The following is a 55194-nucleotide window of genomic DNA, read 5'->3' on the forward strand; positions in this document are numbered from 1 at the left end:
CTCACCCGACTGTTGCCTGGGGCAAAGAACACGGTGCTGATGCCGGGCTACCAGGTGGCCGGCACCCGCGGCCGGCAACTGCTCGACGGTGCCCGCTCGGTCAAGATCCACGGCCGCTACGTGCCCGTCCACGCCCGCGTCGTCGACCTGCCCGAGTTCTCCGCGCACGCCGACTCCGACCAGCTCGTCGGCTGGCTGGGCACCGCGCCGGAGCCGCCCGGTACGACGTACGTCGTCCACGGCGAAGACGCACCGCGGCAGGCCCTCGCGGAGCGAATCGACAAGGAACTCGGCTGGACCGCGGTCACACCGCATCACCTCGAGCGGGTGCGCCTGTGGTGAGGAAGGAAATCGACATGCGCATCACGAACTCCGTCACCGAGGACGAGGTGGGCATCCTGCTCACCGCCGCCGGACAGGCGCCCTCGATGCACAACACCCAGCCCTGGCGGTTCGAGATCAACGGCCCGGTGATCGACGTCTTGCTGGACGCCGACCGCACCCTGCCCGCGACCGATCCGGCCAATCGCTTCGTCCGGGTCGGCCTCGGCGCCGCGGCATTCAACCTCCGCGTCGCCGCGGCCATGCTCGGCCACGAGACGACGCTGGCGATCGACCCCGATCCGGCCGTACCTGCGGTGGTGGTGCGGATCTTCCTGGCCGAGCGCAAGGTTCCGGTCGCGGGCCTCAGTTCCCTGTACGGCGAACTGGCCCGGCGCTTCACCTATCGCGGTCCGATGGTCGATCTGCCGATCTCGGCCAGGATGATGCAGCGGCTGACCGAAGCGGCGAAGGCCGAACGCGCCGACCTGCGCTGGCTCGACGACGAGGAACGCGCCGGCCTCGGTTCGATCATCCGGGATGCCGACGACCGCGACGTGCACGAGGAGGACCGGCTGCACGAGCGACTGCAGTGGATCGGCGGCGACCGCGACGCCGAAGGCGTTCCGGACTCCGTCCTCGGCCCGTTGCCGTCCCGTCCCGCGCCAGTCCGGGACCTGTCCGCGGGCCTCGACGTCCCACACCGCGACCAGGCGGCCTTCGAGCCGACGCCGATCATCGCGGTGCTCGGCACCGTCGACGACGACGAGCGGGCCTGGGTCCGGGCCGGTATGGCGCTGCAGCGGATGTTACTCACGGCAACTTCCTACGACCTGGCGGCCTCGTTCCTCAACCAGGCAGTCGAGTACCCGACCTTGCGCGACCAGGTCCGGACGCTGATCGGCCGCGACAGCTGGCCCCAGTTGATCATCCGCATCGGCTATCCGGCCGAGGGCTCCGGCCTGACACCTCGCCGGCCGTGGAACGAAACGCTGAACTACCGGCGATGATCAACAAAGAACTGGACCTGGCCCCTTCCGGGTCAAGTCCAGTTGAGTTTGCTGTCTCACCCCTGCGACTGGCGCCAGCGCGCGGCGACCTGCTCCCACTCGCGTTCCCAGTCCCGCATCCGGCGCCGGTTCAGCGGTACGACGGCCAACCGGGCCAGGCCGGCGATGAGCAGCCACGACATGATCGCCACAGTCACACCGGCCGCACCGCCAATCGCGGCGCTGTCACCGGGCGGACGCGGCGGAGCAGTGATCGCCCCCGAGCTGTCCAGCCAGATCGTCACCTCGGTGTCCTTCTTCGTCCCGATGGCGACGTTCGTATGTCCTTCCTGCGGCCAGCCCGCCTGGTCGATCCACGTCACCCGGACCCGCGATGTCACTTGACCCGGTGCGGTGGGGACCGCGGTCTCGGTGTTCTCGAGCGTCCGCGCCTGCACCTGGGTGAGTACCGCCCGACGCTGCGCCGCGGAGTTCTCGCTCGAGTTCCGGACCGCCGTCCCCAATGCGGCGGCGATAGGGATCATCAGCAGCGCGACCAGGATCGCGCACGCCAAGATCATGGACTCGAGTCTGTCGACCCGGCGGCGGAGCGGATTGCGGCCGATCCCGAGCCGGCGCGCCTGCATCAGCACCCACAGCTCCCCGGCCCTGTTTCGGTCGACGCTCATCGCGAACTCCTCGGTGATCTGTTGACGAATACGGCCGGCTCGCCGGGATGCGGTGCCGTCCTGATGACGGTGGATCTCGTGGCCCGTTGTGTTGACGGCCACCCTTTGTCTGTCCGCTCCCGGCGAGCCGGTCAGCTCCCCTGCATCTCCAAGGTGCCTCCCGGCCACCACTCGCAGGCAGGGCCGAAGGTCCCCGTCCACCGGGACGACAGACCGGTCTCCGAGTGGTCTTCGGGCGCGCTGCACCGGACGCTGGATCACGTGGCACCACCCGCGGCTGAAACCTCAGTCCAGCAGCACGTCGGTAATCGGCCGGCGCGGGGTCGGTGGCACCGGCGGACCGTAGCCGAACCGGATGACCGCCTGCGGGCGATGCCAAGTCCCGAGCGGGTCGTTGATGAGCCATCGCAGCGCTTCGTGCTCGACCGCCTGATTGAGCAGCGACGTCGAGACTCCGTGTGCGGTGGCCTCGAGCAGGACTCGCTGCAACGCCTGACCTGCCCGCAGCCAGGCGATCGGGCCGTCATGGATCGTCGAGAGCAGGGCCAACTGGGGGTCCCGCTCGAAATCGGCCACCATCCGGTTGACGTCGGCCGGTGTCGCTGCCAGGTCCCTGGCCGGCGACGTCCCGCCCACGGTCCGCGGGCCGAGTGCACTCGACGGGACGCCATCCGCGACTCGGTCTCCCCCGACCCAGCGGCGCCGCTCCGCTGTTCGCGCGTGGTCCTCGTCATCTGCCAGTCCCGCGTCGTTAGTTGCCAGCTGCATCCACTTGCGGCGGGCCGGCGCCGTCAGCCATTGCAGCTCCGCGCCCTCCAGCCCGGCGGTCAGGTCCAGCAGCCGGCGCACGTCCGCCGGCACTTGCTCGTCGCTGTACGGCTCCCGATTCGTTCTCCGCAACTCGATGTACGGCGCCAGTTGCCGCAACCGCTTCACCTCGGCGCCGGCCGCGGTCAACTCGACCTCGGCGACCAGATCCGGCCTGCTCCGGTCGAAGACGCTGCGTGCTTCCGCGCCGTACCCCAACTCGGCCGCGCCGACCCGCAGGTTGAAGACCGCGGCACCCAGCGACAGGTGCAGCATCCGCCGATCCGGATCCTCCGCGGGCAACTCCCGGTCGCGATCGCGGTGCACCTCCACCACCCAGCCACGGAAGCGGAACCGCCACGGCTGGGTGTTGTGCATGGATGGAGCCGCGACGGCCGCCCGAAGCAGCGCGTCGCGGTCCTTGACGGTCAGGGCCGGCATCATGTCCCGTGCTTCTCCGGCTCCATGCCCTGCTCGGTGAACAAGGCAACCTTCAGCGCACCGGTCTCGCCGGCCCGGCTGAAGATGTCGTACGCGTCCTGCATCTCGTCCAGTCCGAAACGGTGCGTGATCAGGCCCGGCATCGCCAGCCGGCCCGCTGCCAGCATCGACAGCAGCCGCGGTGTCGCCGCGGTGTCGACCAGCCCGGTGGTGATGGTGATGTCCTTGATCCACAGGTCTTCCAGGTGCAGCGTCACGGGAGCACCGTGCACGCCGACATTGGCGACCACGCCGCCCGGACGCACCACCTCTGCGCACAACTCGAAGGTGGCCGGTACGCCGACCGCCTCGATCGCGACGTCGGCCCCCAGGCCACCGGTCAGCCCGCGGATCGCCTCGACCACATCCTCGTCCGGGGCCAGCGCCACGTCGGCACCATGGTCGAGCGCGGCCTTGCGGCGAGAGTCGGCCAGGTCGACGACGATGATCTGGGACGGGCTGAACAGCTTGCTGGTCGTGATCGCGGCCAGGCCGATCGGTCCCGCACCCACGATGACGACCGTGTCGCCGGGCCGCACCCGGCCGTTGATCGTGCCGACCTCGTACGCAGTCGGCAGGATGTCGGCCAGCAGCAGCGCCGCCTCGTCGGTCACGTTGTCCGGCAGCTTGTACACGGAACGGTCAGCGAACGGCACCCGGACCTGCTCGGCCTGCGTCCCGTCGATCAGGTGGCCGAGGATCCAGCCACCCCCACCGAGGCACTGTCCGTACCGGCCTTGGCGGCAGTACTCGCACCGGCCGCACGAGGTGATGCACGAGATCAGGACCCGGTCACCGACAGCCACTCCCCTCACACCGGCGCCGACAGCGGTGATCGTGCCGACCGCCTCGTGGCCGAGGATCCGGCCGTGCGCCACGGACGGTACGTCGCCCTTCAGGATGTGCAGGTCCGTACCGCAGATGGTGACGGCGTCGACCCTGACGATCGCGTCCTCCGGATCCTGGATCACCGGATCCGGCATCTCCCGCCAGCTGCGCTGTCCGGGACCGTTGTAAACAAGCGCCTTCATGGTCGACCGTCCCTTCACAGATCGAAGTACTCCTCAGCTCGACCATCGCCGCCGCAGGGCCCGGCCAGCAGAGCCCAAACACACCTGCCGGACGGGACCTTGGTCGGCTCTCCCCGGGCCCTTCCGCCCTACCCGCGCCGGCCGGCGCGGGATGGACTGTCCCTGGAGCCATACCGAGCGAGAGGCCCCGAGATGTCCGCGCAGCCACCACCGCCAGTCGTCGTAGGGATCGATGGGTCCCGCGACGGTCTGCTGGCGCTCGAGTGGGCCGTCAGGTTCGCCGGTCAGCGGCAGTTGCCCCTGCGTGCCGTCTACGTCGTCGACGATGCACGCACGCTTCCACCGGCCGTCGCGACCGCACCCGACGACGGCTCGGAGGCCGCCGAAGAAGCAGCCGACGAGCTGTTCAGACTGGGCTTCACCGCCGGTTCGGTCGAAGTCAGGCACGGTGATCCCGCGATGCGGTTGGTGGAGCTGGCCGCCCACGCCAGTGCGCTGGTGATCGGCCGCCGGGGCATGGGCGGATTCGCCGAACTCGTCCTGGGTTCCACCTCGCAGGTCTGTGCCGCCCTCGCCCCGGGCACTCTGATCGTCGTACCGGACAGCTGGCAACCCGACGCGGCCGCGCAGGGCCGCGTCCTGGTCGGGGTGGACGGATCCGCCGACTGCCAGGCCGCGCTGGGGTTCGCCTTCGAAACCGCCGCCCAGCAGGATTCCGAACTACTGGCCGTGCACGCCGCACACCTGCCCGAGACCTTCCCGCCACCCGACGTCTGGCTGGACCCAGACGACCAGCCCTGGACGGCACGAGCAGAGGCCCTCGTCGCCGTGTCGCTGGCCGGCTGGCGGGAGAAGTACCCCGAGGTCGTGGTCAGAACCCGCTGCACGAGCGGGCATCCGGTGCAACTGCTCGCCTGCGAGTCCGCCCGCGCCGACCTCGTGGTCGTGGGCGGCCGGGGTCAGACCCAGTTCAGTCCGCTGCGGATGGGCTCGGTGTCACGAGGCCTCCTCCACCACAGCCAATGCCCCGTCGCCGTGATCCACCCCGAGGAGTGCACCGCGTGAGCGAGCGAAGCGAGGTCACCATCATGCACAGCGTCTCTCGTGCCTCATCCGCGCCCGGAGCGAAGCGAGGACGCGGATGAGTCTCAACGTGTCGGTCCCTGATGGTCTGACCGACGTCGAAGCCCGCCGGACACTGGCCGACCACGGCCCCAACACCATTGCCTCCGCCAAACCGCCGTCGCCCGTGTTCCGGTTCGTCGCGCAGCTCCGGGATCCGATGATCTTGCTGTTGCTCGGCGCCGCGGTGCTGACCGCGACACTGCACGACCTCACCGACCTCGCGGTGATCCTGATCGTGATCGTGCTGAACACCACTGTCGGGGTGATCCAGGAGCTGAGGGCCGAACGCGCGTTGGCGGCTCTGCATCGCCTTGCCGCACCACAGGCGACCGTACTGCGCTCCGGCCGGGCCACCGTGATCCTGGCGGCCGAGGTCGTCCCGGGCGACCTGGTCCTGCTCGAGGCCGGTGACATCGTGCCGGCTGATCTCCAGTTGGCCCGGGCAGTCCGGCTGCAGACCGACGAGGCCGCTCTCACCGGCGAGTCCGTCCCGGTCGAGAAGGACGTCGACGACGAGGTGTTCGCCGGCACGGTGGTGACTCGTGGACGCGGATCCGGCGTGGTCTCCCGGACAGGTCCGGACAGCGCTCTCGGCCGGATCGCGGAACTGATCTCCGGCCAGCGGCCACGACCCACCCCGCTGCAGGTGCGGCTCACCTCACTCAGCCGGATTCTCAGCCTGGTGGCGTTGGCGTTGTCGGGGATCGTCGCCGTGGCGGGTCTACTACGCGGTCTTCCGGTCGCTGACATGCTCGTGACCGCGGTGAGCCTGACGGTGGCCGCCGTACCGGAGTCTCTGCCTGCCGTCGTCACCCTCGCCCTGGCGATCGGCGCCCATCGGATGGCGCGGCGGTCCGCCGTCGTACGACAGCTGCCGGCTGTCGAGACGCTCGGCTCGGTGACCGTGGTGGCCGCGGACAAGACCGGTACGCTGACCGAAGGTGTCATGCTGGCCGAGCGGCTCTGGACCGAGCACGGCGAATTCATTGCCAGCGGCAAGGGGTACGCACCGGACGGCGAATTGCTCCCGCTGGGTGCGGCCGAACCACCGGACCGGCTCCTCCGAGACGTTGCTCTGTGCAACGACGCCGATCTCCGGCCACCCGGCCCGGACCAGCCGGACTGGCAGCCGTTGGGCGACCCGACCGAGGCTGCCCTGCTCACCCTGGCGCTGCGTGGCGGAACCGACCCCGCGGACGTCCGGGCCACCTACCCGAGGATCGCGGAGCTCCCGTTCGACAGCAACCGCAAGCGGATGACCACGTTCCACGAACTGCCCGAAGGGGAACTGGTCGTCGGCAAGGGCGCACCCGAGGTCATCCTGGATCCCGCCGTCACGCCGTACGGCGATCTCGACGCCGCCCGGGCGATCGCCGCGGAACTGACGGCCGACGGGTACCGCGTGCTCGCGATCGCCGACCGGATCCTGCCACCTGGCGCGAGCCGCATCGAGGACGGTCTCCGGCTCGCCGGGCTGGTGGCACTGACCGACCCTGTCCGCCACAACGCCGCCGACGTGATCACCTCGTTCGGCCAGGCCGGGGTCGATCTCCTGCTGATCACCGGTGACGCCCCGGGAACGGCACGGGCGGTGGCAGAGCGGGTCGGTCTCCGTGCGGACGACGTGGTCACCGGTTCCGACATCGACGCGGGTGCCGACCCGGCCGACGGACGGGTGTACGCCCGGATCCGGCCGGAACAGAAACTCGACATCGTCAGCGCCTGGCAGCGGGCGGGCCACGTGGTGGCGATGACTGGCGACGGAGTCAACGACGCTCCGGCGTTGCGGCGCGCGGACATCGGCGTTGCCATGGGCAAGGACGGCACCGAGGTCGCCCGGCAGGCGGCCGACCTGATCCTCACCAACGACGACCTCGGCACGGTCGTGGCCGCGATCGAAGAGGGGCGCCGGATCTACGCCAACGTGCGGACGTTCCTGCGCTACGCGCTCAGCGGCGGTCTGGCCGAAGTACTCGTCATGCTGATCGGGCCGATGCTCGGCCTCGCCGTACCACTGGTGCCGGCGCAGATCCTCTGGATCAACATGCTGACCCACGGTCTGCCCGGTGTCGCGATCGGCGCCGAGCCTGCGGATCCGCAGGCGATGCGGCGCGGGCCGCGCGCACCGGACGAGCAGGTCCTCGGCGCCGGCCTCTGGCAGCGGATCGCCTGGACCGGCGCGCTGATCGCGGCCGTCACCCTGGCTTCGGCGATCTGGGCCCGCTCCACCGCGGTGCCCTGGCAGACGATGACCTATCTCGTCCTCGGTCTGGCCCAGCTCGGCGTCGCCATCGCGCTGCGGCGGCCTCGCCCCCAGGGTGAGCGCCGGCTGCGGTTCCTCGACGTCGCCGTCGCGGGTGCGCTCGTGGCGCAATGCGGGCCGCTGTTCGTGTCGCCGCTGCGCGATCTGCTCCACCTGCAACCGTTGTCGGCCTCGCAGTTCGCCATCGCCGCGGCCTTCGCGGTCCTCCCCGGCCTGGTCGTGGCGATCCGCCGGATCCTGAAAGCACAGAAGCCATGACCGAGACAACTGAGGCCCGCAGAAAGGGACCGCAGCCGCCATCGGAATCGCCCAAACTGCTCGAGACGGCCGCTCATCACGCGTCGACCGCTGTGCCCACGGCAGGTCCCGATGACCTCGCCGGAGAGGTACTGCGCGGGCTGACCGGTCGCACCTTCGACAGTGCGGCCGTCGTCGCGGTCAGTGCGAACGACCGCCTGGTCGGCGTGGTGACGATGGAGCGCCTCCTGGCCGCTGATCCGGCCACCCCGCTGCGCGCGGTGATGGACCCGGACCCACCGATCGTTGCCCCCGGCACCGATCAGGAGCGGGCCGCCTGGCAGGCAGTGAAACATGGCGAACCCGGCCTCGCCGTCGTCGACGCCGACGGGCGGTTCCATGGCCTGATCGCGCCCCAACGCCTGCTCGCCGTACTCCTGGCCGAACACGACGAGGACCTGGCCCGGCTCGGCGGCTTCCTCCGGACGACCGCGGAAGCACGGACGGCCAGCACCGAGCCGGTCACGCACCGCCTGTGGCACCGGCTCCCCTGGCTCCTGGTCGGACTGGCCGGCGCACTCGCTGCCGCCGGCATCGTCGGGGCCTTCGAACGGACGCTGGAGCGCAACGTCCTGATCGCCTTCTTCATCCCGGGCGTCGTGTACATCGCCGACGCGATCGGCGCCCAGACCGTGGCGCTGGTGGTCCGGGGTCTGTCCATCGGCGTGGGCATCCGCCGCGTCGCGGTCCGCGAGATCATCACCGGGCTGCTCGTCGGCGCCATCCTCGGCGTGCTCTCAGGGCCGGTGATCTGGCTGCTCTGGCACGACGCCGAAATGGCGCTCGCGGTGGGCCTCGCGATCTTCGCGGCGTCCGCCATCGCCACTCTGATCGCCATGGCGCTGCCCTGGCTGTTCAACCGGCTCGGCGTGGATCCCGCGTTCGGGTCCGGCCCGCTGGCCACCGTGATCCAGGATCTGCTCTCCATCGTGGTCTATTTCGCCACCGTCACCCTGCTGGTGCCCTGATGCCCCGGCTGGGCCGGCCCGGCGAGGCCGAAATGCTCCGTGACCCGGGACCTTTGGCTGTCCCAATCCGCGCGCCGGTGGTGGACAGTGGATACCAGACCTGGGGCACGGGGAGGGGTGCCGGCGGACAGGCCCGGCATCGCACAAGGGTGTAGGGGGTCGTGATGCAGGGATTGACTCGCCGCCGTCTGTTGCAGGTGTGCGGCGCCGCGGGAGTGACCATGGTGGTCCCGCTGCAGTTCTCCGGTTCGGCCGGGGCAACGGTCCGGGGTTCCCGGGCCGGCGTACTGGAGCCCCTGACCATCCCGAAGTACGTGACACCGCTCGTCATACCACCGGCGATGCCAACCACCACGCGCGGCGCGGTGGACTACTACGAGATCGCGGTGCGACAGTTCGACCAGCAGATCCTGCCGGCCGGAATGCCCGCTACGACCGTCTGGAGCTACGGGTCGGCCAACCATCCCGGCACGTTCAACTACCCTGCCTTCACGATCGAGGCCTCCTATCGCAGACCGGTCCGGGTGCGCTGGATCAACGACCTGGTGGATGCACAAGGCAACTACTTGCCCCATCTGCTGCCGGTCGACCCGACGCTGCACTGGGCCAACCCGCCCGGCGGTGCGGACGGCCGCGACTCACGGCCGACGTTCGAGGTCACGCCGGGCCCGTACGACGGGCCGGTGCCGCTGATCACCCACGTGCACGGAGCGCACACCGCGGACCACAACGACGGCTTCGCCGAGGCGTGGTACCTGCCGGATGCCGCGAACATCCCGGCCGGCTACGCGACCACCGGGACGTTCTACGACTACTTCGCCGCGAGATCACCGCTCGGGACCAGCTGGCGCCCGGGTGATGCTGTGTTCGAGTACCCGAACGACCAGCGTCCGGCCACGCTCTGGTACCACGACCACACCCTCGGCATGACCCGATCCAACGTCTACGCCGGGCCGGCGGGCTTCTACCTGGTGCGTCGCGGCCCGGGCGATCTGCCGGACGCCGTACTGCCCGGACCGGCCCCGCGGCTCGGTGACCCGGCCGGCACCCGGTACTACGAGATCCCGCTCGCCATCCAGGACCGTTCGTTCGCCGCGGACGGCTCGCTGTCGTACCCGGACACCCGGGAGTTCTTCGACCAGTTCCCCGGCCCGTACGTGCCGGACAGCGACGTCCCGCCGATCTGGAACCCGGAGTTCTTCGCCGACACGATCGTGGTGAACGGCAAGACCTGGCCGCGCCTGGAGGTCGAGCCGCGGCGCTACCGGTTCCGGCTGCTCAACGGCTGCAACTCGCGGTTCCTCATCCTGGCTCTGTCCACCGACCCGGTCGCCCGGCCCGTTGTCCCCGCCATGCCGTTCTGGCAGATCGGAGCCGAAGGCGGATTCCTGCCGGCCCCGGTCCGGCGGTCGCAATTGCTGATCGCACCCGCCGAACGGATCGACACGATCGTGGACTTCACCGGACTGGCCCCCGGCACCGAGCTCTACCTCGTGAACCTCGGCCCGGACGAGCCATTCGGGGAGCTCACCGACCCGCCGGAACCGTTCGCCGATCCACAGACCACTGGTCAGGTGATGAAGCTCGTCGTCGTACCGCTGGCGTCACGGGACACCAGCGTGCCACCGAACCGGTTGCGGCTGCCCGCGTTCAAGCCGCTCGGCCCGGCGAGCACCGTCCGGGCGGTATCGCTCAACGAGGAGGCGAGCAGCGTTCCCGGATTCGACGGCCCGATCGCCGCGATGCTCGGCACGATGAGTGCCGCCGGTGAGCCCGTCCCGCTGGGCTGGGCCGACTCGATCACCGAGAACCCGGCCACCGGCGCGGTGGAGATCTGGGAGCTGCACAACTTCACTGAGGACGCGCACCCGATCCACATCCACGAGGTGCAGTTCCAGGTCGTCGACCGACGGCCCTTCGAAGGTCCGGTCCGCGGACCGGACCCGGGCGAGACGGGGTTCAAGGACACCGTGATCGCGTATCCGGGCGAAGTGACCCGGGTGAAGGCGCTGTTCGACATTCCCGGCCTGTTCGTCTGGCACTGCCACATCGTCGAGCACGAGGACAACGAGATGATGCGCCCGTACCACGTGGGTCCGCTGCCGCCCGACCTGCCCTGAGCCCGGGACGGCACGCTCCGTGGAGGTGACTGGAAGGAGAACGACATGACGCGCCGGCGGCGGCAGACCGGTGATCCGGCCGCGCCGCCGAGTCGCGTGCCGCGGCGGAAGTGGCGGGTGGTTCTCGGATGGGCCCGCAGTGTGGTCGGACTGGTCCTGCTGATCGCGGTGGTGGACTATCTGATCCTGCCCCGGCTGGCGGGCACGGAACAGTCATTGCGCCTGCTCGAAGGTGTCGGCCTGTGGTGGGTCGGGGTGGGAATCGCGCTCGAGGCGCTCAGCCTCACCTGCTACTCGATGATCACCCGCAGCGTGCTGCGGACGAGTCCGCCACGCTTCAACTGGCTGCTCCGCAGCGATCTGACCGGGTACGGCGTCGGTCGCGTGGTCCCCGGCGGGGGCGCCACCGCGGCCGCGCTCCGCTATCGGCTCCTCGTCTCCGGTGGCGCCAGGCCCAAGGACGTCACCGCGGCCATCGCTCTGCAGGGAATCGGGTGCACCCTGGCCCTGGCCGCGATTCTCTGGATCACCCTCATCCCCGCGATGCTGTTCTACGGCCCGACGGCGCCGTACCTGATCGTGTGGCTGATCGGCGCTGTGCTCAGCGTCTGCGGGCTGATCGCCGTACGGGAGAGATCCCGGCTGGCCAGACCTGCCCTCCGGGTTCTCCGACTCGGACTGCGCGGACTTCCCCGGCGGCTGCGGCCGGCGGTTCAAGCAGCCGCGCTGCAACTCCGCCTGCTGCTGGCCGATCGGGAGGTACGGCGTTCCTTCGCACTGTGGGCCACAGCGAACTGGCTGCTCGACGCCGCCTCGCTGTGGTTCTTCCTCGTCGCCTTCGGTCAGGTGATGGACCCCGTCGCGCTGCTGCTCGTCTACAGCATCGCCAGCCTGCTTGCGGTGCTGCCGATCACTCCAGGTGGAATCGGCATCATTGAGGGAGTGCTGATCCCTGGCCTGCTGGGGTTCGGCGTTCCTGGCGGTGTCGCGGTCCTGGGGGTCGTATCCTGGCGGCTGTTCCAGTACTGGGCACCGGTCCCTGTCGCCGGTCTCTGCTATCTCTCCCTTCGCACGCCTGGCTGGCGTGACCGGGTCCCCAGCCATTCACCACCGACGCGCGACGGCGATCCTTCGCGATCAGGTGCCGAAGGTCCCGATCCGCAGGACCGAATGGCCGGTGCGGGCAGCCACGGAGCAGACACATGCTCGAGGTAGACGATCCGATCCGGAGGTGGCCTCGTGCATCATCAGGACTCGAAGGTCGTGCCGGTCCCCTGGTTCCGCCGGCTCGTCATCGACACCGGCCGGACCGCTAACCGGCGGCACGCCGTCCACGGCCTGATCGAGGTCGACGTGACGGCGGCCCGTGCGGCGCTGCGCGCGCATCGCGCGAACACCGGCGAGGCCCTGTCGTTCACCGCGTTCGTGATCGCGTGCGTCGCGCGTGCGGTCGCCGCTGAGCCGACCGTTCAGGCGCACCGCGACCTCCGCGGCCGCGAGGTGATCTTCGAGCACGTCGACATCGGCCTCCCGGTCGAGGTCACGCTGGAAGGGGCTCCCTTCGCCTTCACGCACGTCGTCCGCGATGCAAGCGAGCGCTCGGTGCTGGACATTCACCACGAGATCCGCGCGGTCAAGGCCGATCCGAGCCGGAGTCCGACGGTCCGCAAGGCCGGCTGGGCACGTGCCTACCTGCTCCTGCCCGCCTTCGTGCGCACGGGGTTGCTCGGCGCGCTGCACCGGTTGCCGGAACGCCAGCGTGCGCTGGCCGGCACCGTCGGCATCACCGCGGTCGGCATGTTCGGCGCCGGCGGCGGGTGGGGTATCGCTTTCCAGGTCCACACCCTCGACATCGTCATCGGCGGCATCACCGTCCGCCCGGCCCTTTGCGCTGGGCAACTGATCGAGCGGGAGTGGCTGCAGCTCACCATCAGCGTCGACCACGACATCGTCGACGGAGCCCCAGCAGCGCGGTTCGTCCACCGTCTTCGCGAGTTGCTGACGTCCGCCGACGGCCTGCCGACCACTCAGGCGTCCGCCTCTGAACAACACCAGCCATCCTGACCCGGAGGACAGCACCATGACTGACATCGACAAGGCCCGCGCACAGCGCGACGCCCTGCGCAACGTGGCCCGCCGGACGGTCGGCGGAACGTCACGTGCGGAGCAAGCACTCCAGCGCTACCTCGGCGTCGGCCTCTACGAAGCCCGCCACGCGCACGACAAGAAGGACGCCGGCCACGCGACCGACGCGGAGCCGCCCGACGAGACATCGCACTAGGCGCCGGGACCACGACGGGGCCTACGGACCGGGCGGTGTGGACCTTGGACCCTGACCGGATCCGCGGCCGCTTCCTAGCGTCGGAAGTGGAGCGGAAGGAGACGACCAGATGGAGCTCGCGATCCGGACCCGCCGGCTGACCAAGCGGTTCCACCGGCACCTCGCCCTGACGGAGCTCAATCTGGACGTGCCGCCAGGCGTCGTCTTCGGCTACCTCGGGCCCAACGGCGCCGGCAAGACCACCACGATCCGGTTGCTCACCGGGCTGATCCGCCCGACCTCCGGATCGGCCATCGTGTTCGGCTTCGACGCCGGCGACCAGTACGACGTACTCCAACGGCGGATCGGCTACCTCCCCGGCGAGTTCGTGCCGTACCCCGACCTCACCGTCACGCAGTACCTGCGGTACTTCGCGCATCTGCGCGGCGGAGTCGACCAGGCGATGATCGACGGACTGGCGAAACGGTTCGAGCTCGACCTCACCGCCCGGATCGGTGCCCTGTCGCACGGCAACAAGCAGAAGGTCGGCATCGTCCAGGCCTTCATGCACGAGCCCGACCTGCTGGTGCTGGACGAGCCGACCAGTGGGCTCGACCCGATCATGCAGCGCGAGTTCCTGGCACTGCTGCGGGAGTGCCGGGATGCCGGCCGGACCGTCTTCCTGTCGTCGCACATCCTCTCCGAGGTCGAGGCCGTCGCGGACACCGTCGGCATCCTCCGCCAGGGCGAACTCGTCACCACGCAGTCGATCGAGGCCCTCCGGGACCAGGCCCGGCGCCGGCTCGACCTGACCTTCGCCGGCGTCGCACCGATCGACCTGATCCGCGGCGTGCCCGGCGTACAAGAAGTCTCCGCGGAGGCCCGGACCGCCCACGTGACCGTGACCGGGTCGACCGCACAGCTCGTCAAGGCAGTCGCGCCGTACGACGTGACCAACATCGTCACGCACGAGGCGGACCTGGAATCGGTCTTCCTCGACTACTACCGGGCGCAGGGGTGAACCAGATGTTCCGCACCGTCTTCCTCAAGACACTGCACGATCACCGCCGCGGACTGTTCGGCTGGTCGATCGCGATCGCGTTCCTGGTGCTGCTCGAATGCGCGCTCTGGCCGTCGATCCGGGACACCCCGGGCCTGCAGGACCTGTACAAGTCCTTCCCCGAGGAGATGCGCAAGTTCTTCGATCTCGAGGCGATGACCACCGGTATCGGCTTCCTCAACGCCGAGCTCTTCACCCTGCTGCTGCCCGGCATGTTCCTGGTGTACGGCGTCAGTCGCGGCGCGAAGGCGATCGCCGGCGAAGAGGAGCAGGGCACCCTCGAGCCACTGCTGGTGACGCCCGTCTCGGGTGCCCGGATCGTGTTCGACAAGGCGCTCGCCCTGGCCGTTTCCATCGTGGCACTCGGACTCGTCCTGTTCACCGCGACAGTGGTCGGGAGTCTCGCCTTCGACCTGGGCATCGGCCCGGCCGACGCCGCCAGCGGCGCGATCGCGATGACGTTGCTGGGTGTCGAGTACGGCGAACTCGCACTGGCCGTCGGCGCCCTCACAGGCCGTCGTGGGACGGCGATCGCCGTGTCCGCCGTCGCCGCCACCGCCGGCTATGTGCTCTACGCGGCCGGCCTGATGCTCGAAGCCTTCGAATCGTGGGCACCGTTCTCACCCTTCCACCAGGCGTTCACCGGTGGACCGCTCGGCGCCGGACTACCCGCCGCCTACCTCTGGCTGCTCGCCGGCGCCGGTGCCCTGGTCGCCATCGCCCTGCCGGCCCTCGACGGCCGCGACATCGCCACCAGTCACGGCAGGTGAGCCGGATGACGATCAGAGTACGAGACCTGGCGGCCACCGGACTTGCCATCACCCTGGCCGTCCTCTACCTCGCCTTCCGCTCGATCGAGCAACTGCCCCTGATCGAGAGCACCCGTGACATGACCTCAGTCGCGCTGATCCTCGGCGGAGCCCTGGTCCTCCTGCTGCTGAGCGTCGAACGGTACGACGTCGTCGGCTTGCTCACCCTGAGCCTGGCCGTGCTGTCCGTGGTGCTGGGTGCCTGCTCACTCGCCCTGGCCGACACCGCCGCCGCGGACACCCTGCTCACTGCCTTCATCGCCACGGTCCTCGCCGTCTGGGCGATCGAACTGGCCGAGCACGTCACCTTCTCCGCACCTGAAACCGCTTCGGATCCGTCAGCTCCGGCGGACCACGGCACCCACTCCCGCGGCTTGAAGGACCGCACCAAGGAGGAATCATGAAGCACTATCCGATCCGGCTCGAGGGCAACCTCGATCCGTCCGTCAGCCGCGGTCTGTGGCTGGTGAAGTGGCTACTCGCCATTCCTCACTACATCGTCCTGGCCTTCCTCTGGCTGGCCTGCGTGGTGGTCAGCGTGATCGCGTTCTTCGCGATCCTGTTCACCGGCAGGTACCCACGGTCGATCTTCGACTTCACCGTCGGAGTCCTGCGATGGACCTGGCGAGTCGGCTTCTACGCCTACAGCGCGCTCGGCACCGACCGCTACCCGCCGTTCACGCTGGCCGACGTACCGGACTATCCGGCCCGGCTCTCGGCCGACTACCCACCGAGGCTGTCTCGCGGGCTCGTGCTGGTGAAGTGGCTGCTGGCCTTCCCACACCTGCTGGTCACCGCGATTCTGCTCGGCGGCGGTCCGTACCTGTCCTATCGGCTCGGTGACACCTCCACCACGATCCAAGGTGGCGGTCTGATCGGGCTCCTGGTCCTGATCTCGGCAGTGGTCCTGCTCTTCACCGCCCGGTATCCGCGCGAGCTCTTCGACCTGATCATGGGCCTGAACCGCTGGGTCTACCGGGTCGGAGGCTACGTCCTGCTGTTGACAGACGAATACCCTCCCTTCCGCCTCGACACAGGGAGCGGAACAACTCCGCGCGGGATCGAGGACAGCGCGCGACCTGACCTGGTCCCGCAGGCGCCTCCGCCTGCCCCCGTCCAGCACAGTGTCGGTCAGCCGGCCACTCCCGCACAGTACGGCGACCGGCCGGTGCACCGCTGGACTGCCGGACGCGTGATCAGTGTCGTCGCCGGGTCATTGCTGGTCGTGACCGGGATGGGCCTGGTTCCGACCGGGGCCGTCGGGCTGTGGGCGGACCAAGCCGCCCGCGATTCCGATGGCTACATCAGCACCGACCTCGCCCGGTTCTCCAGCCCGGGCTATGCGATCACGACGGAGCCGGAAGCCATCCGCTTCGACGGCCCGGACTGGGTGATGAACCGGATGCTCGGCGAGGTCCGGATCACCGCTGACAGCGCGACCTCGGCGCCCGTGTTCATCGGGATCGCACGGGCCGGCCGGGCCACGACGTACCTGGCGCCGATCGAGCACACTGTGATTCACCGGCTGGACCAAAGCGTGACCACCGATGAACAACGCGCCGGACAGGCACCCGCCGTCCCACCGGGTGACGAGTCCTTCTGGGTGGCGCAGACCTCGGGAAGCGGTCAGCAGACGCTTGACTGGAAGCCCCAGACCGGGACCTGGACCGTCGTGGTGATGAACGCGGACGGCAGCCGGCCGGTAGCGGCCGACCTCGCCGTCGCGGCGACCGTCCCCTGGCTCGACGACGTCTCGTACGCCCTGATCGGCTCCGGCCTGATCTTCCTCATGATCGGCGGCTCCCTGATCGCCATCGCGGTCCGCCGTACCCAACAACAACTCACCCCAGCCGCCATCGGCGGCTAGTCCGCCCACAGGCCCGGCCGCAGGAACGTCTGCTCCTCGGCACGCAGGGTTCGCAGCCAGCGAGTTGTGAGCCAGATGCTTGCCACGAGCAACGCTGCGGACGGGCCTGCGTCGGGGCCGAGGTGCAGGGTCTCACCGGTGACCAGGACGGCCAGGACTCCCGCCCAGAGTGCGGTGAACAACGTGACGATCTTGATCAGTGCCACCACGGCCAGCGGGCCGGCGACGGGGCGGCCGCGCAGGAGCATCACGCCTACGGCCGCGATGCACGGAAGTACGACGACCAGGTCGAGCACGAACACCGGATAGGGCGTGCCGCCGATCCCCTCGGGGTCGGGGACATGCCCGCCGGCGGCGTACGGGACGAGCGTGGAGAGCCAGAGCAGCGCGAACAAGATCGCTACCACGACCAGCATCCAGCCGGTCCCGCGCTCGAGACGCCGTGACTCCGGCCGTTGCCATGCCGATCCACGCAGCCGGAGCAAACCGTCGACCAGCGCCGCTCCAGCGAGCGATTCGATCACGACGTACACCAGGAAGACGCGGTTCATCGGGACGCCGGTCAGGTAGATCGCGTAGCTGTAGACGACATACGCCAGCAGGCCGAGCCGGGCGAGGTGGCCTCGTGGGGAGATCGTGCGGTGACGGACGAGAAGGACCAGCAGGCCGGCGACCAGGATGCTGCACACGTCCTGGGCCTTGGCACCCAGCACTGTCGCGGCCGGAAGATCGCGGTACGGCTCGGCGGCCAGCAGACCGTATGCCGACGCCGTCACGATGCCCAGAGCAAGTCCGACGCTGGACCACAGCGTCATGGCAGTACGGCGGACAGCGCCGCCCACGTGAATCGACTCAATCGTCATGGCTTCCTCCCTCGTCAATCTCCAAGGTCGCCAGGGCACGCGCCATCCGACCAGGGTCCAAGGTCTCCAACCCCTGGGACCGTCCCCAGGTCGTGGGACCTTCGCCCCTGCCCGCAGCGGCCGCGCCGGTGCATCGTGGAGATGAGAGCTACGGGAGGAGACGGCAATGAGACCCAGACCAGTGGTGGCCGGTGTCGACGGCTCGCCGGCCGCCGAGGCCGCGATCCGGTGGGCGACCGCCGAGGCGGCATCCCGTGGCGCCGAGCTGCACTTGATCGAGGCCCTCGCACCACTGCTTCCCGGACAGGAGCACCGCGCGGCCGCTGAAGAGATCCTCCGCGCCGCGATCGCTCTGTGCCGCGAACTCGATCCCGATGTCGCCGTCGACGGCCGGCTCGAGGACGGTTCGCCGTCCGCGGCTCTGATCAAGGCGTCGGCCGAGGCGGACCTGGTCGTGATCGGCAGCCGCGGCCTCGGCGTGATGCTGGGTGCGCTGATCGGTTCGACCGGGCTCGATCTGGCCGCGAACGCCCGGTGCCCGATCGTCGTGGTGCGCCCCGACCTCGGCGGCGAGTCCGGCAGTCACGTGCTGATCGGGTACGACGGTTCGTCCGCCAGCCGGCTCGCGCTCGAGTTCGGCCTGGACTACGCCCACCGGCACGACCTCAAGGTCCGGGTGGTCGCCGCCCAGCCGTCGCACACCGAACTCCACCGGATCACACCGGAGGAGCTCCGTGACGCGGTGCACGACCGCGAGCACGGCCGGGACGCCGAGCTCGTCCAGATCACCGGCCACCCCGCCGAACACCTGCTTCACCTGTCCGCCGACGCACGGCTGATCGTGCTCGGCGCGCGCGGGCGGGGCGGCTTCAGCGGCATGTTGCTCGGATCGGTCAGCCAGACCGTCCTGCATCACGCCGACTGCCCGGTGGCCGTCATTCCCGCGGCCGCGATCGGAGGCTGACCCGCGATGACCAACAACACCCGAACCCCCGTGCGGATGGAGCCCGCCCGGATCTGGCAGACGATCCACTGGGGATTCCTGGCGATGTTCGGCGCCGGCGCCTTCGTGCACGCCGGGCTCGCCATCGGCAGCCCCGACTCGTATCGGCCGTTCGCGGACGAGGCACTGTTCGACTGGGTCTACGACGGCTGGCAGAACGTGTTCATGGCGCACCCGACCCTCTGGGCGCTGCTGCTCGGCGCGGGTGAATTCGTGATCGCCGTACTGCTCGTGCGCGCTCGCCGCCTCGGATACGTCGCGGTGGTCGCCTTTCACCTCGCGCTGATGCTGTTCGGCTGGGGCTTCTGGCTCTGGTCCGTTCCGGCTCTCGCCTTCGCCGTACCGGCCATGCTGCACGCCTTCCGCACCGCCTCAGAGTCCTGATGCCACAGGGCTCAGTGACTCAGCCGGCGCTGGAGCAGGATCGACGCCAGGCCGAGCATCCCCGCTGCGAAGCCGGCGAGCACCACCAGCTCGGTGGCGATGTCGGTGATGTCACCGGCCCGGGACAGCACGGTGATCCAGGCGTCCACCGCCCACGCGTGCGGTGTCACATGACCGAGCAGGCGGACCGCTTCCGGCACGATCTCCAGCGGCCACATGCAGCCGCCGAGCATGGCGAACCCGATGCCCAGCACCGGGCCGATCGCCGTCGCCTGGTCCGCGGTCTTGAACACGGCGCCGCTGAGCATGCCGGCCCCAGTACCGACGAGCGCCCAGGTGCCGATCAGCGCAATCGCGGCGAGTGGATTGCCCCAGCCGACCCCGAACAGCAGTGCCCCGACACCGACGATCAGACCGGACTGCAACAAGGCGAACGTCAAGTAGCACAGGGTCTCGCCGAGCACCAGGCTTCTGGTACGGACCGGGGCCGCCCGGGCTCGGTTGTAGATGCCAAGCTGCCGCGTCTGGACTACAGCCGCCCCACCGGCCAGCGAGTTGATGAACACGAACAGCACCAGCATGGTCGGAGCGCTGTAACTGAATCCGAGCGGCAGATAGTCACTTCCGGTCGCCACGTTCTGGCTCGTGACGGCGATACGCGGCGTCACCCGCTGCAGAGCGGTTGCCGCAGGCAACTGCTCCCCCACCGTGCTCCCGGTCATCCGTGCCGCGAAGGCGGCCGCCTGGACCCGTTCGGCATGCCGGCCGACAGCGGCTGAAATGGCAGACTGTACGGCGCCTTGCGTGGACTCCGCGCCACCCGCCAGCACCGGTACCTGTACGTCGTTCCCCCGCAGCAGCGTGGCGTCCAGGTCAGCCGGGATGAGCACCACCGCGTCAAGCTCACCGCGACGCAACGCCGTACGGGCCGTCTGTTCGTCGGCGAACGTGTGGACGGGGCCGACGCTCTTCAGCTCGTCGGCCAGAGCGGACGCGAGTGGGCGCCCGGAGCTCTGCCCGTCCAGGACGCCGATCCGGAAGCCGCTCGGGTTCTGCACCACCGTTCCGATGATCGCGATGATCACGACGGGCAGCAGCACGATGAAGAACAACGCCGTCCGGTCCCGCAGCATCCTGCGCAGCGAGGCACCGGCAACAGCGAACGCAGTCATGTGGCAACCCTCCGACGGCCGACGAGCACGGCAAGCGTCCCGAGCACCGCGGCCATGCCGAGGATCGCAAGGACAGGACGGACGGCGCTGCCGGCGGCGGCACCGGTGGCGAGATCGGTGAAGCCACGCAGCGCCCACCCGTTCGGCGTCAGCAGCGCCAGCCGCCGCAGCATCTCGGGTGCCTGGCTGATCAGGACGAAGTTCCCGCCCAGCAGCAGGAGTGCGAAGGTGATCATCGTCGCGAATCCGTCCGCCTGCCGTTCGGTTCGCGACACGGCGACCACGAGAGCGGTCAATGCGACCAGAGCCGCCGACATCGCCACGATGAGAGCGGCGGCCGGCAGCGGCGGACCCCATTCCGCGTCGAACGCCAGGGACGTCACGACAGCCAAGCTGGACAGACTGATGACGCTGTAGACGAACGCGGCGAGAGACTTGCCGAGCAGTACGACGCCTCGTCCGAGCGGTGCCGCGCCGATCCGCTCCAACGTGCCGGTGTGCTGCTCGGCGAAGTAGCTGCGCGCGGTGAACCCGATCGCGAACAGCACGAACATGATGCCCATCGCGGGTGCGTAGTAGCTCGCCGTCGTCAACTGCCGATAGCCCGTCGGACGCGCCACCACCGATTCGGGGAGCCTCAGGTCGGCGACCGCCGCGGCGAGCTCCGCCGTACGGCTCGGTGGCACACCGGCGGCCAATGCGGCATGCACGGACAGGCGGTCGGCGTTGAGTTGCGCGACATAGGCATCGGCAACGGCTCGGGCCACCTGTGCCTGCAACGGGTTGTCCGGGCTTGCCAGGACGGTGATACCGACCGGCTCGTCACCGACGGCCGCCGTACTGAACCCCGGCGGAATCACCAGGCCGGCACCGACCTCACCGTCGTCGACGAGGCGGCGAGCCTCCGATTCGTTGTCCATCGACCTGACCGTCAGTACGTCGGACAACTCCGGGCCGGTCATCGCCGTACGGATCGCGGCCGCGATCTGGCCGCGATCGTTGTCCACGAACGCGATGTCGGCGTGGAACGCCTCCACCGAGGAGAAGGCGAAGCTCATCAACGCCGCGACCGCCACCGGCGCGACGAACCCGATGACGAGAGCCGAGCGGTCGCGGAAGCGTTGGCGCAGATCTTTGGCGGCAATCACGAGGGCTGCGAGCATCATCACTCCCGCAGGGCGGTGCCGGTCAGGTGCAGGAACACGGCCTCGAGGTCCGGCTCGGCCACCTCGACCGATCGGATCGCCGTACCGGATCGTTCCGCCGCATCCAGAACGGTGGGCAGCACGCGGCGGCCGTCGCGGGCGAGCAACTGGACCTGACCGTCCTTCACGTCGGCGCGGTCGATTCCGTCGATGCCACGGCAGCGATCGGCGAGGGCGCCCAGGTCACCGGTTGCGGCCAGCATGATCCGATCGTGCTCGCCGAGCTGGGCGACCAGTTCACGACGGGTGCCTTCGGCAACCAGCCGGCCGTGGTCGATGATGCCGACCCGGTCGCAGAGCCGCTCTGCCTCCTCCATGTAGTGCGTCGTGTACAGCACTGCCATCCCGGCGGCACCGAACGAGCGGACACTCTCCATCACAGCGTGGCGGCTCTGCGGGTCGACGCCGACCGTCGGTTCGTCGAGGACCAGCAGGGTCGGCTCGTGCAGCAGTCCGGCGCCGATGTTGAGCCGCCGCTTCATACCGCCCGAGAACGACTCGACCCGGTCACGGCTCCGCTCCGACAGGCCGACCAGCTCGAGCACCTTGCCGACCCGGTGGTTGAGTGCCTTGCCGCGGAGCCCGTAGAGGCGGCCGAAGAACTGCAGGTTCTCCCGTGCGGTCAGGTCGGGGTACAGGGCGATGTCCTGCGGCACGTATCCGACGTACTTCTTCGCCACAGTTGCCGTCGTACTGACCTGCTGCCCGGCGATCACAGCGCTGCCCGCATCCGGTCGCAGCAGTCCACAGACCAGCCGGATCGTGGTCGTCTTCCCGGCTCCGTTGGGGCCGAGCAGTCCGTACGTCTCCCCCGCGGCCACCTCGAAACTGACGTCGTCGACGGCGATCCGATCCCCGAATCGCTTGCCCAGGTGGGACGCGACCAGCACCTGCGTGGTGTTCACTGCGTGCTTCGGCGCAGCAATCTCGACAGCTTGCATACCTTCAGCCTCAGCCGCGATCGGAGCGGACATCAGGGCCGAGAGTCCCTGCCTTTAGGGCCTATTGCTCGTGGTCGCGGCGGGCCGCCGTACGGATAGCTGGAGGGGTTCACTGCTATCGATTCCGAGGAGAACCCCATGCACGCAGCAGTTGTCAACGCCTTCAGCCGGCCGCTGGAGATCAAGGAGCTGCCCATCCCGCAGCCTGGACCAGGCCAGGTCCTCGTGCACATGGAAGCGTCCGGTGTGTGTCACACCGACATCCACGCCGCTCACGGCGACTGGCCGGTCAAGCCCGGGCTGCCGTTCACCCCGGGCCACGAGGGAATCGGCCCGGTCGAGGCGGTCGGCGAGGGCGTATCGGACGACCTCATCGGCAAGCGGGTCGCGATACCCTGGCTGGCCACGTCCTGCGGCAACTGCCGGTACTGCGTCTCGGGTCGCGAGGCGTTGTGTGAGAGCCAGCTCAACAGCGGCTACTCGGTCGACGGCGCGTACGCGGAGTACGCCGTCGCCTTCGCGCACGGGGTCGTCGAGGTGCCGGACGGCGTCTCGTCGTTCGACGCCGCACCGCTGACGTGTGCGGGAGTCACGACGTACAAGGCGATCAAGGTCGCCGAGGTCACGCCGTCCGAGCGGGTGGCGGTGTTCGGGATCGGTGGCCTCGGCCACCTCGCGGTCCAGTACGCCCGGCTCGTCGGCGGTCTCGTCACGGCGGTCGACGTACAGACGAACAAGCTCGATCTTGCCGCCGAACTGGGGGCCGACCACCTGGTCAACGCGGCCATCACCGATCCGGTCGAGGAGATCAAGTACGTCGGCGGCGCCGACGTCGCGATCGTGCTCGCCGCGTCACCGAAGGTGTTCGAGCAGGCTTACCGGTCGCTGCGCCGGGGTGGCCGGCTGGTGATGGTCGCGCTGCCGGCCGACAACGCGAGTATCGACGTACCGATCTTCGAGACTGTCCTCGGCGGCATCTCGGTCATCGGGTCGATCGTCGGCACCCGCCAAGACCTCGCCGAGGTCTTCGCCCTGCACGCCGCCGGCCGCACCAAGGTGATCGCCGAGCCCCGCAAGCTCGCCGACGTCAACACCTGCTTCGACGACGTGCTCGCCGGCCGCGTCCCCGGCCGGCTCGTCTTCGAGTTCTGATCCACCGCTCGACACCCTGGCCGGCCCGAGCCGGCCAGGGCGTCGACATCTGTCAGTACACGTCCGCAGACCGCGGGTCACAGGCCTCCAAGCGAAGGTCGAAAGTCCCTGTACCAGCGGGTGGTGATCAGGCACTGTGGTCGGTAGGGGGTGGATTCATGTCAATGAGGTTGGCCGGAGCAAGACGTCGTCGAGTCGCGTGGGAGGTCGCCCTCATCCTCACCGGCATCGGCCTCTACTTCGGAGTCCGCGGCCTGATGGAGACCCGGGTCGATCTCGCGTACCGCAATGCCGAGCGGTTGATCGAGCTCGAACGCTCGGCCGGCGTCTTCAGCGAGCCCGAACTCCAGGAAGCCGCCGTCGCACACAGTTGGCTGGTCGACGCGGTCAGCCAGTTCTATATCTACGGACACTGGCCCGTGGTCGGCCTCACCTTGCTGTGGCTGCTGCTCCGGCACGGCGACGAGTACCCACGGTTCCGCAACGCCATGCTCATCTCCGGCGCGATCGGCCTCGTCATCTTCGCGGTCTTCCCGGTCGCACCGCCGCGGTTCCTGCCCGGGTACGGCTTCGTCGACACCGTCACCGAACAGACCTCGGCCTACCGCGTCCTGCAACCGCCCGCCTTCGTGAACCAGTACGCCGCCCTCCCCAGCCTGCACTTCGGCTGGAACCTGCTGATGGGGATCGCGTGGGTGAGCCTGGCCGGCCACCCGCTCGCCCGGCTGTTCGGCTGGCTGATGCCGCCGGCGATGCTCGCCTCGATCGTCCTCACCGCGAACCACTACCTCATCGACGGCCTGGCCGGCGGCGCCATCGCCCTGTTCGCCCTGCTCGTAGCGAACCGCCTGAGAGAACGGCGCCGTCGTCGGCTCATGACGCCCCCCACCCAGCCGGAAACCGTGATCCGCACGTAGCTGCCTGCACCCAGCCGGTGTCCACGACGTGTGCATCAGGATGCGGCAGCTTGGGAACCGGGGCTATTGTCTGACACGTCAGGCACCCGGCTGGCTGGAGCCAACCCCTCACTCTCCGCTGTCCCGGGCGCCGGAAGGAGCCCTCCGTGCAGCTGGGTCATGGGCACACAGCAAAGATCTGGCGGATCGTCCGCGCGATCGTCACCCACCGCGTCACCCACCTCACCGCACTCGTGGCCGCCGTCGGCCTCTCATTGTGGAACGTCGACCGCGTGCCCCACACGGCTGTCCTGCCTGCCATTGTGGGTCTGTTGCCGTTCGCGATCGGGAAATACGTCCTGTGCCCACTGCGCTGGCACGCGCTGTCCACCAGCGGACGCACCCGGCGCTGGCACATCCGGGCGTACGCGGAGAGTGAGGTCCTCGGCCTCATCTCACCGTGGCACGCCGGCGCGGACATCTGGCGGGTTCACCGACTGGAGCGCACCGGCGTACGACGGACTGCCGCGATCTCCGAGGTTGCGCTCGACCGGTTCGTCGGCGCGGTCGGGCTGATCGTCGCGGTCGCGGTCTGCGGGGTGACGATGCCCCCGGTCGTGCTCGCGGTTGCCCTCGGCGCGGCAGCCGTCGTACTCGTCGTAGCTCTGATCGTGAACCGTCGCCGGCCAGGCCTGGCGCGTCGCTGGCCGTGGCCGTCGCCGAAGGTGTTCGGCGTCGGCGTGCTGCTGTCGATCGGCTATCAGACCACCATCCTCGGACTGCTGATCGGCGCGATCCACGCGGTCGGCGACTCGGTGTCGGCGATGCAGCTGGTCGCCGTGTTCGGAGCCAGCCAGCTCGCCGGCGTCCTGCCCGGCGTTCATGGCGCGAGCCCCCGCGAAGGCGCTCTCGTCGCCGGTCTGGCGTCGATCGGTGTCTCGTGGACCGCCGCATTCGGCGCGGTCGCGCTGACCGCGTTGCTCTACTGGATCCCGGCCCTCCTGATCGGCGGCGGCTGCCTGCTGCTGCGCTGGCGTGGCTGGTTCACCGAGCCACACCCGAGTACGACGTGAGACCTCGGCTCCTCGTCGCACACCGGGCCGGAAACGACCTGACCACCTTGCGGGCCGCGTTGGACGCGGGGGCGGACCTGGTCGAGGCCGACATCCACGCGTTCCGGGGCCGCCTCGAAGTCCGGCATCTCAAGTCGCTCGGACCGTGGTGGCTCTGGGACCACGGCGAGTTCGTCCGCCGCCGCAACGCCTCGCTGCTCGAGCTGACCGACCTCCTCGCGGCCTCGAGGGGTGATCACCGCCTGCTCCTCGACCTGAAGGGCATCCATCCCCGACTGGCGAGGCGCCTCGCGGCAGTGCTGCCGGACTCCCCCATCACCATCTGCACCCAGCACTGGTGGATGCTCGACGCGTTCCGCGATCGTCCACACGTCCGCCTCGTCCTCTCCGCCGGCAGCCGCCGCGGCCTCCGCCGATTGCGCCGACGTCTTCGCACCCGCCCGTCGTACGGCGTGTGCATACACAGCCGCCTGCTCACCCCGGCCCTCGTCACCGAACTCCGCCAAGGAGCCGAAGCCGTCTTCACCTGGCCCGTGGACACCGAAGAAGCCCTCCACCACGCGCACCACCTCAACGTCGACGGCCTGATCGGAAAGGACCTGGCGCTGCTCGCCGCGACCCGCTGACTCGACTCCGGGGTATTACCTGGTGAACAAGTGCGGAAGGTTGCGACCGGTCAGTGCGACGCGGACCAGACTGGCTTGGACCGCCAGCACCATCGGCCAGGACAACGCCGGCGCGGCGACAACGACCGCGGTCATCATCGCGAGGTCCAGCAGCATCACAGCGGCGCTCGCAGGCCCGGCGAGCCGTGCTGTCGTTGGATTACTGCTCCTGGCGATGACCCCGAAGGTTGCCGCCACGGCGAGCACCGCGGCCCCGAAGGCGACGACGGCGGCAGGCGGAAGCTGCCAGGTCCAGACGTGCGCGGTAATCAACGTCGCGCCCCACAGGCCGGCGAACACAGGAGCGGTTGCCAGCAGAGCGATCGCGGTGTGCCGGGCCAAGGATTGGTGAGCGAAGGCTGCGGTGACCTGCGCCGGGCGGCCGAACTCGGAGATGGCCGCGTCGGCTGCCTCAGCCGGGGAGAGACCGCGCCGCAACTGATGCTGGAAGGTCTCCTCCAGGCCGTCAGCGAGTTCCTCGACGGTCTCGGCAGGGAGCCGCCGGGCCAGCTCGGCCAGATAAGTCTGGATCAGGTCGCGGTCGGCCATGGGCCAGGTTCCAGCAGCGTCGTGATCGCGGCGGCGAACTCGCGCCAGTTGGCGCGCTCGCCCGCGAGCTTCTTGTGACCTTCGGCGGTGAGCTGGTAAGTCCGGCGGCGACGTCCGTCGACCACCGACCAGGACCCGCTGATCAGCCCGGCCCGTTCGAGCCGGTGCAGCGCCGGGTAGACCGTGCCGGTGGGCAGGTCGAACCGGCCACCGCTGCCGTCGCGCAATGCCTCCTTGATCGCGTACCCGTGCTGGGGACCGTCGTTCAAGGTGGCCAGCAGCAGGACATCGAGGTGACCCTTCAAGGCTTGCGCTTCCGCCCTCATAGGTAGGTATCCTACACCCAATGGATAGGTAGTAATCCTAGCTATGGGTGGTAGCGTGATGAGTGAACCTGCGATCGTGGCCGAGGGACTCGTGAAACGGTTCGGATCGGTCGAGGCGCTCGGCGGCGTCGATCTGGAGGTTCCGGCCGGGGCGGTGTTCGGGCTCCTCGGCCCGAACGCGGCGGGCAAGACCACCGTGGTGCGCATTCTGACGACCCTGCTGCGGCCGGATGCCGGCAGCGCGCGGGTCGCCGGCCTGGACGTGATGACACAGGGGGTGGCTGTGCGGCGCCGGATCGGCCTGTCGGGCCAGTACGCCGCGGTCGATCCGTATCTGACCGGCCGGGAGAACTTGCGGATGATCGGCCGGCTGTCCGGCCTGAAACGCGGCGTTGCCCGACGGCGCGCTGACGAGTTGCTGGACACGTTCGATCTGGCCGCCGCGGCGGATCGGATGCTGCGTGGCTATTCCGGCGGCATGCGGCGGCGGTTGGACGTGGCGGCCAGTCTGGTACGCCGGCCTTCGGTGTTGTTCCTGGACGAGCCGACTACAGGCCTGGACCCGCGGGGCCGGATCGGGTTGTGGCGCACGATTGCGGCGCTGACCGCGCAGGGCACGACGGTACTGCTGACCACGCAGTACCTCGAAGAGGCCGACCAGCTCGCCGACCACATCGTGGTCATCGACGCCGGCCGGGTGATCGCGAGGGGAACGTCTGACGAGTTGAAGGCGCGGGTGGGGGGCGACCGGCTCGAGTTGCGGGCGCCTTCGGGCGCGGACGCGACAGCACTGGCTTCAGCTGTCGCAGAGCTCGGCTCTGGTCCACCAGTCGTCGACACTGCTGACGGCCGGGTGCTACTGCCGGTAGCAGATGGTCCCGGGGTGCTCGGTGAAGCAGTGGCCCGGCTGGCGGCCAATGGGCTGCGAGTGACCGACCTAGCCCTGCGCCGGCCGTCACTCGACGATGTGTTCCTGGCCCTCACCGGCCAGTTGGCGAGCTCATCGACCGGCTCGGATCTTGCCAAGGCCGGGAGCCGGAGATGACGACCGAGTCAGCGGCAGCTGACCTGCGACCAGCTGACTCCGAGTCTGTTGAGTTCGGGCCGTCGCGCGGTCTGGTGTGGTTGCTCGGTGACGTGTCCGTGATCACCGGCCGAAACCTGCGCCGACTGATGCGGGTGCCGACCTTGATCGCCTTCGCCACCGTGCAACCCGTGCTGTTCGTGTTGCTGTTCACCTTCGTGTTCGGCGGCGCGATTCACCCGCCTGGGGTGGACGAGTACGTCGACTTCCTGCTGCCGGGGATCTACGTGCTGGCCATCGCGTTCGGCGCCTCCCAGACCGGTGTCGCCATCGCCGACGATCTGGCGACCGGAATGATCGACCGATTCCGTGCACTGCCGATGACCCGCTCCGCGGTTCTGGCCGGGCGCACCGTGGCCGACGCGGTGCGCAACCTCTTCGTCCTAGTGCTGATGACTGGGGTCGGGTATGCGATCGGGTTCCGCTTCCACGCCGGAGTCGCAGCCGCAGCGGCGGCCATTGGTCTGGCATTGCTGATCGGTGTCGCGTTCTCCTGGATCAACGCCCTGGTCGGCCTGCTGGTCCACGACGCCGAGACGGCGGGGCTGGCGGGCCTGATGCCGGTGATCGTCCTGGTATTCACCAGCTCCACCTTCGTGCCGGTCGCGACCATGCCCGGCTGGCTGCAGGCCTTCGCGAAAGTCAATCCGGTCACCGTCACGGTCGACGCACTGCGCGCCCTCGTACTCGGCGGCCCCACAGCTGAACACGTGTGGCAGGCGATTGCCTGGATCCTCGGACTGCTCGTCGCCAGCATCCCCATCGCAGTACTCCAGTACCGCCGAACCAGCTAGCCGTGCACGTTGACGGTGCCCATCATCCCGAGGTCTTCATGGTCGAGGACGTGGCAGTGGTAGACGCTGCGGCCGGGATGGTCGGTGAAGGCGATTCGCAGGCGCACCCAGCCCCGCGCCGGGATGAGGACGACATCTTGTAGCACTCCGTTAGGTGGCGTCCCGGCACTGGCGTCCAGGACGTGGAACGGCCAGGCGTGCAGATGGAACGGGTGGTCCATCGGGCTCGAGTTGACCACGGTCCATTCCTCGGTGGTGCCTAGGGCAACGATCTGGTCGTCCCGGCCGGGGTCGAAGGTACGGCCGTCGATACTGAAGGTCATGCCACCCATACCGGCCGCCATGCCCATGGCAAACGTCAGCCGACGCTGTCGTGTCGCCGGGGCCGACGGGACCGGCGGAGCCGGCAGGCTCGTGGGGACGAGCGGTGACGCACTGATCGGTCCGGACACGAGCATGGTCGCGAGCGTGACAGGACTGCCGTTGGACGAACCACCCCCGCCCATCATGCCGGTACTCCCGCGGTCGTAGGGATCGCTGACCAGCGCGAACCGCCCGTTGCCGGTGGGGCGTACTAGCAGATCAGTTCGGTTACCTGGCGCCAGCAGCACCTGCTCCCGGTCGACGGGGGCCGGCAGGAAGATCCCGTCGAGGGCGATCTGCGTGAGTTGGTGGCCCTCCATGCGCAAGGCGATGACGCGGGACGTGCAGCCGTTGATGACCCGCCACCGCTGGACCGCCCCTGGGGTCGCGGCGATGACGGGTTCGTGCTGGCCGTTGACCAGAACCAGGTCGCCTTCGCGGCCCTGCAATCTGGCCATCTGGCCGGCCGGAGCGACGCGGCCGCCGCCGTCCAGGGTCGTGTCGGTGACCAGGAGTACCAGGTCGTCGCTGACCGGCAGATCGGGCTCGGCCTCGACCAGGAGCGCACCCAGCAGGCCGGCGAAGATCTGGTCGGCGACGGTGCCGTGATGGTGTGGGTGATACCAGAACGTGCCGGCCGGATGGTCGGCCGGGATGCGGAAGCTGTAATCGAAGCTGTCGCCGGGGTTGACGGTGACGAACGGGTTGTCGCCATTGCCGTGCGGGGACACGTGCAGCCCGTGGGTGTGGAGGTTGGTCGGCTGATCGAGGCGATTGACCAGCCGTACCCGGAGCAGATCGCCGGGCCGCACCTGCAGCGTCGGGCCAGGTGACGTCCCGTTGTATCCCCAGGCGGAGGTGTCGTGGCCGGCCAATCGCGCGCCCGTCGCGGCGGTGAGTCGCACATCGAGTACGCCGCCCGAGCTCGCCATCACCTGCGGCAGGACCAGGGCCTGACCGGTGTCGACCGGGCTCAGGCGGCCCCGACTTGGTGCGCCGAGACCGGTGATCCATCCGGTCAGCCCAACCGCCGTACTGGTGGTGCCCAACGCGAGGAGGGCCAGTGCCTGGCGCCGGCTGATCGGTTGACGGTTCACTGGAGCAGCCCTTTGCGGCGCTGGTACTCGTCGGCATCGATCTCGCCCCGCGCGTAGCGGGTGTCCAGGATCCTTCGTGCCGCCGAGTCAGAGCCGGCCGGACCCGACAACCGCTTGCTCTGCACCAGCCGAACCGCGAGATAGCCCAGAATCAGCAAACCAGCCGCACTCAGTGCGGGCCACACCCACATCCAGCCCATCGTGACACCGCCCATCATCGCCAAGCGCTCACGGGCCGATGGCCGGCTCCGGCGTCTCGCAACCCGTCACCTCGAAGCTAGTGCCGAATCCAGCCTGTTGGTCTTGCCGATGGTCCCGACCCGCAGGAGCCCAACGTCCCCATTCCCGGCCGCAGACTGCCGCAGGTCCCATCGGACACGAGACTTAAGCCTCTGGCCGCCGAAGGCAGCTCGACAGACGGTGAAGACAGGATGCCGACTGTTGGGAGCGACGATCATGATGTACGGAAACGACTGGGGCGCTGGCTGGGGCTGGATGATGATTCTGATGCCGGTGTTGTGGATCGCGCTCACCGGGGCGATCGTGTGGGCCGTGGTCAAGGTCGCGCAGCGGCCTGTCACCCCGGCGTCCGACCAACCACGGCGAGAGACGCCGCAGGAGATCCTGGACCGGCGATTCGCATCTGGTGAGATCGACACCGACACCTACACCCAGGCGAAGGCCCACCTCGCCAGCCAGGATGTCCACTCGCAGTGACGCGGTCGGGGCCGATCACCGGTCCACGGTCACTGTTGGGTCGTGAACCTGCCGCCGCCTCATTTCAGTGCGGCCGTGTACAGGCCGGAACACCAGCGCGGTGGCCGCTCCGAGCACTGCCAGCCAGGCGAATGCGAGCAGGAGTGGTCCGGTCTGGTCGAAGGTGGCGGTGAGTCCACCGTCGAGCAGCACCCGGTCGGCGCCGTAGCCAGGCAGGGCGCGGGCCCAGCCTGGCGGTTCGGCGCGCAGCATCGGGCTCTGGGCGATGCCGATGTCCAGGAACGGCAGGAGGAACGCGATGAAGACCCCGCTGACCCGGCCGAAGATCGGGCCGAGGCAGACGCCGATCAGCGCGTAGGTGGCGGCCAGGAGTAGATTGCCCGCGGCGTACACCGGCCATTGCCTGGCGTCGAAGACCAGCGCGGTCACGGCAAGAGAGGCCGCGGTGACCAGCAACACCGCGACCCCGATCACGGCAAGCCTGGCGCCGAGCAGCGCCCCGGTGCGGAACCCGGCCAGCCCGAGCCGGCGGTCGCCTGCGCGGGCGTCGAGAACGACGAACAGCCCGGCCAAGGTGGCCAGGGCCGAGATGGCCATCGGCGTCATCGTTCCGGCGTGCATGTCGGGCAGCCAGAACGTCACGTCCGTCTTGGTGCCGTCGTCCACCAAGGACAGCGTCATGTAGCCGTCTTCGGTGATCACCTTGGACAGCCAGATGAAGACGACCGGTACGACGACCAGCAGGGCCCACAGCACCGGGTTGCGCCGGTAGTCGCGTAGGCCCATCCGCAAGCCACCGAGGAACTGATCCGCCCTGGACCCGACCCTGATCCGCTCGACGGACCGATGGGCCACCCGGGTTGTCGCGATGACCACTACCCAGGCCACGGCCAGGGCGCCGACTGTCCAGGCAAGCGCCCAGCCGAGATCGCCGAGTCGGCCGCCGTGGCGGGACGGGAGATCGACCATCCACAGGGTGACGAAGTGGGTCGGGAACCATCGCGTGGCCAGCCGATCCGGCGAACCGACAGCAGGTCCGAAGAACACGTCCATGATCCAGACGAACAAGATCAGCACCGTGCCGTTGACCGGATTGCGCACCACGGCGCCTACCAGTGCCCCGATGGCCAGGTAGACGACGCCGAACATCAGCGTGCCGGCGACGGTCCGGCCGAGCTGGTCGATGCCGGTGCGTGCGGCCAGCGCCAGGAGTGCTGCCGCTCCGACGAAAGCGGCCAGGATCAGGCCGGTGCCGATCCGGGCCGCGACCAGCCGGGTCGCGGGGAGTCCGGCCAGCACGAGGCGCCGGTCCGCGGCGCGGGCGGCCCGGGTCTGGAAGTACATCGCGACGGCGGCCAGGAAGCCCGCCGCCCAGCCGGCGGTGGCGGTCTGCACGGCCGGGCCACTGCCGCCACCGAGCAGCTTCGCGGCGTCAGCCATCGACCCGGCGGCGACCACCACGAAGACCACCGGCACCAGCACGAGTACGACGAGGTTGACCGGGTTGCGCACGTAGTCGATGAGGAACCGGCGGACCAGGAGCGTCGTCGTCATCGTGGTCTCGCCACCCCGTCGCGCAGCTCGACGATCCGGTCGAAGCGCTCTTCATCGGTGACGAAGTGGCTGATGATCAGCACCGACCGGCCACGCTGCCGGCGATCGGCGACCAGTTGCCAGAACTTCAGATAGGTATCCCAGTCGAACCCGCTGTAGGGCTCGTCCAGCAACAACACCTCGGGATCCGCGAGCAGGGCAAGCCCGAGGTTGAGCTTGGCCAGGGTCCCGCCGGACAGCCGGTCGGCGCGCGTCCCGGCGTACCGCTCGAAACCCAACGCGGCATACAACTCACGCCGGGACCGGCGCTCGGCCTCCGCGGGCATCCGATACGCGTGCCCGAACAACTCGAAGTGCTCGTCGCAGGTGAGCCGCTCGTAGATCACCGGCTCCTGCGGGCAGTATCCGAGACGGCCACTCATCGACACGGCTCCGCTGTCGGCGGCGATCGCACCCACCAGGATCTTCATCAGAGTCGACTTGCCCGATCCGTTCTCGCCGACCAGGCCGACCACTTCGCCCCGGCGAAGGTCGAGGTCGGCGCCACGCAGGACCTGCTGAGACCGCCGTACCGGCCAGACCCCATGCCGATAGCCCTTCTCGATCCCGCTCGCGGTCAGCACTGTCGTGGCCAGAGTCTCCGGCACGCCTGCCCATCCCACGGACACCGGTGAGCCGTCCATAGGTCATTTCTCCTCGGTGGTGCGGACTACCTGCTGCCGGCCGGGCGGGAACACCGATCCTCGGTCACGGTTTGCCTGCGGTTGGGTGGTGCTCGTCTTTGTCCCGCGGTCGATCGGGCTTGTGGTCTGAGCCGTTCTGGCCGCCATGCATGCCGCTCATCATGAACAGCATCGCCAGCGGGCAGGCCAGCACGGCCAGGCCGATCACCAGGGTCGTCACCGGAACGCCGGCCAAGACCAGTCCGACGACGAGGATCGCGGCGGCGAGCCCGTACAGCGGCGCGTTCTGGTTCTTCATGGCATGTCCCTTCCTCGGGATCTCACCCTGAGCGTGAGCGCCTCGCCGGCCCCGCGACCAGGGGACAAAGTCGCCACCGCGGCACCCAAAGGTCCTGTCCGATCCAGGCCATCGGCTCTACCCCGGCGGGGGTATGCGGGGGTCACCCTCGAAGTAATCAACGGGAGGTCGATATGGGGTGACCGGATGAGTACCACCGACACCGTGGTCCTGCTCGGAGCCGTTGCCTTGACGGCCGTGCTGGTCCCCCCGACCACAAGGCCGAGGAAATCCACCGCCTGCAAGCAGAAGGCCGCCGTTGCTCGGCCTCCGGCTGAGTCCCATGCCGGCGGCCGCGGCCATGGCGCTCAGTTCGCTGTCCGTCGTCGGCAACGCCAACCGGCTCCGCCGCCACACACCACCACCAGCAGATCCCGGGGACCATGGACATCGGATGTCGCCCCGTGGACTCTGTCCTTAGAGGGAGGATCTGCGCTCCCCCGCCAGCTCGGTCGGAGTGCTGAAACCACGGAGGTTGTCATGCTCACCCTGTTGATCGTCTTACTCGTGCTCTGGCTTGTCCTGACGGTTGTCGGCTTCGCCGTCGAGGGCTTGGTCTGGCTCGGCATCATCGGGATCGTCCTGTTCGTGGGAACCGGCGCGATCGGAATGGTTCGCCGTCGGGCCCTGCACCGCTAGCGCGGCCGGCTGCCCAACGTCCTGCGGATGGGGGTCGTTCGGCCCTGCTGGATTCATCGCCGTGAGCACATCGTGGCCTCAAAGGCCCGCTGTTCCGGCGATATCTGGTCGCCCCCGACGCGATGCTCGCATTGTCGGCGCGGCTCTCCAGAGCACCACCATCAGGAGCTGGCCACCAGCCCGAGGAGGGCATCATGCGAGCACTTCACATCCAGCAGCGGTCACCCCACGAAGCCCCGGTTCACCAAGAGCACGTCCCCGGCTTCCTGCAACCAGTTGGACGCTTCGTCCTGCATTTCCTCCAGATGTGCCTGGTGATGTGTGCCGGCGCGATCAGCCTGAGTGTGCTGTTCTTCGGCGGCGCGGCACTGCTCGGCTATACCGACCTGCCGGAGCGGGCGCCCGAATTGACGACGCTCGTCATCGCCATCAACCTCTCCCTGCCGATGGCCGTTTGGATGCGGTTCATGGGGATGGACTGGCGGCCCACCCTGGAGATGTCGGGCGCGACGATGGTCGCCGGACTGCTCCTGATCGTGGCGTACTGGCTGGACATCCTCGCCAAGACCAGCCTGCTCGAGCTCCAGACAGGTCTCCTCGCCTGCCCCCTGATGCTCGCGATCATGCTGATCCGCTTCCGCCTCTACTCATCCCCCCACAGCCGCCACCACGCGACTCGGTGAGCGCATGCCTTTCGCGAGACGTTTCGCCCGGTTCAACCGCATGGTCGCCAATCCGATCATGCGGCTGATCGCGGGCTGGTTGCCGCCCTTCGCCATCGTGACGCACCGCGGCCGCCTGACCGGGCGGTCGTACGCGACACCAGTCCTGGCGTTCGACACCGACGACGGGCTCGTCCTGGCTGTCCTGTACGGCACGAACTCGGACTGGGTGAAGAACGTCCTGATGGCCGGTCGGGTGGAGGTCCGACGACGTCGCGAGGCGCGTCAGTATGAACAGCCCCGACTCATCGGCAACGAAGGGATGCAACTGCTGCCGACCATGCTCCGTGGTCCGTTCCGCCTCTTGGGCGTCGACCACTTCATCCGCCTCACCGCGTCAGGAGAGGAGCACCGCGAATGAGTCACCTCGTCGGGGAGGTGACCATCGATGCGCCGGTCGACGAGGTGTTCGACCTGGTTGCCGACGAGCGAAACGAGCCAAGGTACAACCCCCGGATCGTGCGCGCCGAGATGGTGAGCGAGGGTCCGGTCGGCGCCGGCGCCCGATTCGTCGCTCAGCCCAAGAACATGGGAGCGAGGGGCGAGATGAGCGTGACGATCCTGGAGTACGACAGACCGCACAGTCTCCACAACGTCGTGCGCTCGTCGTACCTGCATGTCGACGGTACGTTGACCTTCGAGGCGGTCGACGGCGGGACGCGCCTGAAGTGGGACTGGGACATGGCTCTGGTCGGACCGATGCGGATCCTCTCCCCAGTGCTCGCCCTGATCGGCCCCGCGTGGGAGCGCCGGAACTGGGTAGACCTCAAGCACTACCTGGAGTCCGGCCGCCGCTGAGCAGTCCGGTCCGGCGGATGCGACGCTGCCTACGACCGATCCCGTTCAGGTGGTTGCCGCGGCCGTTCGGCGGGTGGCTTCGCCTGGCTCGTTCGCGATCGCTACTCCGCCGAACAGTGCGACTGCGTTGACGTTGAGGATGGGTGCTTCGGGCGGCAGGGGGTCGTCCTGAGTGGTCTTGTCCTCGACTCCCCCGAAGATCGGCGTACCGGACAAGGCGAGTCGCCAGCGCTTGGGGATCAGGACCTCGATACCGCCGAAGAGTGCGAAGCAGTCGACCGTCGCCTCGTCGTCGACCAGCGCCTCACGCAGGTCGAGAGTGACCGCACCGAAGACGGCCGTGGCATCGGCGGTCGTCAGCGGCTCGGACTGGAGCATCGTCTTCGTCTCGCCGAACATCGCGAACGAACGGGTGTCCCCGGCTCGACCGCCGTACTTGCGGTACAGGCCGAACCCCACGGCGACCCCGGCAACGACGCCGAGACCGAACAGCACTGGTCGTAGTCGTTTCATCGCGCGCTCCTTCACAGCCGTTCCGGGAACATCTCGATCGCGCCACTCGGGCACTCGGCGGCGCACAGGCCACAGCCCTTGCAGAAGTCGAGATCGATCTCGTACTTGCCCGCGCCGAGCTTGATCACCGCGTTGTCCGGGCAGACCCCGAAGCAGTTGTCGCACTCGAGGCAGTTGCCGCACGACATGCATCGTCGCGCCTCGAACAGCGCCGTCGACTCGTCCAGCCCACCTGTCACCTCGTCGAACGTGCTGATCCGCCGGGCCACATCGAGCCGTGGTCGCACGGTCGCCGGCGCATCCGCGTAGTACCAGGTGTTCAACCGGTCGTAGGTGGCCGGATCGTGCCGCGCGGGCCGCTCGTACGTCGTACCGCGCAGCCACGCGTCGATGTTTCTCGCCGCCTTCTTGCCGTGCCCGATCGCGACGGTGACGGTCCGCTCCGACGGCACCATGTCACCGCCGGCGAAGACGCCCGGGTGACCCGTCATCAGGTCCTGACCGACCTGTACGACGCCGTCGGCGATCGTCACGTCCGGCAGCTCGCCGACCAGGGCCAGATCCGACAGCTGACCGAGCGCGAGCACGACCGAGTCCGCGTCGAGGTCTTCGAACTCTCCGGTCGGCTGCGGGAAGCCCGTCTCGTCGAGACGCATCTTCTCGATCCTGATGCGCCCGGCTTCGGCGTACGTGATGGTGGAAAGCCACCGCATCCGGACGCCCTCCTCCAGGGCCTCCTCCACCTCGATGCCGTTGGCCGGCATCCGGTCCCGGGTACGGCGGTAGACCACGACGGCATCGGTCGCGCCCAGCCGCCGTGCGGTCCGGGCCACGTCCATCGCGGTGTTGCCGCCGCCGTACACGGCCACCCGGCGTCCGAGCAACGGCTGCTCGCCCTCCTCCAGCCCGGCCAGCAGAGACACCGCATCGAGGATCCGCGCGGAGTCCCCGGCGGGGATGTCGGCACGTCGGCCGATGTGCGCGCCGACGGCCAGGAACACGGCATCGAACTCACTCAGCGCCGTCCGCACATCCGTGACGGTGGTGCCGAGCTCGAGTCGCACGCCCAGGTCGACGATCCGCTGGATCTCCGCGTCCACGACATCGCGCGGCAGGCGGTACGACGGAATCCCGTAGCGCATCATTCCGCCGGCTTCGGTGCAGCTGTCCCGGATGGTGACCTGATGGCCGAGCCGCGTCAAGTGGTACGCCGCCGACAGCCCGGACGGACCGGCGCCGACGACCAGCACGTGTTTGCCGCTGGGCGACACGTCAACGGGCATCGTCCAGCCCTGCTTGATCGCCTCATCACCGAGGAATCGCTCGACCGAGTTGATACCGACGGCCTCGTCGAGCGTCGCCCGGTTGCACGCGGTCTCACAGGGCCGGTAGCAGACCCGGCCCATCACCGCGGGGAACGGGTTGTCGGCCATGATCTGCCGCCACGCCGCCTCGTACCCGGCTTCCTCCGCGTGATACAGCCACTGCTGGATGTTCTCGCCCGCCGGGCAGGCGTCATTGCACGGTGGCAGCCGGTCGATGTACGCGGGCCGTTCGGTCCGCCACGAGCCGGTCTTGTTCGCCAGGCTCGACCCGACGTCGAGCGTGATCGCGAACGGCAGCGATCTCGGTGTGTTTGCCTCTGGCATCTAACCCACCACCTCGGGATCGACCAGGCCGAAGGTCCGGACGTTGCGGTCCGCCTCCGCCTGGATCCGCGCGATGACGTCCTCGCGGGGCGTCTCGCCGAACAGGTGCGCATACCGTCCCTGTGGCTCGAGATAGTCGGCCACCGGACGGCGGGTGCGGATCTTGGACACGCCGACCACTTCCCCGTCCTCGGCCTCGAACACCGGGAAGATGCCGGTCTCGGTGGCCAGCCGGGCGATCCGGATGGTCTCGTCAGAGGCCGTCCGCCAGCCCAGCGGGCAGGGCACCAGCACATGCAGGTAGCGCGCGCCGTCGAACTCCATCGCGCGTTTGGCCTTGTACTCCAGGTCGCGCAGATCGGCCACGGTCGCCGTGGCGACGTACGGGATTCGATGGGCCATCGCGATCAGGGGCAGACTCTTGCCCTGGCCGAAGTTGTTGCCCGGCTCGGCGCCGACCGCCGGCGTTGTCGTCGTCGCCGCGGCATGCGGGGTGGCGCCGGAACGCTGCACGCCGGTGTTCATGTAGCCGCCGTTGTCGTAGCAGATGTAGAGCACGTCGTCGTTCCGCTCGAACATCCCTGACAAGCAGGCGAGACCGATGTCGACAGTGCCGCCGTCCCCACCCTGGCCGACGACCCGGACGCCGGTCCGGCCCTTCGCCTTCAGGGCCGCGGCAACGCCGGTGGCCACCGCCGGCGCGTTGCCGAACAGCGAGTGCAGCCAGGGAATCTGCCAGGAAGTCTCCGGGTACGGCGTGGAGAAGACCTCGAGGCACCCGGTCGCGTTGACGGCGACCATCTGGTTGCCCGTGGCACGCATCACCGCGTCGAGGGCGTATCGTGCCCCGAGCGCCTCGCCGCAGCCCTGGCAGGCGCGGTGACCGGAGTTCAGCGAGTTGGTACGGCGGGTGTCCGCCTGCACCGACCGCTGGTCCGGATCGAGCAGCCGGTTCCCGACCGCGAAGCTGCCGGTCTGGTAGAACCTGATCCGTTGCTGTCCCATGGCCGATGTCCTTTCAGCCGCTCCGGGCGGTGCCGAGGTCGCGCAGCAGGTTCTCGGCCGCTGGTCCGGACCGGCGCGTCGCCCTGTTCCGCTGCAGTTCGCGATCGACCAGCTCGCGGTTGAGGTCGAGGAAGGTCAGCGGCTCGAGTCGATCGGCGATCGCCTCGGCGAACAGCCCGCGCAGCGATGCCTTGGTGATCGGCCGTCCCCCGAGGCCCGCGATGACCGTGTAGCCGTGCAAATGGATGCCGGACAGCGCCATCCTGACGTTGGCCGTGACGATGCCGCCGACACCGACTGCGAGTGCACGCTCCAGTACGACGACGCGGTCCGCTCCGCAGAGCGCCGTACGGACTGCCTCCAGCGGGAACGGCCGGAACGAGGTCAGCCCGAGGACTCCGATCCTCACGCCCTCGTCGCGCAGCTCGTCGACGGTGTCCTTGATCGTGCCGAGGACAGAGCCGAGCGCAAGCACGATGGTCTCGGCATCCTCACAGCGATACGGCCGGACCAGACCACCTGAGTCGCGTCCGAACGTGGCCGCGAAGTCCGACGCGACCGCCGGAATGAGTTCCAGCGCCTGCATCTGTTTGTCGTGGGCCAGATACCTGACCTCGGTGAACGCATCCGGCCCCACCATCGCGCCGATCGACACCGGGTCGTCCGGATCCAGCACCTGCCGGGGCTCGTACGGCGGGAGGAAGCGATCCACCAGCTCCGCCGCCGGTACGTCGACCCGCTCGACGGCATGGGTCAACACGAACCCGTCCATGCACACCATCACCGGCAACGACAGCTCCTCGGCGATCCGGAAGGCCTGGATGTGCAGATCGAGCGCCTCCTGGTTCGTCTCGGCGTACAGCTGGATCCAGCCGGAGTCGCGCTGGGACATCGAGTCGCCCTGGTCGTTCCAGATGTTGATCGGCGCGCCGATCGCCCGGTTCGCCACCGTCATCACGATCGGCAGTCCGAGACCGGAGGCGTTGTACAGCGGCTCCGCCATGTACAGCAGGCCCTGGCTCGCGGTGGCCGTGTAGGCCCGGGCACCCGCGGCGGACGCACCGATCGCGACCGACATCGCGGCGAACTCCGACTCGACGTTCACGAACTCGCACGGCGTCAGCTCACCCGACTTCACCAAGGTGCTGAGGGCCTCGACGATGTGCGTCTGCGGCGAGATCGGGTAGGCACAGATCACCTCCGGACGGCACAGAGCAACCGCCTCCGCGACGCCGCGCGATCCCTCAATCTGTTTGAGCACGAGCAGGCTCCTCGATCTGTGAACGGACCAGCTCGTAGGCCGCTTCGGCCGCGGCGACGTTGCCGGCTGCGACGTGACCAGGGAATCGTTCCTCGATCGCCGCGACGACCGACGCGAGCCGGATCTGAGCGGTGAGCGCGGCGAAGGCGGCCAGCAGCACCGCACCCGGCAGCGGCTTGCGCAGGTGTTTCATCGCCAGCTCGGTCGCCGGTACGGTCATCACGCGGTGCCGGCCGAAACGCCGTACGAACGAATCCAGGCCGAGGTCGTCGAGACTTCGGGAAGTGTTGATCAGCAGGTAGCCGTCCGGCGCGAGTCCGTCGAACACGTCGACCTGATGCAACAACGTCGCGTCCTGGATGATCACGGCATCGGGACGGACGACCGGTTCATGCGTCCGGATCGGCCGGTCGTCGATCCGGCAGAAGCCGACCACCGGCGCACCGGTGCGCTCCGACCCGAACGTCGGGAAAGCCTGCGCATGCCGGCCCTCACTGAAGGCCGCCACCGACAGCAGTTCCGCAGTGGTCACCACGCCCTGACCACCGCGACCGTGTACTCGTACCTGGAACATCGCCTCACCTCACTGCGATCCTCACCTCCTCGACCTTCACCCCGGCAGGGACTTCCGAACGCAGTCGACGGGCCGAAGGACCCTCGCTCAGCCGACCCGGTCGCCGACCCGGTCTTCCTGGCGCGCCGCATCGCGGGGTTGGTTCGCGATGTCGACGCCACCGCAGACGGCGAGCCCGTTGACCTTCAGCACGGGCGCGTCGGGCGGCAGGTATCCGTTGGCCGTCGTCTTGTCCTCGAGTTCACCGAGAATCGGTGTACCGGTCACCGCCACCCGCCATCCGCGCGGTACCAGGATGTCGACTCCACCGAAGACCGCGATCGCGTCGACCGTCGCCTCCTTGTCGATGTGCGCCTCCCGCAGATCCAGCGTGACGCCGCCGAAGATGGCCGTCGCGTCCGTCTTCGTCAGGTGCTCGGAACGATTCTTGACCTTCGTGCCGGCGAACATCGCGAACGAACTGTCCGCACCGTGGCCGCGGCCGTAGGTCCGGCTGACTCCGAACAGCACGGCGAGGCCGAACACGATCAGCAGGGCCGGGCCGAACAGGTCCTCGTCGGTCCACGACTGCTGGTCCGCCAGCAGCACGAAGCCGAGCGCGACGATCACCAGCGGACCCAGGCTCACCCGCCGTCGGCCGAACATCGCCGCCACGCCGAGGCCGATCACCGCGATCGGCCACCAGTCGGCCACGCCGCCGGTCCCCGTACCGGTGGCCTCCAGAATCCCGATCACCCCGAGGGCGACCAGAACCACTCCGATCCACATCCGTACAGGTGTCATGACACACCCCTTCCACTCAACTCCACCCTCCCCGCGGGTCCCGCCTCCACGGCAGAGGCGATGGGCCCGTACCTGCCTGGCGAACGCCCTTCGCAGCCACGGTCAGCGCCTCGATGAACCCCGCCGGATCAGGACCTCCGGCCCTGGGTCGCGAGCGCCGCGCGACGGAGTCTGGTCGAGAGGAGTCGACACGGAGGTGACGCGACATGGAGCGAGTTGATACCCGTCCCAACATCCTCCGAGCGGGCCTGGTGTTCGCGGTCGGATGTCTCGTGCTCGGAGTCGGGGCCGGCCTCGGTCCGCCGTACCTGGCGAAGGCCGGCTTCCAGGTCGTCACCGTCATCGGACTCGCCGTCCTGGTCGCCGGTCTGGTGCTGCTGGCTCTCGGCGGGGTGAACCTGGTGCGCGGCGCCCGTAGTTGGCGCCGAGTCCTGGTGGTGCCCGCCCTTCTCGCCGTGGTCGCCACCGCGGCATTGACGATCGGCCCGGCGGTCGCGGCAACCAACGTGCCTCCGACAACGGTCGGCTCGACAACTCCGGCTGACCGCCGCCTGGCATTCGAAGAAGTCGCCTTCCTCACCACTGACGGGGTCGCCCTCGCCGGTTGGTACATCCCGTCCGGCAACCGCGCGGCCGTTGTCCTGCTGCATGGCGCGGGCTCGACTCGCTCGAGCGTCCTCGAACACGCTGTCGTGCTGGCGCGTCACGGGTACGGCGTACTGCTCTTCGACGCACGCGGTCATGGCCGAAGCGACGGCCGCGCGATGGACTTCGGTTGGTACGGCGACCAGGACGTCAGCGCGGCCGTGTCGTTCCTGCAGACGCGACCGGATGTCGACGACGAACTGATTGCGGCGGTCGGGCTGTCGATGGGCGGCGAGGAGGCGATCGGTGCCGCGGCAAGCGACCGAAGGATCCGTGCGGTCGTGGCCGAAGGCGCCACCAATCGGGTACCCGCCGACCGGGCGTGGCTGTCCGACGAGTTCGGCTGGCGCGGCGCCCTCCAGGAGGGCCTGGACTGGCTGACCTACGGCATCGCCGACCTCCTCACGGACACCGATCAACCGCTCGCGTTGCGTGATGCGGTGGCCGCCGGCGCCCCGCGAAAGGTGCTGCTCATCGCCGCCGGCAACCGTGCTGACGAAGGCAACGCGGGCCGCTACATCAAGTCCGCGTCACCCGGCACCGTCGACCTGTGGATCGTCCCCGGCACCGGCCACACCGACGCTCTCCGAACCCACCCACGCGAGTGGGAAGAACGGGTCACCACCTTCCTCACCACCGCATTCGACCTCGAAGGAAGCAAGGCCTCGCCATGACCACCACCAAGCAGTACGGCTACTGGCTCGCTGGAGCCATCGCCCTCGCCGGACTGGTGCTGGGTGTCACTCTCGGATTCACCTCATTCCGCGATGCGCAACGTCGTCTCGACTCGTTCGACGGGACCTCGATCCCGGGCACGATGTCGCTACGGATCGACCAGCCGACCAGCCGGGTCGTGTACTACGAGGGCGGAGACCGGACGGTCCGGTACGACGACCTCTCGATCACCGTGACAGACCCCGTGGGCTCCCCTGTCGACGTCACGCCGTACCAGGGCGAACTCGTCTACGAGAAGGTCGACCTCACCGAAGGCCGCGCCGTCGCCACGTTCGACGCGCCGAGCGCCGGCGTCTACGAGATCCAGGTCAGCGGCGTCAGCACCGGACGGCTCGTCGTCGGCGACAGCTACGCCCACCGGGCCCTGCCAGGTGTCCTGGCCGGTCTCGCCATCGCCATCCTGTCACTCGTCGCCGGCTTCATCCTGTGGCTCAGCGCCTTCACCCACCGAGCCGTCAGCACAACCACCTGAAGTCGGCGCCTATCGCGTCGTGGGTGGGGTTCGCCGGCCGTAGGTGAAGTAGGCGATCGGAACCGCGCCGACCGAGCTGATCAGCGTGAGGGCGGCCGCCCACGCCCACTTGGATCCTCTGACCTCAGCAGCCGGCCGGCGCGCCAGGTCGGCCAGGGCAGCGATCTTCAGTGCACCGTCAATCACACCACCCACCACGATGAGGCGGCGCCTGCGGGGACTGAGCTCGTCCCACTTCGTCCTGGCCACGTCTCAACAATGCGCCCGCCCGAACCCGGCGGCAAGGGGGCGAAGGGACTGCCGAGGCGGGGACTTCCTGCCCTGGCAGGGCCTGTTGCGTCCGGCAACACTGAGGGTGCGGGGTACTGCGACCGGATTCGGCCTGCTCGTGCAGCGACGTATCGCAGGACCCGGATCCGCATGCCCCGGTCAGTCCCGCGTCTGAAGGAGGCAGCGATGGACGACAGAGCAGTGATCGACCGGACGGGACCGCCCTTGTCCGAGGCCGAGTTGCGTGAGCAGGCGGTCGCCGAGTTGCGCAAGCGGCGCGAGCTCAGCGGTCACGTGCTGGCGTACGTGATGGTGAACGCCTTCCTGGTGGTCATCTGGTTCCTGACCGGAAGCGGCTTTTTCTGGCCGGCGTTCCCGATGTTCGGGTGGGGTATCGGCCTGATGTTCCACACCTGGGACGTGCTCTGGCCCGAGCCGAACGAAAAGGCGGTCAACGCCGCGATGGACCGCATCGCACACCGCAGGTAGCCACACCCAACGAAGGGCCGGTGACCAGCCGGCCCTTCGTGATTGATGACCTCAGTTCGTCTCGACGGCCATCTCGGTGAGTGCGCATTCGACCCACGTCGTACCAGGTGTCAGCAGCAGCGGCTTGCCGTCCGCGGTGGTGAACGTGAACGGCTCGTTGACGTCGCCCTTGCTCCACCGTCCGCTGATCACCTTGTCGCCGGTGAACACCTTGAGCGTCCCGGACGCATTGAACACGTCCAGGATCGTCATGGCCGGCTTCGCCTTGGCGAAGCTGGTGTCACGCGCGGCGGTCAGGACGATGACGTTGTCCGCGGCAACCTGGCCACCGTTCTCGATCAGATGCGGGGACCACTTCTCCGCCCGCAGCCACCGGCGGGTGCGCGCGTCGTACGTCCAGGTGGCTGTTGCGGATCCTCCGTACGCGACCGATACCGACCGCACGAGTTGTCCGCGGCGCTGTGCTGTCGACTGAGCGATGCCCGCCGCGTAGTCGAAGTACGGCGCGGGCGGTGCGGTGCGGTCGGTCAGGGCCAGCAACTTGGCAGGTCTGGCGAAGACGTGGTTCGGTGCTCGCCGGGTGTCGTCGAGCGCATACGTTCCGGCCGGCACCCGCAAGGACCCGAGATTCGCGAGGTCGGCGACCTTGTCCACATACTCGAGGACCCACTTGTCGGCCATCGTGTTGGCGATGATGCCCTTGGTCGGACCGATCAGGGCCGCATCCATCGGCCGCAGGGAGCGCACCGGACCGACCTGGGCCGGGAGCTTGGAGTGGAAGATCGCCGCGAGGCGAGTGGTCGCCCCAGTGATGGGTTCGACGAAGACGATGTCCGCGTCGCCGAGGCCGCGGTGCGGATGGGCGTTCGGCGTGTTGGAGATCTTCACCGTGATCGCCGGTCGATCCAGAGCATCCTTGACCGGGACACCGGTCAATGGCGCCCGGCCGTCCATGCTGACGGCACCGTCGCCGGGCACGGTCGGCCCAGCGGATGCCGCCGGCGGCGTACCGGACGGTTGCTCCGAGTCGCCGCCCCACAACGCGAAGGCCCCCACCAGGCCCAGCACGATCAGACCGACCAGGGTTGTGGCGAGCACGACGCGTCGACGAGTGGTCGACACCAGTTTGGCCGCCAACCGCCGGACGGCCCCCGGCTGTGTTTGCTGTATCACCGGACCATCACTTCCCTTCGGTCCAGAGATTCACGGCCTCGCCGGTCGGGCTCCGCGGGTGTCAGGTGGTGGGGGACGATCGCGACGGGGCCTGTCATTGCGGCCACGGTGCGACGGGTCACTGGATCGCAGACCGGCAGGAGTCCGGCGCGGGCGCCGAGTACGACGAGGCCGGCCTGGGCGCCTTCGTGGAGTAGCGCTTCCACTACCGGGCGGGCGGTCAGGTAGCGGGTCACCTTGACCTCGGGATACTCATCGGTCCAGCCGGCCAGGGTTTCGGCGACGAGCACATCCGCCCGCCGGACCCAGGATTGCTCGACGCCGTCCCGGTCGCTGTCGTGCCGGGGTGCGTGGGCAGCGTGCACCACGATCACACCGCCTTCGCGGTCCGCGGCGGTCCCGAAGGCGAATCCCACTGCCTCGGTCGAGAGCGATGTGCCATCGATTCCGACCGCGACTCTGCGATCGAGCTCGCTGGGCTTCCAGGTCAGAGGTACGACGATCACCGGGCAGTCGGCCCGGACGGCCAGGAAGATGTTGGCCTGTGCGGCGACAAGCCGATGCGGACCGCGGGTGCGCGTGCGCCCGACGACCACGACGCGGGCGTTGCGGGCAGCCTGCGACAGTACCTTCAACCGCGAGCCCACCGCAGAGACGGCCGTGAGTGGCAGCCCATACCCGTAGTTGTAACGGACGTGCGCGACCGCGATCCGCAGACTGGCATCGGCGAGCTCTGCGGGAGGTTTCGGCTGATCGCCGGGTGTCGTCGGGTTCTTCGAACTGTGGCCTGGATACGGTGCGGCCAGCACCAGCTCCGTGCCAGACCGGATCGCCTCCAACGCCGCGTAGTCCACGACGCGCAGTCCCTCCGCGCTACCGTCAACCTCTACGACGACCGGTCCGGTCCTTGTCCAGGTACGCATGTCAAGCCTCCAGCACTGTCACGGGCCTTGCGGAATCGTCGTCCCGCAAGGCCCGTCTGTGTGTCACGCGTGGAACCGGCACCCGGTTCCTTCGCGTCCGGATCACCGCAGCCAGGGGTAGCGCTGTACGATCGACAGCCGCGACCACTGCCGGCCGAAGCCCCACACGTTGCCAGCGGCAACCAGAGCGAGAACGACCAGGGAGATCGCGCCGAGGATGTGGTCGTCCAGCACCGGGTTGTTCTCCGGCGGCAGGGCGGCGGTCCACATCAGGACGTACAGCAAGGCACCCGTGGCGGCCGCGATCCGCATCCCGATGCCCAGCGTCAGCGCCAGGCCGATACCGGCCAGACCGACCATGAACAGCGGCGTCACCCACCAGTCACCGACCAGCGACTGGTAGAAGTCCGCGAACGGGCCACTGGTCCCCTTGCCCAGGAATCCGGCCGTCGGGTCGCCGCCGTCGATCCAGCCCTTGCCGGACGGGGTGGCGTAACCGAAGCCGAACAGCTTGTCCACGAACGCCCACAGGAACGTGAGTCCGAAGGCGATCCGCAGTACAGCCAGCGCACGGCCGGCCGCCACGGAGATGAAGGGGCGCCGATCGCCATCGGGCTCCATCACGGGTACCGCGAGGTTCCGCCGGTGCGGGGTGGTCGTCATGATCTTGTCCTTTCCTCTTACTGGTTGACTCGATCGTCCGGCACCACGAGTCCTCCGGGCAGAGGCCGTGGTCACCGCCGGAGGTGCCGAAGGACCTCTCCGGTCGGGACCGATGCCCGCCGCCGGCGCGTCCTGAATCTGCGGAGCTGCTTGTGCGAGGCGTCCACGACCAGCAGGAGTACGGCGGCCCCGACCGCCCACAACCAGCCCGACAGAGAAGGCCAACTGCCGCCGAGGAGGTGCGACAGCTGCGGGACGCCGAGGAACACACCGAGTAGGGCGAACTCCACTGCGACCGCGACGAGAAGAGCCCGATTCCCACCCGGTGCGAGCTTCGTGACCGGCCGGGTCTCGCTTCGGCAGGCGAAGGCGTTGGCCATCTGGGCGACCGCGATCACGGCGAACGCCGTACCGGAGGCAGCCGCGAGGGCAGTCGTAGACGGCGTGTCGCCGTACCGCCAGCCTGCGCCCAGCAGGACGGCGACGAACGCCGTCATGGACAGCAGTGCCTCGGTGGCCCCGAGGACCGCGAACGCGCGGAACAGGAGCACCCGGTCGACGATCCGCCGGTACCGGGCCGGCCCTTCCAGCGCGTGCCGGCCCGGTTTCTCGATGCCGAGGGCAACCGCCGGCAGCATGTCGGTGCCGATGTCGAGTGCGAGCACCTGCAGGACCCCGATGGCCAGCGGGATCGAACTGCCGGTCAGGGCCCACACCGCGAAGGGCGCCAGCTCGGCCACGTTGTCGGTCAGGTGGTAGGTGAGGAAGCGCCGGACGTTGGAGAAGGTCGCGCGGCCGAGCCGGATCGCGGTCACGATGCTCGCGAAGTGGTCGTCCAGCAGCACCAGATCCGCCGCCGCCCGCGCGACGTCACTGCCGGAGGCACCCATCGCGACGCCGACGTCCGCCTCGCGCAGCGCCGGGGCGTCGTTGACGCCGTCGCCGGTCATCGCCACCACATGGCCGCGAGCACGCAGGGCGCGGGCGATCCGCAGTTTGTCGGCCGGGGTGACCCTGGCAACCACGACACCATCCGGCCGATCCAGCAGGGCTCCCAGCTCTTCGTCCCCGGCCGGCAGGTCGGAACCGCTGATAACGAGGCCGTCCGGCGACAGCAGCCCGACCTCACGAGCGATCACGGTGGCAGTGGCGGCATGATCTCCGGTGACCATCGCGATCCGCACACCCGCCGATCGGCAGGCCCCCAGCGCGGGCCGTACGTCGGTGCGGGGCGGATCCTCCAGACCGACCACCGCAAGAAGCTCCAACCGGTCGGCGGCAAGATCGAGCACTCCGTCATGGACCAAGGGTTCGTCCGCGCGCGCGATCGCCAGCACGCGCCTGCCGCGCCCGGCAAGCTCGTCGACCGCCGCAAGGGCGTCGGCACCGTCAGGGCGGCAGTACGGCAGCAGAGCATCCGGCGCCCCGATCACAAACGTTCCAGCCGGTACGACGGCCGCACTGTAACGGGTCTCGCTACGGAAGCTGACCCTCCCGGTCACCTCGGACGGGTCGACCGGGCTCGCCCCTAGCCGTCGCGCCAGCACGTCAAGGGCGACTTCCATCGGATCGCCCTCAGCCACCCAGCGATCGCCCTTGCGGACCGCACGGCCGCGGACACACGTCACCGCGCCGGCCGCCGCCTCCACCGCGAGCGCCACCGCCGACGCCGGCCCGCGGCCGCTCCCGTCCGGGTTGTATCCGTCGCCGGCGACGATCACCGTTCCCGCCCTGGTCCAGACCTCCTGCACTGACATCTGATTCATCGTCAGAGTTCCGGTCTTGTCCGTGCAGACGAAGGTCGTCGCGCCAAGGGTCTCGACAGCGTCCAACCGACGTACCAGCGCGTTGCCGTGGGCCATCCGTTGCGCGCCACGGGCCAGCGAGAGAGTCACCGTCGGCAACAGCCCCTCCGGCACCAGTGCGACCATCACTCCGACGCCGAAGAGCAGGGCCTTGGTCGTTCCGAGGCCGAGCATCATCGAGACGCCGGCCAGCGAAACGCCGACCGCTACCGCAATGATCGCGATCACCCGGACCAGGCGATGCAGCTCGACGGTCAGCGGGCTGTCAGGTCGGTCAGCGCTCTCCGTCAGGGCCTGAATACCGGCCAGCCGCGTACCGCCCCCGACAGCCGTGACCGTCGCCTCAGCCTCGCCCTGGACCACGAAGGTGCCGGCCGACAGCGCCGCGCCAGGCCGTGGGCGGACCGGGATGCTCTCGCCGGTGAGCATCGACTCGTCAACGGCCAAGCCGTGCCCGAGCTGCAGCGTCAGGTCGGCGCTGATCTTGTCACCCGCGGCAAGGATTACCAGGTCGCCGCGCACCAGTTCAGCTGCATCCACGCTGATGAGCTGCCCGTCCCGGACCACCCGCGCGCGGGCAGGTAGCAAGTCACGCAGCCGCTGTGCGGCCCTGTCGGCGCGATACTCCTGGGCGAAGGCGAACACGCCGTTCACGATGATGATCACGACGATCGCCAGCGCCAGTGGGGCCAGCCCGGCCAGCAACGCCAGCACTGCGGCGGCCCACAGCATCAAGGCGAACAGATGAGTCAACTGAGCCAGCAGGAGTCGCCAGGGCGGTGTCTGCCGGACGGCCGGCAACACGTTACGTCCGTCTGCCACGAGGCGCCGGGCTGCCTCGGCCGAGGTGAGCCCGCGGGACATCGGGCCAAGCACGGTGGAAGCCGGCCCGCTCCCGCTGGAAGGCATCTGTCGGTCGATTCTCATCTCTCGAGCCTCGCGAATCACCTCATGGCTCAGTAGGGCCAAATGGCCTTCCGACAGACCCCGACCGACTCCAGGACGCTACTTACGGGGCCCTGGTTCGGGGACTTTTGGCCCTGGTTGCGCCGGCAACGCGGGTCGCACTGTTGAAGCACATGTGACGAGACCCGAGGAGTACATATGCAGCAGGTCAGCGACAAGCCCTTGACGGACGACGAGGTCCAGGCTCTGGATGCCTATTGGCGGGCCGCCAACTATCTGTCGGTCGGCCAGATCTATCTGCTCCGCAACGCCCTGCTGACCGAGCCGCTGCGGGCCGAGCACGTCAAGCCGAGGTTGCTGGGCCACTGGGGCACCACGCCTGGGCTGAACATGCTGTACGCGCACCTCAACCGCGCGATCAAGCAGCGCGACCTGAGCATGATGTACGTGATCGGCCCCGGCCACGGTGGCCCGGCGATCGCCGCGAACACCTGGCTGGAAGGCAGCTACAGCGAGACCTATCCGGACGTACCGCGAGACGAGCACGGCATGAACCACCTGTTCCGCCAGTTCTCGTTCCCCGGCGGCATCCCGAGCCATGTGGCGCCTGAACTGCCCGGCTCGATCCACGAGGGCGGTGAGCTCGGCTACTCGCTCAGTCACGCGTACGGCGCCGTACTGGACAACCCTGATCTGGTGGTTGCCTGTGTCGTCGGCGACGGTGAGGCCGAGACCGGTCCGCTGGCCGCGTCGTGGCACTCCAACAAGTTCATCGATCCGCGCACCGACGGCGCGGTCCTGCCGATCCTGCACCTCAACGGCTACAAGATCGCCAACCCGACGATCCTGGCCCGGATCGGCGACGACGAGCTCACCAGTCTCCTGGAGGGCTACGGCTACCAGCCGTACCTCGTCGACGGCGACGATCCGGAACTGGTCCACCAGAGCCTCGCCGCCACCCTCGACCACGTGCTCGACGAGATCGCCGACATCCAGTCCGAGGCGAAGGCTGATCCGTCCGCGCCGCGTCGTGCCTGGCCGATGATCGTGTTTCGCACGCCGAAGGGGTGGACCGGTCCGCACGAGGTCGACGGCGTCCTGATCGAGGGGACCTGGCGGGCCCACCAGGTCCCGTTGTCCGGCGTACGCACGTCACCGGAGCACCTCGCACTGCTCGAGGAATGGCTGCGCAGCTACCGTCCAGAGGAGCTGTTCGACGTCGCTGGGCGACCGGTGCGGCAACTGCTGGACCAGGTCCCGGACGCCGACCGGCGGATGGGATCGAATCCTCATGCGAACGGCGGGATCCTGTCCCGCGCGCTGGACCTCCCCGACCTTTCGGAGTACGCCGTCGACGTACCGCAGCCGGGCAGTGTCCGGCACGAGCCGACCAGGGTGCTCGGCACCTTCCTGCGGGACGTGATGCAGGCCAACGCGCACGAACGGAACTTCCGGGTCTTCGGACCTGACGAGACCGCCTCCAACCGGCTGGACGCGCTGTACGAGGTGACGAACAAGGCGTGGAACGCGGAGGTGTTGCCGACCGACGAACACCTCGCCGTGGACGGCCGGGTGATGGAGATCCTGAGCGAGCACACCTGTCAGGGCTGGCTGGAGGGATACCTGCTGACCGGTCGGCACGGGTGGTTCTCGTGTTACGAGGCCTTCGTGCACCTGGTCGACTCGATGGCCAACCAGCACGCCAAGTGGCTCAAGGTCACCCGCCTACTCCCCTGGCGCCGGCCGATCGCCTCGCTGAACTACCTGCTCACCTCGCACGTGTGGCGGCAGGACCACAACGGCTTCTCGCACCAGGACCCCGGCTTCATCGACCACGTGGTGAACAAGAAGGCGGAGGTCATCCGGGTGTATCTCCCGCCGGACACCAACACCTTGCTGTCCACCGCGGCGCACTGCCTGGCCAGCCACGACTACATCAACGTGATCGTGGCCGGGAAGAACCCGCAGGAGGACTGGCTGGACCTCGAGGCGGCCGAGTTGCACTGCGCCCGCGGACTGGGCGTCTGGAACTGGGCGAGCAACGACGACGGCGAACCGGACGTGGTGATGGCCTGCGCCGGCGACGTACCGACGCTGGAGACGCTGGCCGCGGTGAGCCTGCTGCGCGAACACCTGCCCTGGTTGAAGATCCGCGTGGTCAACGTGGTCGACCTGATGCGACTGCAGCCCGCTTCGGAGCACCCGCACGGGCTGGCCGACGCCGAGTTCGACGCTCTCTTCACCGCGGACAAGCCGATCATCTTCGCCTACCACGGCTACCCGTGGCTGATCCACCGGCTCACCTACCGGCGGCACAACCACGACAACCTGCACGTCCGCGGCTACAAGGAGGAGGGTACGACGACCACACCCTTCGACATGGTGGTCCGCAACGACCTCGACCGCTTCCACCTCGCGATCGACGTGATCGACCGGGTTCCCGGCCTCGGCCAGCGTGCGGTGCAGGTCCGGCAGTGGCTCGTCGATCAGCGAACCCGCCACCACGCCTACATCCTCGAGCACGGCGACGACCTGCCTGAGGTGCGTGACTGGCACTGGCCGCTCCAGGAAGGGAGATCGTCATGACCAGCTCGGGAACACCGATCATCGTCGTCGGGTACGACGGTTCGCCGGCCAGCGAGGCGGCCGCACACTGGGCGGCCGCGGAGGCGGACCGCCGGCACGCGAAGATCCGCCTGCTTCATGTGCTCACGCTCCCGGTGTCCGCCGGCCCGATGGGCGTCTCGATCTCTCATCAGATCGAACCGCTGCGCCGGGCCGCCGAGCGATTGCTCGACCAGACCTGCCGGCGGATCCGGGCCGACCACCCCGGCCTGGAGCTCGAGGTGGTGATCGAGTTCGGCGGGACCGCGCCGGCTTTGTTGCAAGAGGCAACCGAGGCGGGCCTGATCGTGGTCGGCTCGCGCGGACTGGGCGAGTTTCGCGATCTTGCGGTCGGCTCGGTCTCCGCCCATGTGGCCACCCACGCCCCGTGCCCCGTCGTCGTCATTCCGTCCCGCTGGACGTCCGAGAACGCCGACGGAGTCGTGGTCGGGGTCGACGGCTCGTCCACCTCGTCGGCTGCGATCGACTTCGCCTTCGAGCAGGCCCAGGCACGGGACACGACCCTGACCGCCGTACTGGCCTGGCACGATCCCGTCCGCACCGGTCCAGGCGACATGCTCCCACTCGTCTACGACCTGGACGCACTGGAACAAGAGTCGGCCGCCGTCCTCGCGGAGGCGATCGCGGGTCACTCCGAGAAGTACCCCGACGTGATCGTGCGGCAGCAACTCGTCCGCGGCCACGCCGACGACGTACTCATCGATGCCGGCCGGACGGCCGAACTGCTGGTCGTCGGCTCGCGCGGGCGCGGCGCGTTCCGCGGGCTGCTGCTCGGTTCCACCAGCCGATCGCTCGTGCACCACGCACCGTGTCCGGTGGCCGTGGTGCGCTGACGGTCCGAAGACCGCAGCGAACGGGACCTTCGCCCCTGCGCCGGACGCCGCCGCAGATCCATGGTGAAGGTGAACCTACGAGGGCAGGATGAGGTGGGGATCGTGTTGATCCAAGAGCTGATGACAGCACCGGCCGTTACTGTGACCGGCGAGACGCCGATCGCCGCGGCCCTTCAACTGCTGGACACCCACCGGATCACCGCGATGCCGGTGGTCGACCGCGCGGGTCACCTGGTCGGGCTCGTCAGTGAGGCCGACCTGGTGGGCGACGCCGAACTCATCCACGACCGCGTGCCGATCGCCGCCGTCCGGATGACCGGCCCGTCACCGGTACGGCGCGTCGCCGAGGTGATGACGCACCTGGTGGTGAGTGTGCGCCCGGACGACGATCTCGACACGGCCATCGACCTGATGCGGACGACGATGATCAAGAGCCTGCCGGTGCTCGATGATCAGAAGGTCGTCGGGATGCTCAGCCGCAGCGACATCATCCACCTGCTGGCCGGCCGCGACCAGCGGATCCGAGGTGACGTCAGCGAACTGCTCACGACCGAGAACCCAGCCTGGACCGTCGAGGTCCACGACGGCACCGTAACCGTCACAGGCCCCACCGACCCACACGAGCGCCGCCTGGCCGAGGTCCTCACCGGCACCGTCCGAGGAGTAGTCGCGATCCGCGTCCGCCCGGGTAGCACCTCGCCATCGCTACCGGTCTTGAGGAGTGTCGAGGGCTGAGGCCAGGAGCTCGGCGAGGTGCGTAGGGGTGCGGGGTGTGCCCTGGGCGATCTGGGTGCGGCAACTGAAAGCCGTCGGCGACCACTGCGGTGGTCGGGGCACCCCGTAGAAGGATGTCCATCGCCGCACCTCCGTCTTGACCTTTCACCGCAGCGTGCGAGCCGTACCCAGGTACGGAGTCAAGACGGATGAACCGGCCTCAGGGACGATTCAGGATCTTCCCCGAGGCGGCGGACGCCCAGGCCATCACAATGACGCGGTCGCGAGCGGCTCCCACAGACGAACGCCCCGAGCTCCACAATTGTGATGGCCTGGCGGTCCGCATTCGACAGCAGGATTGCTGAGTCAGGCAGGTCCGCGCTGCTGCAAGCCGGGCACGTCGGTGGCAAGCAAGTGGCCGAAGAGCCGGGTGGCCGCGTCGAGCGGCCGTTGATTGCCGAGCGCAACTGCTCGATCGAAGGAACCGAGACGACCCGGCCGTCGTGGTCGCGGTACAGCCGACACGAGAGGCTGTAGTCTCCCGATGCAGCGAACGGATCGATGCCGTCGACTAGCAGCGTCGGCGACCCTGCCATGCCGAACCGCGCCGCCTCGTCATCCGAGTCGATCACTCGGGTCATCACGGGCAGATCCGTCACCTGGGCAAGACGTTCCAGCAGCAGAGGCAGGTTCGGGCAATCCGGAACGTGCAGCACCTCGAGTCTCATTTGATTGCCTCCAGGAACGCGCAGTGGCGGTCCGCGCGCGGCAGATGGCACGTCTCGACCAACTCGGTCAGCGAATCGTGCATCCGCTGCAGATCGCGGATCCGCGCCGCCAGATCATCCCGTCGATGCTCGGCCAGTTCCCGTGCGGCATCACAGCTGTCCGGCCCGCCACCGTCGAGGTGCAGCAACTCCACCACCTCGTCCAGCGTGAACCCGAGTTCCTGCGCACGCTTCACGAACCGCAGCAACTCCACAGCCGACACCGGATAGTCCCGATAACCACCCGACGTCCGCGGCGGCTCCGCGAGCAGTCCACGCCGCTCGT

The 55194-nt window shown here is 68.8% G+C and carries 59 protein-coding genes (2 of these 59 cut by a window edge); 32 read left to right on the forward strand and 27 right to left on the reverse strand.

The genetic code is table 11. The features are described 5' to 3' along the window. Nucleotides 1–342, forward strand: partial view of an MBL fold metallo-hydrolase gene (locus V9K99_RS16110; RefSeq protein WP_337000185.1) — the 3' end only. The gene continues 1041 nt to the left of window position 1, outside the view; 342 of the gene's 1383 nt are visible here — the last part of the coding sequence; its start codon lies beyond the left edge, outside the window; it ends in the stop codon at nt 340–342. Between the two features lie 14 nt (nt 343–356). Then, nucleotides 357–1331, forward strand: coding sequence for an Acg family FMN-binding oxidoreductase (locus V9K99_RS16115; RefSeq protein WP_337000184.1), 975 nt, complete (start codon nt 357–359; stop codon nt 1329–1331). A gap of 56 nt (nt 1332–1387) precedes the next feature. On the opposite strand, the gene V9K99_RS16120 is transcribed toward V9K99_RS16115, so the two are convergent. From V9K99_RS16120 to V9K99_RS16130, 3 genes are all read right to left on the reverse strand, one after another. Then, nucleotides 1388–1999 (reverse strand): Rv1733c family protein, encoded by a 612-nt coding sequence (locus tag V9K99_RS16120; protein WP_337000183.1) that lies wholly within the window; start codon nt 1997–1999, stop codon nt 1388–1390. 285 nt (nt 2000–2284) lie between these two features. After that, a complete protein-coding gene (locus V9K99_RS16125; protein ID WP_337000182.1) occupies nt 2285–3250 on the reverse strand; it encodes an Acg family FMN-binding oxidoreductase in 966 nt (321 codons plus the stop codon). Beyond that, a complete protein-coding gene (locus V9K99_RS16130; RefSeq protein WP_337000181.1) occupies nt 3247–4317 on the reverse strand; it encodes a zinc-dependent alcohol dehydrogenase family protein in 1071 nt (356 codons plus the stop codon). The genes V9K99_RS16125 and V9K99_RS16130 overlap by 4 nt, the downstream gene beginning before the upstream one ends. Nucleotides 4318–4509: 192 nt before the next feature. On the opposite strand from V9K99_RS16130, the gene V9K99_RS16135 reads away from it, so the two are divergent. From V9K99_RS16135 to V9K99_RS16185, 11 genes are all read left to right on the forward strand, one after another. Further along, the gene (locus V9K99_RS16135; protein ID WP_337000180.1) at nt 4510–5382 is read left to right on the forward strand and encodes a universal stress protein; all 873 of its coding nucleotides are present in this window, start codon (nt 4510–4512) and stop codon (nt 5380–5382) included. Between the two features lie 76 nt (nt 5383–5458). Beyond that, complete coding sequence (locus V9K99_RS16140; RefSeq protein WP_337000179.1) at nt 5459–7963, forward strand: cation-translocating P-type ATPase; 2505 nt, start codon at nt 5459–5461, stop codon at nt 7961–7963. Then, nucleotides 7960–8970, forward strand: coding sequence for a magnesium transporter (locus tag V9K99_RS16145; RefSeq protein WP_337000178.1), 1011 nt, complete (start codon nt 7960–7962; stop codon nt 8968–8970). Before V9K99_RS16140 ends, V9K99_RS16145 begins: the two co-directional genes overlap by 4 nt. 164 nt (nt 8971–9134) lie before the next feature. Beyond that, complete coding sequence (locus V9K99_RS16150; RefSeq protein WP_337000177.1) at nt 9135–11090, forward strand: multicopper oxidase family protein; 1956 nt, start codon at nt 9135–9137, stop codon at nt 11088–11090. A 45-nt stretch (nt 11091–11135) separates the two neighbouring features. Further along, a complete protein-coding gene (locus tag V9K99_RS16155) occupies nt 11136–12305 on the forward strand; it encodes a lysylphosphatidylglycerol synthase transmembrane domain-containing protein (RefSeq protein WP_337000176.1) in 1170 nt (389 codons plus the stop codon). Nucleotides 12306–12329: 24 nt separating this feature from the next. Continuing rightward, on the forward strand, nt 12330–13154 hold the full coding sequence (locus V9K99_RS16160) for a 2-oxo acid dehydrogenase subunit E2 (protein ID WP_337000175.1): 825 nt from the start codon (nt 12330–12332) through the stop codon (nt 13152–13154). Nucleotides 13155–13170: 16 nt separating this feature from the next. After that, nucleotides 13171–13371 carry a hypothetical protein gene (locus V9K99_RS16165; protein ID WP_337000174.1) on the forward strand — a complete coding sequence of 67 codons (201 nt, stop codon included), beginning with the start codon at nt 13171–13173 and terminating at the stop codon, nt 13369–13371. A gap of 109 nt (nt 13372–13480) precedes the next feature. After that, the gene (locus V9K99_RS16170) at nt 13481–14371 is read left to right on the forward strand and encodes an ABC transporter ATP-binding protein (protein ID WP_337000173.1); all 891 of its coding nucleotides are present in this window, start codon (nt 13481–13483) and stop codon (nt 14369–14371) included. 5 nt (nt 14372–14376) lie between these two features. Beyond that, nucleotides 14377–15180: an ABC transporter permease gene (locus V9K99_RS16175; protein WP_337000172.1), complete on the forward strand. Its 804-nt coding sequence runs from the start codon at nt 14377–14379 to the stop codon at nt 15178–15180. Nucleotides 15181–15185: 5 nt separating this feature from the next. Then, complete coding sequence (locus V9K99_RS16180) at nt 15186–15623, forward strand: hypothetical protein (protein ID WP_337000171.1); 438 nt, start codon at nt 15186–15188, stop codon at nt 15621–15623. After that, the gene (locus tag V9K99_RS16185) at nt 15620–17086 is read left to right on the forward strand and encodes a DUF4389 domain-containing protein (protein WP_337000170.1); all 1467 of its coding nucleotides are present in this window, start codon (nt 15620–15622) and stop codon (nt 17084–17086) included. Before V9K99_RS16180 ends, V9K99_RS16185 begins: the two co-directional genes overlap by 4 nt. Here V9K99_RS16185 and V9K99_RS16190 read toward each other — a convergent pair. After that, nucleotides 17083–17949 carry a hypothetical protein gene (locus tag V9K99_RS16190; RefSeq protein ID WP_337000169.1) on the reverse strand — a complete coding sequence of 289 codons (867 nt, stop codon included), beginning with the start codon at nt 17947–17949 and terminating at the stop codon, nt 17083–17085. The genes V9K99_RS16185 and V9K99_RS16190 overlap by 4 nt on opposite strands. Before the next feature lie 166 nt (nt 17950–18115). On the opposite strand from V9K99_RS16190, the gene V9K99_RS16195 reads away from it, so the two are divergent. Both V9K99_RS16195 and V9K99_RS16200 read left to right on the forward strand, forming a co-directional pair. Continuing rightward, on the forward strand, nt 18116–18913 hold the full coding sequence (locus tag V9K99_RS16195; protein ID WP_337000168.1) for a universal stress protein: 798 nt from the start codon (nt 18116–18118) through the stop codon (nt 18911–18913). A 6-nt stretch (nt 18914–18919) separates the two neighbouring features. Next, nucleotides 18920–19336 (forward strand): hypothetical protein, encoded by a 417-nt coding sequence (locus V9K99_RS16200; protein ID WP_337000167.1) that lies wholly within the window; start codon nt 18920–18922, stop codon nt 19334–19336. A gap of 11 nt (nt 19337–19347) precedes the next feature. Here the strand turns inward: V9K99_RS16200 and V9K99_RS16205 are convergent, their stop codons facing one another. Genes V9K99_RS16205 through V9K99_RS16215 form a run of 3 tightly spaced genes read right to left on the reverse strand, consistent with a single transcriptional unit; the run spans nt 19348 to nt 22654 of the window. Then, the gene (locus V9K99_RS16205) at nt 19348–20508 is read right to left on the reverse strand and encodes an ABC transporter permease (RefSeq protein ID WP_337000166.1); all 1161 of its coding nucleotides are present in this window, start codon (nt 20506–20508) and stop codon (nt 19348–19350) included. Further along, the gene (locus V9K99_RS16210) at nt 20505–21674 is read right to left on the reverse strand and encodes an ABC transporter permease (protein ID WP_337000165.1); all 1170 of its coding nucleotides are present in this window, start codon (nt 21672–21674) and stop codon (nt 20505–20507) included. Before V9K99_RS16210 ends, V9K99_RS16205 begins: the two co-directional genes overlap by 4 nt. Continuing rightward, a complete protein-coding gene (locus V9K99_RS16215) occupies nt 21674–22654 on the reverse strand; it encodes an ABC transporter ATP-binding protein (RefSeq protein WP_337000164.1) in 981 nt (326 codons plus the stop codon). Before V9K99_RS16215 ends, V9K99_RS16210 begins: the two co-directional genes overlap by 1 nt. Nucleotides 22655–22792: 138 nt before the next feature. On the opposite strand from V9K99_RS16215, the gene V9K99_RS16220 reads away from it, so the two are divergent. The 4 genes from V9K99_RS16220 to V9K99_RS16235 all read left to right on the forward strand — a co-directional run bounded on the left by V9K99_RS16220 (nt 22793) and on the right by V9K99_RS16235 (nt 26401). Then, complete coding sequence (locus V9K99_RS16220; protein WP_337000163.1) at nt 22793–23806, forward strand: zinc-dependent alcohol dehydrogenase; 1014 nt, start codon at nt 22793–22795, stop codon at nt 23804–23806. A 158-nt stretch (nt 23807–23964) separates the two neighbouring features. Beyond that, nucleotides 23965–24723, forward strand: a complete 759-nt coding sequence (locus tag V9K99_RS16225; RefSeq protein ID WP_337000162.1) for a phosphatase PAP2 family protein — start codon at nt 23965–23967, stop codon at nt 24721–24723. A gap of 146 nt (nt 24724–24869) precedes the next feature. Next, nucleotides 24870–25775: a lysylphosphatidylglycerol synthase domain-containing protein gene (locus V9K99_RS16230; RefSeq protein WP_337000161.1), complete on the forward strand. Its 906-nt coding sequence runs from the start codon at nt 24870–24872 to the stop codon at nt 25773–25775. Further along, nucleotides 25772–26401, forward strand: a complete 630-nt coding sequence (locus tag V9K99_RS16235; RefSeq protein ID WP_337000160.1) for a glycerophosphodiester phosphodiesterase — start codon at nt 25772–25774, stop codon at nt 26399–26401. The genes V9K99_RS16230 and V9K99_RS16235 overlap by 4 nt, the downstream gene beginning before the upstream one ends. A gap of 15 nt (nt 26402–26416) precedes the next feature. On the opposite strand, the gene V9K99_RS16240 is transcribed toward V9K99_RS16235, so the two are convergent. Together V9K99_RS16240 and V9K99_RS16245 are read right to left on the reverse strand one after the other, a co-directional pair. Next, complete coding sequence (locus V9K99_RS16240) at nt 26417–26989, reverse strand: permease prefix domain 1-containing protein (protein WP_337000159.1); 573 nt, start codon at nt 26987–26989, stop codon at nt 26417–26419. After that, nucleotides 26971–27315 carry a PadR family transcriptional regulator gene (locus V9K99_RS16245; protein WP_337000158.1) on the reverse strand — a complete coding sequence of 115 codons (345 nt, stop codon included), beginning with the start codon at nt 27313–27315 and terminating at the stop codon, nt 26971–26973. Before V9K99_RS16245 ends, V9K99_RS16240 begins: the two co-directional genes overlap by 19 nt. A gap of 58 nt (nt 27316–27373) precedes the next feature. Here V9K99_RS16245 and V9K99_RS16250 point away from each other — a divergent pair, with 58 nt between their 5' ends. Both V9K99_RS16250 and V9K99_RS16255 read left to right on the forward strand, forming a co-directional pair. Continuing rightward, on the forward strand, nt 27374–28360 hold the full coding sequence (locus V9K99_RS16250; protein ID WP_337000157.1) for an ATP-binding cassette domain-containing protein: 987 nt from the start codon (nt 27374–27376) through the stop codon (nt 28358–28360). Next, nucleotides 28357–29193 (forward strand): ABC transporter permease, encoded by an 837-nt coding sequence (locus V9K99_RS16255; RefSeq protein WP_337000156.1) that lies wholly within the window; start codon nt 28357–28359, stop codon nt 29191–29193. Before V9K99_RS16250 ends, V9K99_RS16255 begins: the two co-directional genes overlap by 4 nt. Here the strand turns inward: V9K99_RS16255 and V9K99_RS16260 are convergent. After that, a complete protein-coding gene (locus V9K99_RS16260) occupies nt 29190–30653 on the reverse strand; it encodes a multicopper oxidase family protein (RefSeq protein WP_337000155.1) in 1464 nt (487 codons plus the stop codon). The genes V9K99_RS16255 and V9K99_RS16260 overlap by 4 nt on opposite strands. After that, nucleotides 30650–30871 carry an SHOCT domain-containing protein gene (locus V9K99_RS16265; RefSeq protein ID WP_337323408.1) on the reverse strand — a complete coding sequence of 74 codons (222 nt, stop codon included), beginning with the start codon at nt 30869–30871 and terminating at the stop codon, nt 30650–30652. The genes V9K99_RS16260 and V9K99_RS16265 overlap by 4 nt, the downstream gene beginning before the upstream one ends. A 238-nt stretch (nt 30872–31109) precedes the next feature. Between V9K99_RS16265 and V9K99_RS16270 the strand changes: the two genes are divergently transcribed. Continuing rightward, complete coding sequence (locus V9K99_RS16270) at nt 31110–31370, forward strand: SHOCT domain-containing protein (RefSeq protein ID WP_337000153.1); 261 nt, start codon at nt 31110–31112, stop codon at nt 31368–31370. 15 nt (nt 31371–31385) lie between these two features. Here the strand turns inward: V9K99_RS16270 and V9K99_RS16275 are convergent, their stop codons facing one another. The 3 genes from V9K99_RS16275 to V9K99_RS16285 form a co-directional block, all read right to left on the reverse strand. Next, nucleotides 31386–32924: an ABC transporter permease gene (locus tag V9K99_RS16275; protein ID WP_337000152.1), complete on the reverse strand. Its 1539-nt coding sequence runs from the start codon at nt 32922–32924 to the stop codon at nt 31386–31388. Next, complete coding sequence (locus tag V9K99_RS16280) at nt 32921–33571, reverse strand: ABC transporter ATP-binding protein (RefSeq protein WP_337000151.1); 651 nt, start codon at nt 33569–33571, stop codon at nt 32921–32923. Before V9K99_RS16280 ends, V9K99_RS16275 begins: the two co-directional genes overlap by 4 nt. Nucleotides 33572–33671: 100 nt before the next feature. Then, nucleotides 33672–33905 (reverse strand): DUF2933 domain-containing protein, encoded by a 234-nt coding sequence (locus V9K99_RS16285; protein WP_337000150.1) that lies wholly within the window; start codon nt 33903–33905, stop codon nt 33672–33674. Nucleotides 33906–34424: 519 nt separating this feature from the next. Here V9K99_RS16285 and V9K99_RS16290 point away from each other — a divergent pair. The 4 genes from V9K99_RS16290 to V9K99_RS16305 all read left to right on the forward strand — a co-directional run bounded on the left by V9K99_RS16290 (nt 34425) and on the right by V9K99_RS16305 (nt 36103). Beyond that, nucleotides 34425–34583, forward strand: coding sequence for a hypothetical protein (locus V9K99_RS16290; protein WP_337000149.1), 159 nt, complete (start codon nt 34425–34427; stop codon nt 34581–34583). Between the two features lie 194 nt (nt 34584–34777). Next, nucleotides 34778–35266 carry a hypothetical protein gene (locus tag V9K99_RS16295; protein ID WP_337000148.1) on the forward strand — a complete coding sequence of 163 codons (489 nt, stop codon included), beginning with the start codon at nt 34778–34780 and terminating at the stop codon, nt 35264–35266. 4 nt (nt 35267–35270) lie between these two features. Then, complete coding sequence (locus tag V9K99_RS16300) at nt 35271–35666, forward strand: nitroreductase family deazaflavin-dependent oxidoreductase (RefSeq protein ID WP_337000147.1); 396 nt, start codon at nt 35271–35273, stop codon at nt 35664–35666. Continuing rightward, the gene (locus tag V9K99_RS16305) at nt 35663–36103 is read left to right on the forward strand and encodes an SRPBCC family protein (protein ID WP_337000146.1); all 441 of its coding nucleotides are present in this window, start codon (nt 35663–35665) and stop codon (nt 36101–36103) included. Before V9K99_RS16300 ends, V9K99_RS16305 begins: the two co-directional genes overlap by 4 nt. Nucleotides 36104–36148: 45 nt before the next feature. Here V9K99_RS16305 and V9K99_RS16310 read toward each other — a convergent pair whose 3' ends face one another. The 6 genes from V9K99_RS16310 to V9K99_RS16335 form a co-directional block, all read right to left on the reverse strand. Further along, nucleotides 36149–36616, reverse strand: a complete 468-nt coding sequence (locus tag V9K99_RS16310) for a LiaF domain-containing protein (protein WP_337000145.1) — start codon at nt 36614–36616, stop codon at nt 36149–36151. Between the two features lie 11 nt (nt 36617–36627). After that, nucleotides 36628–38265, reverse strand: coding sequence for an NAD(P)-binding protein (locus V9K99_RS16315; protein ID WP_337000144.1), 1638 nt, complete (start codon nt 38263–38265; stop codon nt 36628–36630). Next, a complete protein-coding gene (locus V9K99_RS16320) occupies nt 38266–39270 on the reverse strand; it encodes a thiamine pyrophosphate-dependent enzyme (RefSeq protein WP_337000143.1) in 1005 nt (334 codons plus the stop codon). A gap of 13 nt (nt 39271–39283) precedes the next feature. Next, entirely contained in the window at nt 39284–40531 is a 1248-nt protein-coding gene (gene porA / locus V9K99_RS16325; protein ID WP_337000142.1) for a pyruvate ferredoxin oxidoreductase, read from the reverse strand. Next, nucleotides 40515–41105, reverse strand: coding sequence for a 2-oxoacid:acceptor oxidoreductase family protein (locus V9K99_RS16330; protein ID WP_337000141.1), 591 nt, complete (start codon nt 41103–41105; stop codon nt 40515–40517). The genes porA and V9K99_RS16330 overlap by 17 nt, the downstream gene beginning before the upstream one ends. 87 nt (nt 41106–41192) lie before the next feature. After that, nucleotides 41193–41888: a LiaF transmembrane domain-containing protein gene (locus tag V9K99_RS16335; RefSeq protein ID WP_337000140.1), complete on the reverse strand. Its 696-nt coding sequence runs from the start codon at nt 41886–41888 to the stop codon at nt 41193–41195. Between the two features lie 206 nt (nt 41889–42094). Between V9K99_RS16335 and V9K99_RS16340 the strand changes: the two genes are divergently transcribed. Both V9K99_RS16340 and V9K99_RS16345 read left to right on the forward strand, forming a co-directional pair. Next, nucleotides 42095–43207, forward strand: a complete 1113-nt coding sequence (locus V9K99_RS16340) for an alpha/beta hydrolase (protein ID WP_337000139.1) — start codon at nt 42095–42097, stop codon at nt 43205–43207. Next, the gene (locus tag V9K99_RS16345) at nt 43204–43740 is read left to right on the forward strand and encodes a hypothetical protein (protein ID WP_337000138.1); all 537 of its coding nucleotides are present in this window, start codon (nt 43204–43206) and stop codon (nt 43738–43740) included. Before V9K99_RS16340 ends, V9K99_RS16345 begins: the two co-directional genes overlap by 4 nt. Before the next feature lie 9 nt (nt 43741–43749). Here the strand turns inward: V9K99_RS16345 and V9K99_RS16350 are convergent, their stop codons facing one another. After that, nucleotides 43750–43989 (reverse strand): hypothetical protein, encoded by a 240-nt coding sequence (locus V9K99_RS16350; protein ID WP_337000137.1) that lies wholly within the window; start codon nt 43987–43989, stop codon nt 43750–43752. 207 nt (nt 43990–44196) lie between these two features. On the opposite strand from V9K99_RS16350, the gene V9K99_RS16355 reads away from it, so the two are divergent. After that, on the forward strand, nt 44197–44499 hold the full coding sequence (locus V9K99_RS16355; RefSeq protein ID WP_337000136.1) for a 2TM domain-containing protein: 303 nt from the start codon (nt 44197–44199) through the stop codon (nt 44497–44499). 51 nt (nt 44500–44550) lie between these two features. Here the strand turns inward: V9K99_RS16355 and V9K99_RS16360 are convergent, their stop codons facing one another. From V9K99_RS16360 to V9K99_RS16375, 4 genes are all read right to left on the reverse strand, one after another. Next, complete coding sequence (locus tag V9K99_RS16360) at nt 44551–45672, reverse strand: DUF3048 domain-containing protein (RefSeq protein WP_337000135.1); 1122 nt, start codon at nt 45670–45672, stop codon at nt 44551–44553. Beyond that, nucleotides 45669–46595 (reverse strand): universal stress protein, encoded by a 927-nt coding sequence (locus tag V9K99_RS16365; RefSeq protein ID WP_337000134.1) that lies wholly within the window; start codon nt 46593–46595, stop codon nt 45669–45671. The genes V9K99_RS16360 and V9K99_RS16365 overlap by 4 nt, the downstream gene beginning before the upstream one ends. A 102-nt stretch (nt 46596–46697) precedes the next feature. Further along, nucleotides 46698–47258 carry a hypothetical protein gene (locus V9K99_RS16370; protein WP_337000133.1) on the reverse strand — a complete coding sequence of 187 codons (561 nt, stop codon included), beginning with the start codon at nt 47256–47258 and terminating at the stop codon, nt 46698–46700. A gap of 71 nt (nt 47259–47329) precedes the next feature. After that, complete coding sequence (locus V9K99_RS16375; RefSeq protein WP_337000132.1) at nt 47330–49990, reverse strand: cation-translocating P-type ATPase; 2661 nt, start codon at nt 49988–49990, stop codon at nt 47330–47332. 177 nt (nt 49991–50167) lie between these two features. Between V9K99_RS16375 and V9K99_RS16380 the strand changes: the two genes are divergently transcribed. From V9K99_RS16380 to V9K99_RS16390, 3 genes are all read left to right on the forward strand, one after another. Continuing rightward, the gene (locus V9K99_RS16380; protein ID WP_337000131.1) at nt 50168–52555 is read left to right on the forward strand and encodes a phosphoketolase family protein; all 2388 of its coding nucleotides are present in this window, start codon (nt 50168–50170) and stop codon (nt 52553–52555) included. Continuing rightward, the gene (locus tag V9K99_RS16385) at nt 52552–53427 is read left to right on the forward strand and encodes a universal stress protein (protein WP_337000130.1); all 876 of its coding nucleotides are present in this window, start codon (nt 52552–52554) and stop codon (nt 53425–53427) included. The genes V9K99_RS16380 and V9K99_RS16385 overlap by 4 nt, the downstream gene beginning before the upstream one ends. Nucleotides 53428–53529: 102 nt before the next feature. Continuing rightward, on the forward strand, nt 53530–54162 hold the full coding sequence (locus tag V9K99_RS16390) for a CBS domain-containing protein (RefSeq protein ID WP_337000129.1): 633 nt from the start codon (nt 53530–53532) through the stop codon (nt 54160–54162). Nucleotides 54163–54341: 179 nt separating this feature from the next. On the opposite strand, the gene V9K99_RS16395 is transcribed toward V9K99_RS16390, so the two are convergent. After that, nucleotides 54342–54869: a hypothetical protein gene (locus tag V9K99_RS16395; RefSeq protein ID WP_337000128.1), complete on the reverse strand. Its 528-nt coding sequence runs from the start codon at nt 54867–54869 to the stop codon at nt 54342–54344. Further along, a protein-coding gene (locus tag V9K99_RS16400; RefSeq protein WP_337000127.1) for a MerR family transcriptional regulator crosses the window boundary here: on the reverse strand, nt 54866–55194 show its 3' portion. 58 nt of this gene lie beyond the right edge of the window; only the last 329 of its 387 coding nucleotides appear in the window; its start codon lies off the right edge, out of view; it ends in the stop codon at nt 54866–54868. Before V9K99_RS16400 ends, V9K99_RS16395 begins: the two co-directional genes overlap by 4 nt.

This window comes from Kribbella sp. CCNWLW201 (assembly GCF_037203805.1).
Lineage (GTDB): Bacteria > Actinomycetota > Actinomycetes > Propionibacteriales > Kribbellaceae > Kribbella.

Coding starts and splice junctions, on each gene's coding strand:
- V9K99_RS16115 (WP_337000184.1), top strand. CDS start 357: ATGCGCATCACGAACTCCGTCACCGAGGACGAGGTGGGCATCCTGCTC.
- V9K99_RS16120 (WP_337000183.1), bottom strand. CDS start 1,999: ATGAGCGTCGACCGAAACAGGGCCGGGGAGCTGTGGGTGCTGATGCAG.
- V9K99_RS16125 (WP_337000182.1), bottom strand. CDS start 3,250: ATGATGCCGGCCCTGACCGTCAAGGACCGCGACGCGCTGCTTCGGGCG.
- V9K99_RS16130 (WP_337000181.1), bottom strand. CDS start 4,317: ATGAAGGCGCTTGTTTACAACGGTCCCGGACAGCGCAGCTGGCGGGAG.
- V9K99_RS16135 (WP_337000180.1), top strand. CDS start 4,510: ATGTCCGCGCAGCCACCACCGCCAGTCGTCGTAGGGATCGATGGGTCC.
- V9K99_RS16140 (WP_337000179.1), top strand. CDS start 5,459: ATGAGTCTCAACGTGTCGGTCCCTGATGGTCTGACCGACGTCGAAGCC.
- V9K99_RS16145 (WP_337000178.1), top strand. CDS start 7,960: ATGACCGAGACAACTGAGGCCCGCAGAAAGGGACCGCAGCCGCCATCG.
- V9K99_RS16150 (WP_337000177.1), top strand. CDS start 9,135: ATGCAGGGATTGACTCGCCGCCGTCTGTTGCAGGTGTGCGGCGCCGCG.
- V9K99_RS16155 (WP_337000176.1), top strand. CDS start 11,136: ATGACGCGCCGGCGGCGGCAGACCGGTGATCCGGCCGCGCCGCCGAGT.
- V9K99_RS16165 (WP_337000174.1), top strand. CDS start 13,171: ATGACTGACATCGACAAGGCCCGCGCACAGCGCGACGCCCTGCGCAAC.
- V9K99_RS16170 (WP_337000173.1), top strand. CDS start 13,481: ATGGAGCTCGCGATCCGGACCCGCCGGCTGACCAAGCGGTTCCACCGG.
- V9K99_RS16175 (WP_337000172.1), top strand. CDS start 14,377: ATGTTCCGCACCGTCTTCCTCAAGACACTGCACGATCACCGCCGCGGA.
- V9K99_RS16180 (WP_337000171.1), top strand. CDS start 15,186: ATGACGATCAGAGTACGAGACCTGGCGGCCACCGGACTTGCCATCACC.
- V9K99_RS16185 (WP_337000170.1), top strand. CDS start 15,620: ATGAAGCACTATCCGATCCGGCTCGAGGGCAACCTCGATCCGTCCGTC.
- V9K99_RS16190 (WP_337000169.1), bottom strand. CDS start 17,949: ATGACGATTGAGTCGATTCACGTGGGCGGCGCTGTCCGCCGTACTGCC.
- V9K99_RS16195 (WP_337000168.1), top strand. CDS start 18,116: ATGAGACCCAGACCAGTGGTGGCCGGTGTCGACGGCTCGCCGGCCGCC.
- V9K99_RS16200 (WP_337000167.1), top strand. CDS start 18,920: ATGACCAACAACACCCGAACCCCCGTGCGGATGGAGCCCGCCCGGATC.
- V9K99_RS16205 (WP_337000166.1), bottom strand. CDS start 20,508: ATGACTGCGTTCGCTGTTGCCGGTGCCTCGCTGCGCAGGATGCTGCGG.
- V9K99_RS16210 (WP_337000165.1), bottom strand. CDS start 21,674: ATGATGCTCGCAGCCCTCGTGATTGCCGCCAAAGATCTGCGCCAACGC.
- V9K99_RS16215 (WP_337000164.1), bottom strand. CDS start 22,654: ATGCAAGCTGTCGAGATTGCTGCGCCGAAGCACGCAGTGAACACCACG.
- V9K99_RS16220 (WP_337000163.1), top strand. CDS start 22,793: ATGCACGCAGCAGTTGTCAACGCCTTCAGCCGGCCGCTGGAGATCAAG.
- V9K99_RS16225 (WP_337000162.1), top strand. CDS start 23,965: ATGTCAATGAGGTTGGCCGGAGCAAGACGTCGTCGAGTCGCGTGGGAG.
- V9K99_RS16240 (WP_337000159.1), bottom strand. CDS start 26,989: ATGGCCGACCGCGACCTGATCCAGACTTATCTGGCCGAGCTGGCCCGG.
- V9K99_RS16245 (WP_337000158.1), bottom strand. CDS start 27,315: ATGAGGGCGGAAGCGCAAGCCTTGAAGGGTCACCTCGATGTCCTGCTG.
- V9K99_RS16250 (WP_337000157.1), top strand. CDS start 27,374: ATGAGTGAACCTGCGATCGTGGCCGAGGGACTCGTGAAACGGTTCGGA.
- V9K99_RS16255 (WP_337000156.1), top strand. CDS start 28,357: ATGACGACCGAGTCAGCGGCAGCTGACCTGCGACCAGCTGACTCCGAG.
- V9K99_RS16265 (WP_337323408.1), bottom strand. CDS start 30,871: ATGATGGGCGGTGTCACGATGGGCTGGATGTGGGTGTGGCCCGCACTG.
- V9K99_RS16270 (WP_337000153.1), top strand. CDS start 31,110: ATGATGTACGGAAACGACTGGGGCGCTGGCTGGGGCTGGATGATGATT.
- V9K99_RS16275 (WP_337000152.1), bottom strand. CDS start 32,924: ATGACGACGACGCTCCTGGTCCGCCGGTTCCTCATCGACTACGTGCGC.
- V9K99_RS16285 (WP_337000150.1), bottom strand. CDS start 33,905: ATGAAGAACCAGAACGCGCCGCTGTACGGGCTCGCCGCCGCGATCCTC.
- V9K99_RS16290 (WP_337000149.1), top strand. CDS start 34,425: ATGCTCACCCTGTTGATCGTCTTACTCGTGCTCTGGCTTGTCCTGACG.
- V9K99_RS16295 (WP_337000148.1), top strand. CDS start 34,778: ATGCGAGCACTTCACATCCAGCAGCGGTCACCCCACGAAGCCCCGGTT.
- V9K99_RS16300 (WP_337000147.1), top strand. CDS start 35,271: ATGCCTTTCGCGAGACGTTTCGCCCGGTTCAACCGCATGGTCGCCAAT.
- V9K99_RS16305 (WP_337000146.1), top strand. CDS start 35,663: ATGAGTCACCTCGTCGGGGAGGTGACCATCGATGCGCCGGTCGACGAG.
- V9K99_RS16310 (WP_337000145.1), bottom strand. CDS start 36,616: ATGAAACGACTACGACCAGTGCTGTTCGGTCTCGGCGTCGTTGCCGGG.
- V9K99_RS16315 (WP_337000144.1), bottom strand. CDS start 38,265: ATGCCAGAGGCAAACACACCGAGATCGCTGCCGTTCGCGATCACGCTC.
- V9K99_RS16320 (WP_337000143.1), bottom strand. CDS start 39,270: ATGGGACAGCAACGGATCAGGTTCTACCAGACCGGCAGCTTCGCGGTC.
- V9K99_RS16330 (WP_337000141.1), bottom strand. CDS start 41,105: ATGTTCCAGGTACGAGTACACGGTCGCGGTGGTCAGGGCGTGGTGACC.
- V9K99_RS16335 (WP_337000140.1), bottom strand. CDS start 41,888: ATGACACCTGTACGGATGTGGATCGGAGTGGTTCTGGTCGCCCTCGGG.
- V9K99_RS16340 (WP_337000139.1), top strand. CDS start 42,095: ATGGAGCGAGTTGATACCCGTCCCAACATCCTCCGAGCGGGCCTGGTG.
- V9K99_RS16345 (WP_337000138.1), top strand. CDS start 43,204: ATGACCACCACCAAGCAGTACGGCTACTGGCTCGCTGGAGCCATCGCC.
- V9K99_RS16355 (WP_337000136.1), top strand. CDS start 44,197: ATGGACGACAGAGCAGTGATCGACCGGACGGGACCGCCCTTGTCCGAG.
- V9K99_RS16365 (WP_337000134.1), bottom strand. CDS start 46,595: ATGCGTACCTGGACAAGGACCGGACCGGTCGTCGTAGAGGTTGACGGT.
- V9K99_RS16370 (WP_337000133.1), bottom strand. CDS start 47,258: ATGACGACCACCCCGCACCGGCGGAACCTCGCGGTACCCGTGATGGAG.
- V9K99_RS16375 (WP_337000132.1), bottom strand. CDS start 49,990: ATGAGAATCGACCGACAGATGCCTTCCAGCGGGAGCGGGCCGGCTTCC.
- V9K99_RS16380 (WP_337000131.1), top strand. CDS start 50,168: ATGCAGCAGGTCAGCGACAAGCCCTTGACGGACGACGAGGTCCAGGCT.
- V9K99_RS16385 (WP_337000130.1), top strand. CDS start 52,552: ATGACCAGCTCGGGAACACCGATCATCGTCGTCGGGTACGACGGTTCG.
- V9K99_RS16395 (WP_337000128.1), bottom strand. CDS start 54,869: ATGAGACTCGAGGTGCTGCACGTTCCGGATTGCCCGAACCTGCCTCTG.